Annotated in this window: 39 protein-coding genes, 4 pseudogenes and 2 riboswitches; of the genes and pseudogenes, 17 read left to right on the top strand and 26 right to left on the bottom strand. The window is 63.5% G+C overall.

Translation table 11 applies throughout. From position 1 onward, the window contains the following. Positions 1 to 1,410: 1,410 nt before the first annotated feature. The 6 genes from cobF to cbiE all read right to left on the bottom strand — a co-directional run bounded on the left by cobF (position 1,411) and on the right by cbiE (position 6,823). On the bottom strand, positions 1,411 to 2,166 hold the full coding sequence (gene cobF / locus GL300_RS23105) for a precorrin-6A synthase (deacetylating) (RefSeq protein ID WP_155042047.1): 756 nt from the start codon (positions 2,164 to 2,166) through the stop codon (positions 1,411 to 1,413). A 60-nt stretch (positions 2,167 to 2,226) separates the two neighbouring features. After that, positions 2,227 to 2,901, bottom strand: a complete 675-nt coding sequence (locus tag GL300_RS23100) for an energy-coupling factor ABC transporter permease (RefSeq protein ID WP_155042046.1) — start codon at positions 2,899 to 2,901, stop codon at positions 2,227 to 2,229. A 58-nt stretch (positions 2,902 to 2,959) separates the two neighbouring features. Beyond that, a riboswitch (cobalamin riboswitch) is annotated at positions 2,960 to 3,144 on the bottom strand. Positions 3,145 to 3,155: 11 nt separating this feature from the next. Further along, positions 3,156 to 4,478 carry a cobyrinic acid a,c-diamide synthase CobB gene (locus GL300_RS23095; RefSeq protein WP_155042045.1) on the bottom strand — a complete coding sequence of 441 codons (1,323 nt, stop codon included), beginning with the start codon at positions 4,476 to 4,478 and terminating at the stop codon, positions 3,156 to 3,158. After that, positions 4,471 to 5,265: a precorrin-4 C(11)-methyltransferase gene (cobM, locus tag GL300_RS23090; RefSeq protein ID WP_155042044.1), complete on the bottom strand. Its 795-nt coding sequence runs from the start codon at positions 5,263 to 5,265 to the stop codon at positions 4,471 to 4,473. The genes GL300_RS23095 and cobM overlap by 8 nt, the downstream gene beginning before the upstream one ends. Next, the gene (locus GL300_RS23085; RefSeq protein WP_343043179.1) at positions 5,262 to 5,630 is read right to left on the bottom strand and encodes a cobalamin biosynthesis protein; all 369 of its coding nucleotides are present in this window, start codon (positions 5,628 to 5,630) and stop codon (positions 5,262 to 5,264) included. The genes cobM and GL300_RS23085 overlap by 4 nt, the downstream gene beginning before the upstream one ends. After that, a complete protein-coding gene (cbiE, locus tag GL300_RS23080) occupies positions 5,627 to 6,823 on the bottom strand; it encodes a precorrin-6y C5,15-methyltransferase (decarboxylating) subunit CbiE (RefSeq protein WP_155042042.1) in 1,197 nt (398 codons plus the stop codon). Before cbiE ends, GL300_RS23085 begins: the two co-directional genes overlap by 4 nt. Here cbiE and GL300_RS23075 point away from each other — a divergent pair. Continuing rightward, positions 6,822 to 7,574, top strand: a complete 753-nt coding sequence (locus GL300_RS23075) for a cobalt-precorrin-6A reductase (RefSeq protein ID WP_155042041.1) — start codon at positions 6,822 to 6,824, stop codon at positions 7,572 to 7,574. The two genes, cbiE and GL300_RS23075, sit on opposite strands and share 2 nt — an antisense overlap. Here GL300_RS23075 and cobJ read toward each other — a convergent pair. Genes cobJ through GL300_RS23040 form a run of 7 tightly spaced genes read right to left on the bottom strand, consistent with a single transcriptional unit; the run spans position 7,547 to position 15,484 of the window. Continuing rightward, the gene (gene cobJ, locus GL300_RS23070) at positions 7,547 to 8,299 is read right to left on the bottom strand and encodes a precorrin-3B C(17)-methyltransferase (protein WP_155042040.1); all 753 of its coding nucleotides are present in this window, start codon (positions 8,297 to 8,299) and stop codon (positions 7,547 to 7,549) included. The two genes, GL300_RS23075 and cobJ, sit on opposite strands and share 28 nt — an antisense overlap. After that, a complete protein-coding gene (locus GL300_RS23065; RefSeq protein WP_155042039.1) occupies positions 8,296 to 9,024 on the bottom strand; it encodes a precorrin-2 C(20)-methyltransferase in 729 nt (242 codons plus the stop codon). The genes cobJ and GL300_RS23065 overlap by 4 nt, the downstream gene beginning before the upstream one ends. After that, positions 9,021 to 9,650: a precorrin-8X methylmutase gene (locus GL300_RS23060; RefSeq protein WP_155042038.1), complete on the bottom strand. Its 630-nt coding sequence runs from the start codon at positions 9,648 to 9,650 to the stop codon at positions 9,021 to 9,023. Before GL300_RS23060 ends, GL300_RS23065 begins: the two co-directional genes overlap by 4 nt. Positions 9,651 to 9,653: 3 nt before the next feature. Continuing rightward, positions 9,654 to 10,814: a precorrin-3B synthase gene (gene cobG, locus GL300_RS23055; RefSeq protein ID WP_155042037.1), complete on the bottom strand. Its 1,161-nt coding sequence runs from the start codon at positions 10,812 to 10,814 to the stop codon at positions 9,654 to 9,656. After that, entirely contained in the window at positions 10,811 to 14,053 is a 3,243-nt protein-coding gene (gene cobN, locus GL300_RS23050; RefSeq protein WP_155042036.1) for a cobaltochelatase subunit CobN, read from the bottom strand. Before cobN ends, cobG begins: the two co-directional genes overlap by 4 nt. Before the next feature lie 15 nt (positions 14,054 to 14,068). Then, positions 14,069 to 15,121, bottom strand: coding sequence for a cobalamin biosynthesis protein CobW (gene cobW / locus GL300_RS23045; protein WP_155042035.1), 1,053 nt, complete (start codon positions 15,119 to 15,121; stop codon positions 14,069 to 14,071). Continuing rightward, the gene (locus GL300_RS23040; protein ID WP_155042034.1) at positions 15,122 to 15,484 is read right to left on the bottom strand and encodes a DUF1636 family protein; all 363 of its coding nucleotides are present in this window, start codon (positions 15,482 to 15,484) and stop codon (positions 15,122 to 15,124) included. It abuts the gene before it with no gap. A gap of 93 nt (positions 15,485 to 15,577) precedes the next feature. After that, a riboswitch (cobalamin riboswitch) is annotated at positions 15,578 to 15,785 on the bottom strand. 37 nt (positions 15,786 to 15,822) lie between these two features. Here GL300_RS23040 and cobO point away from each other — a divergent pair. Together cobO and GL300_RS23030 are read left to right on the top strand one after the other, a co-directional pair. Then, the gene (cobO, locus tag GL300_RS23035; RefSeq protein WP_155042033.1) at positions 15,823 to 16,431 is read left to right on the top strand and encodes a cob(I)yrinic acid a,c-diamide adenosyltransferase; all 609 of its coding nucleotides are present in this window, start codon (positions 15,823 to 15,825) and stop codon (positions 16,429 to 16,431) included. 32 nt (positions 16,432 to 16,463) lie between these two features. Next, on the top strand, positions 16,464 to 17,915 hold the full coding sequence (locus GL300_RS23030) for a cobyric acid synthase (RefSeq protein ID WP_155042032.1): 1,452 nt from the start codon (positions 16,464 to 16,466) through the stop codon (positions 17,913 to 17,915). On the opposite strand, the gene cobD is transcribed toward GL300_RS23030, so the two are convergent. The 7 genes and pseudogenes from cobD to GL300_RS27345 form a co-directional block, all read right to left on the bottom strand. Continuing rightward, positions 17,895 to 18,887, bottom strand: a complete 993-nt coding sequence (gene cobD / locus GL300_RS23025) for a threonine-phosphate decarboxylase CobD (protein WP_155042031.1) — start codon at positions 18,885 to 18,887, stop codon at positions 17,895 to 17,897. The two genes, GL300_RS23030 and cobD, sit on opposite strands and share 21 nt — an antisense overlap. Next, the gene (cbiB, locus tag GL300_RS23020; RefSeq protein ID WP_155042030.1) at positions 18,878 to 19,816 is read right to left on the bottom strand and encodes an adenosylcobinamide-phosphate synthase CbiB; all 939 of its coding nucleotides are present in this window, start codon (positions 19,814 to 19,816) and stop codon (positions 18,878 to 18,880) included. Before cbiB ends, cobD begins: the two co-directional genes overlap by 10 nt. Beyond that, positions 19,813 to 20,613 carry a propanediol utilization protein gene (locus GL300_RS23015; protein WP_155042029.1) on the bottom strand — a complete coding sequence of 267 codons (801 nt, stop codon included), beginning with the start codon at positions 20,611 to 20,613 and terminating at the stop codon, positions 19,813 to 19,815. Before GL300_RS23015 ends, cbiB begins: the two co-directional genes overlap by 4 nt. 67 nt (positions 20,614 to 20,680) lie before the next feature. Next, positions 20,681 to 20,974: a hypothetical protein gene (locus GL300_RS23010; protein WP_155042028.1), complete on the bottom strand. Its 294-nt coding sequence runs from the start codon at positions 20,972 to 20,974 to the stop codon at positions 20,681 to 20,683. Next, complete coding sequence (locus GL300_RS23005) at positions 20,955 to 21,272, bottom strand: hypothetical protein (RefSeq protein ID WP_155042027.1); 318 nt, start codon at positions 21,270 to 21,272, stop codon at positions 20,955 to 20,957. The genes GL300_RS23010 and GL300_RS23005 overlap by 20 nt, the downstream gene beginning before the upstream one ends. A gap of 32 nt (positions 21,273 to 21,304) precedes the next feature. Then, positions 21,305 to 21,451, bottom strand: a pseudogene (locus GL300_RS27350) (DUF481 domain-containing protein); the annotation flags it as partial. A gap of 48 nt (positions 21,452 to 21,499) precedes the next feature. Beyond that, positions 21,500 to 21,844, bottom strand: coding sequence for a DUF481 domain-containing protein (locus GL300_RS27345; protein ID WP_155042025.1), 345 nt, complete (start codon positions 21,842 to 21,844; stop codon positions 21,500 to 21,502). A gap of 97 nt (positions 21,845 to 21,941) precedes the next feature. On the opposite strand from GL300_RS27345, the gene GL300_RS26290 reads away from it, so the two are divergent. Next, positions 21,942 to 22,223 (top strand): hypothetical protein, encoded by a 282-nt coding sequence (locus GL300_RS26290; RefSeq protein ID WP_170297793.1) that lies wholly within the window; start codon positions 21,942 to 21,944, stop codon positions 22,221 to 22,223. Between the two features lie 36 nt (positions 22,224 to 22,259). Here the strand turns inward: GL300_RS26290 and GL300_RS22985 are convergent, their stop codons facing one another. After that, positions 22,260 to 22,919, bottom strand: coding sequence for a TetR/AcrR family transcriptional regulator (locus GL300_RS22985; protein WP_155042023.1), 660 nt, complete (start codon positions 22,917 to 22,919; stop codon positions 22,260 to 22,262). Positions 22,920 to 23,007: 88 nt separating this feature from the next. On the opposite strand from GL300_RS22985, the gene GL300_RS22980 reads away from it, so the two are divergent. The 5 genes from GL300_RS22980 (at position 23,008) to GL300_RS22960 (ending at position 30,409) form a co-directional block, all read left to right on the top strand. Further along, positions 23,008 to 23,994 carry an HlyD family secretion protein gene (locus tag GL300_RS22980; protein ID WP_155042022.1) on the top strand — a complete coding sequence of 329 codons (987 nt, stop codon included), beginning with the start codon at positions 23,008 to 23,010 and terminating at the stop codon, positions 23,992 to 23,994. Then, entirely contained in the window at positions 23,991 to 25,697 is a 1,707-nt protein-coding gene (locus GL300_RS22975; RefSeq protein WP_155042021.1) for an ATP-binding cassette domain-containing protein, read from the top strand. Before GL300_RS22980 ends, GL300_RS22975 begins: the two co-directional genes overlap by 4 nt. Continuing rightward, positions 25,694 to 26,815, top strand: a complete 1,122-nt coding sequence (locus GL300_RS22970; RefSeq protein WP_155042020.1) for an ABC transporter permease — start codon at positions 25,694 to 25,696, stop codon at positions 26,813 to 26,815. Before GL300_RS22975 ends, GL300_RS22970 begins: the two co-directional genes overlap by 4 nt. 3 nt (positions 26,816 to 26,818) lie before the next feature. After that, on the top strand, positions 26,819 to 27,931 hold the full coding sequence (locus GL300_RS22965; protein ID WP_155042019.1) for an ABC transporter permease: 1,113 nt from the start codon (positions 26,819 to 26,821) through the stop codon (positions 27,929 to 27,931). 189 nt (positions 27,932 to 28,120) lie between these two features. After that, complete coding sequence (locus GL300_RS22960; RefSeq protein WP_155042018.1) at positions 28,121 to 30,409, top strand: arginine/lysine/ornithine decarboxylase; 2,289 nt, start codon at positions 28,121 to 28,123, stop codon at positions 30,407 to 30,409. A gap of 252 nt (positions 30,410 to 30,661) precedes the next feature. Here the strand turns inward: GL300_RS22960 and GL300_RS26910 are convergent. Both GL300_RS26910 and GL300_RS22955 read right to left on the bottom strand, forming a co-directional pair. Further along, a pseudogene (locus tag GL300_RS26910) lies at positions 30,662 to 31,067 on the bottom strand (DDE-type integrase/transposase/recombinase); the annotation flags it as partial. 183 nt (positions 31,068 to 31,250) lie between these two features. Next, positions 31,251 to 32,141: a LysR substrate-binding domain-containing protein gene (locus GL300_RS22955; protein ID WP_155042017.1), complete on the bottom strand. Its 891-nt coding sequence runs from the start codon at positions 32,139 to 32,141 to the stop codon at positions 31,251 to 31,253. 129 nt (positions 32,142 to 32,270) lie between these two features. Between GL300_RS22955 and GL300_RS22950 the strand changes: the two genes are divergently transcribed. Together GL300_RS22950 and GL300_RS22945 are read left to right on the top strand one after the other, a co-directional pair. Further along, positions 32,271 to 32,738, top strand: coding sequence for a RidA family protein (locus GL300_RS22950; RefSeq protein WP_155042016.1), 468 nt, complete (start codon positions 32,271 to 32,273; stop codon positions 32,736 to 32,738). Then, the gene (locus GL300_RS22945) at positions 32,735 to 33,922 is read left to right on the top strand and encodes an aminotransferase class V-fold PLP-dependent enzyme (protein WP_155042015.1); all 1,188 of its coding nucleotides are present in this window, start codon (positions 32,735 to 32,737) and stop codon (positions 33,920 to 33,922) included. The genes GL300_RS22950 and GL300_RS22945 overlap by 4 nt, the downstream gene beginning before the upstream one ends. An 849-nt stretch (positions 33,923 to 34,771) precedes the next feature. Here the strand turns inward: GL300_RS22945 and ampC are convergent. Next, complete coding sequence (gene ampC / locus GL300_RS22940; protein WP_155042014.1) at positions 34,772 to 35,932, bottom strand: class C beta-lactamase; 1,161 nt, start codon at positions 35,930 to 35,932, stop codon at positions 34,772 to 34,774. 564 nt (positions 35,933 to 36,496) lie between these two features. Between ampC and GL300_RS22935 the strand changes: the two genes are divergently transcribed. Continuing rightward, complete coding sequence (locus GL300_RS22935; RefSeq protein WP_155042013.1) at positions 36,497 to 37,177, top strand: hypothetical protein; 681 nt, start codon at positions 36,497 to 36,499, stop codon at positions 37,175 to 37,177. A gap of 325 nt (positions 37,178 to 37,502) precedes the next feature. Here the strand turns inward: GL300_RS22935 and GL300_RS22930 are convergent, their stop codons facing one another. Then, complete coding sequence (locus tag GL300_RS22930) at positions 37,503 to 41,288, bottom strand: capsular polysaccharide export protein, LipB/KpsS family (RefSeq protein WP_155042012.1); 3,786 nt, start codon at positions 41,286 to 41,288, stop codon at positions 37,503 to 37,505. Positions 41,289 to 41,309: 21 nt separating this feature from the next. Beyond that, positions 41,310 to 43,220 (bottom strand): glycosyltransferase, encoded by a 1,911-nt coding sequence (locus GL300_RS22925; protein ID WP_155042011.1) that lies wholly within the window; start codon positions 43,218 to 43,220, stop codon positions 41,310 to 41,312. Positions 43,221 to 43,377: 157 nt separating this feature from the next. Between GL300_RS22925 and GL300_RS22920 the strand changes: the two genes are divergently transcribed. The 5 genes and pseudogenes from GL300_RS22920 to GL300_RS22905 all read left to right on the top strand — a co-directional run. Next, positions 43,378 to 43,629 (top strand): hypothetical protein, encoded by a 252-nt coding sequence (locus tag GL300_RS22920; RefSeq protein ID WP_155042010.1) that lies wholly within the window; start codon positions 43,378 to 43,380, stop codon positions 43,627 to 43,629. 24 nt (positions 43,630 to 43,653) lie between these two features. After that, positions 43,654 to 43,755, top strand: a pseudogene (locus GL300_RS27540) (integrase); the annotation flags it as partial. A gap of 529 nt (positions 43,756 to 44,284) precedes the next feature. After that, entirely contained in the window at positions 44,285 to 45,229 is a 945-nt protein-coding gene (gene choX, locus GL300_RS22915; RefSeq protein WP_246195360.1) for a choline ABC transporter substrate-binding protein, read from the top strand. Between the two features lie 16 nt (positions 45,230 to 45,245). Beyond that, a complete protein-coding gene (betC, locus tag GL300_RS22910) occupies positions 45,246 to 46,760 on the top strand; it encodes a choline-sulfatase (protein ID WP_155042048.1) in 1,515 nt (504 codons plus the stop codon). A gap of 1,224 nt (positions 46,761 to 47,984) precedes the next feature. Then, positions 47,985 to 48,419: pseudogene (locus GL300_RS22905) on the top strand (dihydrodipicolinate synthase family protein); the annotation flags it as partial. Positions 48,420 to 48,616 lie beyond the last annotated feature (197 nt).

Below are 48,616 nucleotides of genomic sequence, written 5' to 3'. Positions count from 1 at the left end.
TTGGGAAAGAAAGGCTTAAGACGCTCCATCTGTGCGTCAGACAGCCAGAAAAGATTGCTCATCGATCAGGTCTCCTCGCGGAGCCTGAATCACGTCATCACAGTAAAATCAATGGGTCCTGACCCTAAGCGTGGGGGCAACCTCCTGCGCATTGCCGATCACGGGAAATGCGGCCACAAGCAAGGCCGGAGAGGCTGTCTTCAGGTTCATGGCTTACCCTCATTGTGAGCATCACAGAAACGATGAGGGACAGGTTCCCATCCTCTGGGCAGTTTCCCTTGGGTGAATTGTTTTCTTTATGAAGAAAAATTTTGCCGTGCCGAATTCGACATCAGAATGATGACTTACCGCCCCAGATCGCAGACAAATGCGCAGAAACTGCGCAGTTTCAGCAGCGATTTGTTACGAGTCGGAAGCCTCTTCCCCGTGATCCAAGTCAACTGCATTCCGAGCCCGATGGGGCCCCGCCGCGTCATTGATCCGAAAGGTCGCACGAGCCGGACATGCCGGCCACGCTTGTCAGGAGCCGCGTCCGACCACCCTCAAGAAGCAATCGCGATCGGTAAAGCGCCGCATCAAGTTCAGGAGCACAACTTCGCAGCCGAAAATCTACAAGATGCCCATCCTGAACGCTGCGCTTTCCAGATGACTTTCTGGCACGCACGGCGTTCTGAACCGATCAAGCACTCGCGAGGTCGGATCGATAAGCGAGAAATGCCCACTCAATAATCATATTTTTTGGCAACGCAAAAATACTGTTAATCTTTTCAATTTACCAATTATCAACCAAAATAAGTGTCGCTAGGTCAAAAAAAAACGTGCGTCACGAAATCGATTAATAAGGACAATCGCTCCCACAACCTGATGGAGATGGACGTGATTGAACCAATATGGTTATAGGTCAACCGCATAAACGGACAACCAAGGTCACTTACAATTAATGCCTGTGTACGCAGCCAAAAATGGGGCTGAGACTATAAAGACAGCGCTTGTTCATTTCAATCATTCCTCGAATAACGACCTACCCGGATATACGGACGCCGAAGTGGAAGCCGAACGATGGCGACATGCTGGTATATGCGGCAGTTTTGCGTGCGGTCACCTTCGGCGACACCGTTCGCGTCGGTTTCGGCGGCTCCTTATCGCAGCTGGTTGATCGCGTGTTGATCCGCGGTTCGACCTATCTGCACCACAACATTGATTACGAAGCGGCCAACAAGACCCTCTTTCTGCCCCGGCCACGCCCAGCCCCGCGCCGAGCAGAAAGAAGCCATCGCGCTGCGTTCGGGCCACTTCTGCAGGAAGTCAGCCTTGTCGTGTCGCCCCCACCAAATACGATAAATGCACGTCACGAAACATGGCCGGAAAATGGCTTGGGTCCAGCCACAAGGCGAAGACACCGCGCTATGGTCAGTACGCACCCGCCTGCCCGACAGATCGCCGCAGCAGATAGGTGTCCATGATCCAGCCATGACGCTCACGCGCCTCGGCGCGGCGTGCGATGATGCGAGGGCCTGCCTCGTGCAGCGCGCCAGCCTCAAGGATCTGATCGGACATGCAAAGGAAAGCGCCCCACCAGATGGTCAGCCCCTCGGGATCAAGCATTTGGAAACTGCATTCGCCGTCCAGCATGACAACGATGGTCTCGGCCCCCTTGGGCCAGCCGTGATCGCGCAATTGGCGGCCCGTCGTCACCGTCACCGCACCATTGACAGTATTGAAGGGAATGGCATGCGCCGCCGTCAGCGCCTGAAGGGCGGTAATGCCCGGAACGACCCGCAGCCGCGGTTTTGGGTCCAGGCGTCCGGCAATCCGCAGCGTGCTGTCATATAGCCCCGGATCGCCCCAGACCAGCAGCGCGACCGGCCCGCTGCGCCCTGCATCCTTGACCGTTTGCGCCCAGATCGTCGCAATCTGGTCATGCCACCGCTCAACCCGCTGACCATAGGGCAGTGCCGCATCCCGCTGCGGCATGTCGAATTCGACGACCTTGCCCGCCGCGCCGCAGTCCCGCAGGATCTGGTGGCGCAGATGCGCCAGATCCTCCTTGCCCGTGCCTTTGCGGGGGATCAGGATCAGATCGGCCTCGCGCAGGGCCTGAACCCCCTCCAGCGTCACGTGGCTGGGATTGCCCGTGCCAATGCCGACAAGCCACAGTTCCTGCATCCGTCACTCCTTGGGAATGGGGCGGACCCGACACGGCCCGCCCTCTGGTTGAAGCCGCGTTCAGGCCGCGTAAAGCCTGCGCGTCACCAGCGCCGTCTGGCCCGACGGACGCAGCGCCTTGGCGAGCGCCAGCGCGGCAAGATCGGCGACGGGTTCAATCAGTACCACCAGCATGTAGGCTGCACCGAAACTGACGATCGAGGCCATGTTCTCGGCCCCGAACCCGTGGCCGTAGATCGCCCAGAAGGCCACCCAAGCCACCACGCCGCCCTGATAGGCCAGCGACAGCTTGAGCACATCGGTATATTTCAGATCGACATAGGCGGTGTCGGCGGGAATGACCCGACGCGCCAGAGTATCGATCACGAAAAGCGGCATCAGCAGCGTCGTCACGTTCACGAAATACATCGGCAGATCGGTCGGGGCAAAGAACATCCCCTGCACCAGCAGGCCCAAGGCCAGACCCAGTGCCGCAGGCGCCGCTCCAAGGATCAGGAACAGCGTCGTGCCAAGGATAAAGTGCACCTCAGAGATGCCAACGGGGAAATGCGGCAGGATCTCGAAAAAGACAAAGGTGGTGGCGGCCCCGATCACGCTGCGCAGCGCGAAGGAGCCGGCGTGGTGATGCTTCAGATCATCCAGCGCCAGTTTGACGGTATAGGCGGCGGCAGCGGCGGCCGTGCCATAGGCCAGGACCATTTTGGCCCCGTCCACGATTCCGGGTTCGATATGCATGTCAGTCATCCTGTATCTGTGCCGCCCCTCCGGCGGCGATTGCGCCGCATCGCGCGGCAAGGATTTTTCATCTGCGGCAGGTCTCCTGACTTGCGGGTCAAGGCGGGGGTCGGTCCTTCCCGGCGTTGGGGCCAGTGGTTGTTCCGCTCCGCTCTCCGCTTACAGTTGCGGGGGCAGTCCGGGTCTTGCACCCGGTTCCCTTTTCAGCCGCCCGAGGGCAGCACCGAAGATGATCGGTGGTCATGTGTTGCCGGTCAGCCTCCTTCCGTTGCGATAAGATGAAAGAATGTGCCGGTGACGTTGCCGCGTCGCGATCCGGTCTCGGCCACGGGCGATCCGTCGGCATCAAAGACCGCCGCAAGGGCGCTGTCCGGCTGTTCAAGGATGGTCGAGTAATGGAATTCGTGCCCGCGCAGGACCGCGCCCACCGGATGGCCGGGCATGCCCGAGGACAGGACCGCCCGGCGATAGCCCAGATGCAACCTGCGCTGTTGATACGAGGTGACCAGACCCAGCAGGCCCGCCATGGGATGCGCCACCCCTTGGCTGTCCACCAAGGTCTGTCCCAGCACCATGTAGCCGCCGCATTCGCCATGCACCGGCCTTGTCACGGCATGTTGCCGCAGCCCGGCATGGAAGCGTGAGGCCGCAGCCAACCGCCCGGCATGCAGTTCCGGATAGCCGCCCGGAAGCCAGACCAGATCGGCCCCGGCATCCGGGGCCTCATCCGCCAAGGGTGAAAAGGGCAGGATCTCGGCCCCGGCCTCATGCCAGCCTTCCAGCAAATGCGGATAGGTGAAGGAAAAGGCCGCATCACGGGCAAGGGCGATGCGCTGCGCCGGGGGGCGTGGTCCCCGGCCAGCTTGCGGCGGTTGGCTGCCCCGCGCGGCGGCAATGATCGCGCTTAGGTCGACATGCTGGCGCAGAAAGGCCGCATATTTGGCGATGGCGGTTTCCAGATCGGGATGCTCGACCGCTTGGATCAGGCCCAGATGACGCTCGGGCAGGGTCAGGTCGCCGCGCCGGGGCAGCGCGCCAAGGACCGGCAGGCCCGCCTGCTCCATTCCCAGCCGGACCAGCCGCTCATGCCGGGGGCTGGCCACCCGGTTCAGGATTACCCCGGCAATGGTCAGGTCGGCGGCATAACGGGCAAAACCCAATGCCGTCGCCGCCGCCGATTGTGCCTGCCCGCTCACGTCAATCACCAGCACCACCGGCCAGCCCATCGCCCGCGCCGTCTCCGCGCTGGAGCCGAAACCGCCAAGCCCTCGGCTGGCCACGCCGTCGAACAGCCCCATCGAGCCTTCGGCCACGCAGATATCGGCCCCTGCCGCCCGCGCGGCAATTGCACCGAACAACCCTTCACCCATCGCCCAATTATCCAGATTGAACGAGGCCCGGCCACTGGCGGCGCGGTGAAAGGCCGGGTCGATGTAATCCGGCCCCGACTTGAACGGCTGCACCGTCAGACGATCATCAGTCAGCGCCCGCAGCAGCCCCAGCATCACCGTCGTCTTGCCCGTCCCCGAGGCCGGGGCCGAGATCATCAGCCCCGGAGGCCAGCCGCGATCAGTCATCGCCTTCGCTCCAACCGGCCCAAGGGCTGGCAACGGATTGCGGGCGATAGCGGCGGTCGTAATCCGGCGCATAAAGGCGGCTTTCCTGAAAATCGCCCGACCCCAGCGCGTGGCCCACAAGGATCAACGCGGTTCGCTCGATCCCCTGACCGATCTCGACCTCGATCGTCGCCAGTGTCGCACGGACAATGCGCTCATCGGGCCAGCTTGCGCGCCAGACCACGGCGACCGGGCAATCCGCGCCGTAATGCGGGATCAACTCGGCTGTCACCCGCGACAGGTTCTGGATCGACAGATGCAGCGCCAGCGTCGCCCCGGTCGCGCCGAAGGCGGCCAGCGTCTCGGAAGGCGGCATCGACGAGGCCCGCCCCGAGGTCCGCGTCAACACCACCGATTGCGCCACGCCCGGCAGGGTCAGCTCCGCACCAAGCGCCGCTGCCGCCGCCGCAAATGACGGCACGCCCGGCGTCACCGTATAGGGGATGCACAGCGCGTTCAGGCGACGGATCTGTTCGCCCATCGCCGACCAGACCGACAGATCGCCAGAATGCAGCCGCGCCACATCCTGCCCCTTGTCATGGGCGGCGCTGATCTCGGCCATGATCGCATCCAGATCCAGTGGTGCAGTGTTTACGATCCGCGCGCCGGGCGGGCAATGGGACAGCACCGCCTCGGGGACCAGCGATCCGGCATAAAGGCAGACCGGCGAGGCCGCGATGATATCGCGCCCGCGCAGCGTCAGCAGGTCGGGAGAGCCGGGACCGGCTCCGATGAAATGCACGGTCATGGGCCTTCTCCTATGGCTATGGCGCAGGTGGCGAGGCGGTCGCCCGAAATGACGCGCGGCGTGATCAGCCGCGCGTTTCGACCGGCAGCGGCCAATGCCGCCGCCTCGGCCATGCTGCCCGTCCCCCGCGCCTGCAGTGAGGCGGGCGAGCGGGTCGGCGTAAGTTGCACGGCGATTGGGTCGGGTGTTACCCCGATTGCCGGAATGCCTGATGCGGTGGCGAAATCCTGAAAACTCCGGGCTGTCGATTTGTCGTCGGCGGTGGCCAGCAGATCGACCGCACTTCCACCCGAGGCGCGCGCCAAGGCATCCGACAGGCTGCCGACCGAGGCCGAGGCGCGAAATCCAAATCCCGCGACGATCACAGGGTGACACTCCACTGAACGACCGGATAGGCCGCGTCCCATGCCCGCTTGCTGCCAAGCGGCACGGCCCTTGCCAGTGCGATCTTCATCAGATCACCGCCCAACCGGGCCTGCCATTCGGCCAGCAGCGCCTCGGATTCCAAGGTCACTGCATGGGCAACCAACCGCGTGCCACGGGGCAGATGCGCGAGATGTTCCAGAAGTGCAGCGGACAGACCGCCGCCGACAAAGACCGCCTGCGGCAGGGGCAGCGCCTGCAAAGCCTCGGGGGCGGCGGCATGGATGACCCTAAGCCGGTCGACCCCCAGCCGATCCGCGTTGACCCGGATACGCGCGGCGCGATCGGCGCGCGGCTCGATGCTGATCGCCGAGGTCGTGGGATCGGCCAGCAGCCATTCGATTCCGATCGACCCCGACCCGCCGCCGATATCCCACAGCAATTCGCCCGGCTTCGGGGCCAGCGCCGACAGCGCCAGCGCCCGGATCGGGCGCTTGGTGATCTGGCCGTCGCTTTCGAAGAACTCATCCGCGATCCCCGAGCATCTGGGCAGAGCCTGCCCCGTCCCCGCGCATTCCAGCGCCACCGCCACGGGATGCTGGAAATCCTGCGTGTCGACCTGATGCGCGACAAGCCGGGTGCCCCTTTCCCGAGGCCCGCCAAGCGCCTCCAGCACCGCCAGCTGACTGTCCCCGAAACCCAGATCCGCCAGATAGTGACCCAGCTCCCGGACCGCCGCGCCGTCGCGCAGCAGCACGATGGCCTTGGTCCCCGGTGCCAGATGCGGGCGCAGCCGGGTCAGTGGGGCCGCGTGCAGGCCAAGGCAAACCACCTGTTCAAGCGGCCAACCCAGCCGCGACGCGGCCAGCGAAAAGGTCGAGGGACCGGGGATCGCCTGCCATTCGTCGCGGTCCAGTTCGCGTGCAATCACGCTGCCTGCCCCGAACCAGAACGGATCGCCCGAGGCCAGAACCACCACCCGACATCCCCGGAACCGCATCAGCACCGGCAAGCCGTCCGCGAAAGGCACCGGCCAGACGATACTTTCGGCCACCAGATCGGGAAGCAGGCTCAGATGCCGGGACGGGCCCATGACGATCTCGGCCGATGCCAGCGCCGCATGGCTTGCCGGGGACAGCCCTTCCGGTCCATTTTCGCCGACGCCAAGAATGGTCAGCCACGGAGTTCTAGCCATGCGTTTCAATGTCCTGATCCTGGGCGGGACGACCGAGGCGCGCGAACTGGCGCGCCGCATGGCCGATGCGGGCATGATCGGCACCATCTCGCTGGCCGGACGGGTCGAAAACCCCCGTCCCCAACCCCTGCCGCATCGCGTGGGCGGCTTTGGCGGAGCCGAGGGGCTGGCCCGCCACATCGCCGACGGTGGTTACAGCCATGTCGTCGACGCCACCCATCCCTTTGCGGCGCGGATCAGCGCCAATGCGGTCGCGGCATGCGCCGAAACCGGTGTGCCGCTGATCCGGCTGACCCGTCCGCCATGGCAACCGGTTGATGGTGATCGCTGGACCCACGTTCCCGACATTTCGGCGGCCTCTGCCGCGCTGGAGGGACCGGCAAGGCGGGTGATGCTGGCGGTGGGGCGGCAACACCTGTCGGATTTCGCCGGAAATCCCCAGCATTTCTATCTGCTGCGACTGGTAGATCCTCCCGTGGACCCTTTGCCGCTGCCCAATGCGCAAGTCATCGTCGATCGCGGACCGTACCGGGCCGAGGGTGACCGCGCCCTGATGCAGACGCATGGAATCGACATGGTCGCATCCAAGAATTCCGGCGGCGGCGGAGCCTATGCCAAGATCGAGGCCGCGCGGTCGCTGAACTTGCCGGTGCTGATGATCGAGCGTCCGACGCTGCCCCCGGTGACGGAAGTGCATGAGGTCGACGCGGTGCTGCGCTGGTATCATGCCAGCACCGAACGCGGCGTATAGACGATGGGCGCACCGCCACGCCGGATCACCCGCGTGGCGGAAGACCCGACCAGAACCACGGTGCGCATGTCGGCCATCTCGGGCCGCGCGTCAGACAGGCTGACCACCGTCAGTTCCTCATCCGGCGTCGAGACTGCGCGGGCGAAGACCAACACCCGCCCCGGTTCGCAGCATTCGCGCAGGATGTCCAATGTGCGGGCAAAGCCCTCGGGGCGGGCTTTTGAGCGGGGGTTGTAAAGCGCGATGGCGAAATCCGCCTCGACCGCCAGCCGCAATCGGCGCGCGATCAGATCCCAAGGCTTCAGGTTGTCGCTCAGGTTGATCACGCAGAAATCATGGCCAAGGGGGGCGCCAGCCCGTGCCGCCGCCGCCAGCATTGCAGTCACACCGGGCAGGACGCGGATATCCAGATCGCGCCATGCCTGCGGCCCGGTCTCCAGCGCCTCGAACACGGCCGAGGCCATGGCGAAAACGCCCGGATCGCCCGAACTGACGACGGTGACGCGACGGCCAGCGGCCGCCATGGCCAGCGCATGCCGGGCGCGGTCAAGTTCGACCCGGTTGTCGCTTTCGTGCAGCACCAGCCCGGCGCGCGGGGCAATGCGTCGCACATAAGGGATGTAGCCGACGATATCGGTGGCCTCATTCAGTGCCGCCGTGACTTCCGGCGTGATCATGCGCGGATCGCCCGGCCCCAGACCGGCGATGACCAGCCAACCGCTCATGGCCGCCGCCCCTGTCCATGGACAATCACGATCGAGAAATAGGGCACGGTTCGTTCACCCGCCTCGGCCAGGGGGATGGCGCGCTCGGCCTCCATGCTGGCGCATTCGACCAGCCACGCGCGGTCAAGCTTGCCTGCCAGTTCAAGCGCGCGGCGCACCTTGGGCAGGTTGCGGCCGACCTTCATCACCACGATGGCATCGGCGTCGGACATGCGCCGGGCCAGATCCAATTCAGACATGGTGCCCAGAAGGACGGTCAGCACATCATCGCCCCATGTCACCGGAATGCCGGTGACGGTCCATGCCGCCGACATGCCGGTGATCGCGGGCACGACATGAACCGGAACCCGGCCTTGCAACCGGGCGTGCAAATGCATGAACGAGCCGTAGAAGAAGGGATCGCCTTCGCACAGCACGACCACATCCTCACCCGTCTGGGCCAAGGCGACCAGATGCGTGGTGACCTCGGCATAGAAGCCCGACAGGGCCTGGTTATAGGCGGGGTCGTCCAGCGCAAACTCGGTCGTGACCGGGTATTCCATCGCGAATTCGATAGCATCGGGGCGCAGCATGCCGTCGACGATGCCGCGCGCGCGCCCCGGTCGCCCGGCCTTGCGGAAATAGGCGACGTGGCGAGCGCCGCGCAGCAGCCTGTCGGCGCGCACGCTCATCAACTCGGGGTCGCCGGGGCCAAGGCCGACGCCGTGGATGGTGCCGCAGGTCATTCCGCGCGGCTCGCAATGGCGTTGATGGCGGCGACGGTGATGGCGCTGCCGCCCAAGCGGCCCTTGACGATGACGCAGGGCGCGGGCTGCGCGTCCCACAACGCCTGTTTGGATTCCGCGGCACCAACAAAGCCGACCGGGCAGCCGATGATCGCCGCGGGGCGCGGGCAGGAAGGGTCCTCGAGCATTTCCAGCAGGTGGAACAGCGCGGTCGGCGCATTACCGATGGCGACCAGCGCGCCGCCCAGATGCGGCCGCCACAGTTCCAGCGCGGCGGCGGAACGCGTCGTGCCCAGTTGCGCGGCCAGACCGGCAACCTCGGGGGCGTGCAAGGTGCAGATCACCTCGTTCCCAGCGGGCAGACGCGGGCGGGTCACGCCTTCGCTGACCATGCGCGCATCGCAAAGGATCGGCGCGCCGCCCTGCAAGGCCTGCCGCGCGCGGGCCACCATGCCGGGGGAAAAGCGGATCTGCTCCTCCAGCCCGACCAACCCGGCGGCGTGGATCATGCGGACCGCCACCGTTTCCTCATCGGCATCGAAGCGGTCAAGGCGGGCCTCGGCCCGGATCGTCGCGAAGCTTTCGGCATAGATCGCCGCGCCGTCGGTTTCATAACTATATGGCATGTTTCATCCGCCCAGAATTTCGTGGATTTGCGCCAGAGACAGCGCACGATGTGCGGGTGGGTCCCAAGCCGTACCGTTCCTGATCAGGTCAAACCCGCCCGATCCGCCCAGCAGCGTGAAATCGGCGGGCCCCGGCTGGGCACAACCCTTGGCGCAGCCCGAGACATGCAGCCGCGCCCAAGGCGGCAGCGATGCGGCAAGCTCTCGCGCCAGATCACGCGTCGCGATATTGGCCTGCGGGCAACCCGGCGATCCCGTGCAGGCCTGAACCCGCAGGATCGGATCGGCGGGATATTGGATCATGCCTTCGGGGACGCTGGTGGCCGTCACCCCCGGCAGAAAGATCATCCGCCACGGGGTCATGCGCAGAACCGGGGCTCCGCTTGCCGCAAGCTGACGCAGGGCTGGGGCCGGAAGCAGTCCGAAGGCCGCCCCAAGGCATAGCCCACCCGCCTGCACACCCGGAACGGGCGCTGCTGCCGCTGCATGGGGCGAATGCGTGCCGTCCAGATCCGTAGGCAGGATTGCGCCCAGCCCCAGATGGCGGGCCATCCGCCCCCTGCCATCCGAACCCACGCCACCCGAGGCGGTGAACCACCGCGCCAGATCCAGCGCCAGCCGCACCGCCGTTTCCGCATCGGGCACAAGTCGACCCGTGGGGCAGCCATCGGCACGCAGGATCAGCCCGGCAGGCCCGGCTTCAATGCGGATATCACCGCTGATTTCAGCCAGCTGACGCTGCGGGCCAGTATCCACAACAAAGCCGAATTTCGACGGAAGCGCCGCAAACTCGGGCAAGGCCAGACCCTGCATCAGCCCCGCCGCGATACGATTCTGCACATCCGGCCCGACAGGCCGAAACGGGTCGAGCACGATATTGCGCCGCGCCTCGACCTCGGCATCGGCATCCAGCAGGTCCAACTCGGCCAGCGCCTCGATCAGCGGGGCATGGGAGTCATCGGACAACCCGCGCAATTGCAGGTTCGCGCGGCTGGTCAGCTCGATCAGGCCATTGCCATGCAATTGCGCCAGATCGGCCAAACCCGTCGCCTGAGCCGGGGTCAGTTCGCCCAGCGGCGGCCGGACCCGCAGCACCAGCCCGTCGCCCGCCATCATCGGTCGTCGCGCGCCGGGGCACCAGCCGCGAATGACGGGCGCGGTCATGGCTGATCCTCCATCGTGGCAAGGATCGAATTGCGGCGGGTCTGCCACAGGCCTGCCGCGTGCAGTGCGGCGAAGCGTTGCTGCATGGCGTCGAAGGCCTGCGGGTTCGCGTCCCGCAGAAAACCCGCGACCGCGCCATCCCCCAGCGTCGCGTCCCAATACAGGTCGAACAGCGCCGAGGGGACCACGCCCGCCAGATGCGCAAAGGCTGCCATGTTTTCCAAGGTCGCCGCGATTTCGGCCGCGCCGCGAAAACCGTGCCGCCGCATGCCCGCGATCCAGCCCGGATGCGCGGCGCGGGCATGGGTGACGCGGGCGATTTCCTCGGGCAGGCTGCGGGCGCGGGGGCGCGTCGGATCGGTCGCGTCCAGATGCAGCAGCGCCGCCTTGCCCCCGGTGACCGACATCGCTGCGGCGAAGCCCGCCTCATGCGCGGCATAATCCTCGGCCAGCAGCAGGTCGGTTTCCGGCAGGTCCTGCACATGGACAAAGGCATCCGCGCTGCGGACACGCTGTGCGATGCCCCTCGGGTCATGCGTAACCCGGTCGCCATCCACTGCCCAGGTTGAGGCGGCAAGCCATGCCTCGCCGGCCTTGCGGCGACCGGTTTCAGAGTAATCGCCCAGAAAATCACCCATCCCCAGACCGAAACTGCCCGGCTCTGGGCCAAAGACGCGGGCCAAGTCTTGACCGCTATAGGGGTTCCAGTCCGGGCTTTCGTCGCGTGCGGCCAGCGCCCGCACCGCCTGCTGGAACAGCGCGGTCAGCGTCGGGAACAGATCGCGGAACAGGCCCGAGATGCGCAGGGTCACGTCAAGCCGGGGCCGGTCGAGTTCCGCGATCGGCAGGATCTCGATGCCCGAGACCCGCTCGCTGCCCGCGTCCCAGATCGGGCGGACGCCCAGCAGGACCAGCGCCATGGCAAATTCCTCGCCCGCCGTGCGCATCGTGGCCGAGCCCCACAGGTCAAGGATGATGCCGCGCGGCCAGTCGCCATGATCCTGCAGATGCCGCCGCACCAGCTCATCGGCCAGCAGCCTGCCTTGCGCATAGGCCGCACGGCTGGGCAGGCTGCGCGGATCGGTCGTGTACAGATTGCGCCCGGTCGGCAACACGTCCCGGCGTCCGCGCCAGGGGGAACCGGCTGGCCCCGGCTCGATCCGACGCCCGGCCAGCGCGTCAAGCAGGGATTGGCGCTCGGCCTTGGCGCAGGTGCGGGCAAGTTCGTCGGACAGGTCGGGCGCGCGCCCCCAGACATGCAACCCGTCGCCGAACTGGCTGTCCTTCACATCGCAAACAAAGCGGTCGATGTCGGGGATCGCACTGGCGTCGCCCGCGATATCAAGTCCCGCGCGTGCCGCCTCATCAAGGATATCCCCGGTCAGACGATCGCGGCGTTTCGGATCAAGCCCGTCGGCATTCGAAAACTCGTCAAGCAGCGTCTCCAGCCGCGCCAACCGATGCGGCGTGCCCGAAACCTGCTGCGGCGGCGGGACATGACCCAGCGTGACCGCACCGATGCGCCGCTTGGCCTGTGCCGCCTCTCCAGGGTCGTTGACGATAAAGGGATAGATCACCGGCAGATCGCGGATCAGCGCCTCGGGCCAACAATCCGGCCCCAAGGCAACGGATTTGCCCGGCAGCCATTCCAGCGTGCCATGCGCGCCGACATGAACCAGCGCATCGGCCTGCTGCCGCAGCCAAAGGTAAAAGGCGACATAGGCATGGCGCGGGACGCGGGACAGGTCGTGGTATTCGGCGGCACGTTGGCCGGGCTGTCCCCGCTCGGGCTGAAGGGCGACGATGGCCTTGCCGCGCCGGACCGCCGCAAAGGCAAAGCCTGCGGGCGTGGCATCCGGGTCGTCCTTGGGGTCGCCCCAACTGGCGGCAAGCGCGTCGCGCAGCGACTGGGGCAGGCGTGACAGGGCAGCAAGGTAATCCGCCATCGGCCAGTGAATGCGCGCCTTGGCCAGCGAGGTCAGCTCGCCGCCGGGCGCGATGTCATGACCCGCCTGCGCAAGGTCCTGCAAGATCGCCTCGGCCGAAGCCAAGGCGTCCAGCCCCACAGCATGGGCCATGTTCCATTCCCGTCCCGGATAGCTGGACAGAACGACGGCCACCCGACGCTGCGGGGCGCTGGTCGCAGCCAGACGATGCCAGCCCACCACCCGGTCAGCGATGGCCGCGATCCGCTCGGGATCGGACAGATGCATCACCCGCGCAAACTCCAGATCGGCATCGGGGGCCGCCGCCGATTTGAAGGAGGCGACACCGGCAAAAATGCGCCCGTCCACCTCGGGCATGACCACATGCATGGCCAGATCGGCGGGGGACAGCCCCCGATCCGAGGCGCGCCATGTCTGCCGGTCCGAGGTCGCAAGCGCCACCTGAAACACCGGCACCCCGGCGGCATCCAGCGGCGAGGCCCCCATCTCGCCCCGCGCGGAAAAGGCTGTCGCGTTGACGATTGCAGCGGGGCGCAGATGCGCCACCTGCCCCGCCACCCATGCCGCCGCCGCATGTTTCAGCGACGGCACGAACATCGCCACGGCGCGAAACCCGCGCGTATGAAAGCTGCGGATCAGGGCCGCGATCGGGTCCAGATCGCCTGCCAGCAGATAGGAGCGGTAGAACAGGATCAGGATCAACGGCTGGCTGTCGTCCGGCTGGGCGTCAGACATGACACCCGCGTCCTGCGTCCAGAAGCCATGCTCCGGTAGCGGAGGGGCGGCATCGATGTCTGCGGCAGGCAGTCCGGCTGCCTTGGCCAGAATGCCCAAAGCGGTCAGCGCCGCGTCAGCGCCGCCGGAATCGCAAAGCGCAGCCAGCCGGGCCAGCACCGGGGCCGGAAGGGTGGATGCCGCATCCAGCCGCGGATCGGGGCGACCATCGGCGGGCAGGACCGCCAGCGCGATGCCATTGCGGCGGGCCAGCGCCCCGATCTGCTGCAAGCCATAGGGCCAATAGGCCGTGCCGCCGATCAGCCGGATCAGGATCGCCCGTGCCCCGGAAAGCGTCGTCTCGACATAGGTATCGACCGAAACCGGATGGGTCAGCGCCGCGATATTCGCCAAACGCAGCCCCGGCAGCTGCCCCGATGCGCCATGCCATGCCGCCGCGAAAGCGCCAAGGTCGCTGTCCGAGAAGGACAGCACGACCATATCCGCAGGGCTTTGACCAAGGTCACGGGGGACCTCGGTTTCCTCAAGCCCGTGGCTTTCGCGGAAGACGACATGCATGCGGGTCGGTCCCTGTCACGCGTCCAGCGGTTGCGGCAGCAGCAGGGCGCGGATCGCCTGCGCATCGATGTCGTGATGTTCCCCGATGACGACCAACCGGCCTTGGCGCGCCTCATCCGGCCGCCATGCCCGGTCGAACTGATGGCGCACCCGTGCCCCCACCGCCTGAACCAGCAGCCGCATCGGCTTGCCGGTGACGGCGACATGACCCTTGACACGCAGGATGTTTTGCTCGCGCGCCAGCCCCTCGATCCGTTCGACCAGCGGCGCGGGGTCGTGGATTTCGGGGATATCGATGACCACGCTGGCAAAGTCGTCATGTTCGTGATCATCGGCCCCGTCGTGATGCGAGGGGCGCGCGGCCAGATCATCCTCGGCCGCAGCACCAAGGCCAAGGATCACGCGCGGATCGACCGCGCCTTCGGCGACCTCAATGATCGGCAGGGCGCGCGGTGCCTCGGCAAGGATCACTTCACGCGCGCGGGCCACGCCATTGGGGCCGGCAAGGTCGGGCTTGGTCAGCAGCACGATATCCGCGCAGGACACCTGATCGCCGAACACCTCGGACAGCGGGGTTTCATGGTCGATGCTGTCATCGGCCAGACGCTGGCGGTCCACCGCCGCGACATCGGGCGCGAAACGGCCCGCCGCGACCGCCTCGGCATCGGCCAGCGCGATCACGCCATCCACGGTAATGCGCGAGCGGATGGCGGGCCAGTCAAAGGCACGCAGCAGGGGCTTGGGCAAGGCCAGCCCCGAGGTCTCGATCAGGATGTGATCGGGGCGGGGATCAAGCGCCATCAGCGTCTCGATGGTCGGGATGAAATCGTCGGCCACGGTGCAGCAGATGCAGCCATTGGCCAGCTCCACGATGTTTTCCGCCGGGCATTCCGGGATGGCGCAGCCTTTCAGGATGTCGCCATCGACACCGAATTCGCCGAATTCGTTGACCACCACGGCCAGCCGTTTGCCGCCGGGATTGCGCATCAGATGCGAGATCAGCGTGGTCTTGCCCGATCCCAGAAAGCCGGTGATGACGGTGACGGGAAGTTTTTCAAGATTGGCCATTCATTCGGTCTCCATGGGGGGAATGCGGGCGATGCAGTTCTTGCGGAAATGCAGGGGGCGGTCGCGCCATGGCACCAGCCCGTCGGGGGCCTGCACATATCTGGCCGCGCCGTCGCGGATCGCCTCCAGATGGGCCGAGGCGTCGATATTGCCGTAGACATAGGTCCAGCGCCCCGCGCCGCGCAGCGCGATGGTGCAACCACGCGAGCAGTTGGACAGGCATTGCACGCCGGTGACGGTGATCGTCCCGGCAAGCGCGTCGGACAGGCTGGACAGCACGGCCTCGCCGGTTACCGCCGGGTCAGCCGCGTTCTTGCAGCAGGTGCAGACCAGCAACTCGGCTGGTTTTGGTCGTATCGTCATCATCCTCACCCACCGAAGGACGGACGAGGGGAAAATGGTGACGAAACGGCCCGGAAAGGCTGCCTATCTCCATACCAGAACACCCCCGTCCGGTTACATGCATCATGGCTGGCAGGTCTCCCGGCTTGCGGATTTCGGAGGGTAGCTCCGGCGGTTGCCCTGCCTTCCCGGATGCATGCATCCAGTGGCCTTGGGTTCCCTTTCCACTCACGGTCGCGGGGGCGGCTGCGCTCTGGGCCTGACGGCCTTGCGCATTCCCTTTTCACCTGTTTGCACAGGCACCAGCGGGACTGATATGGTCCAGCCCGCCAAGGACTGTCAAGCGCAAGGAACCCGACATGGACGACACCGCCACGCGCCACACCGAAAAGATGAAGCGCATCAAGGCCGCGCGCGACAAGATGATGGCGTCCAAGACCGGGGAAAAGGGCCTGATCATGGTCCATACCGGGCCGGGCAAGGGCAAGTCGTCATCGGGCTTTGGCATGGTCCTGCGCTGCATCGCCCATGGCATGCCCTGCGCCGTAGTCCAGTTCATCAAGGGCGGTCGCGATACCGGCGAACGCGAATTGCTGCGGACACGCTTTGCGCAGGAATGCCGGTTCTTTGTCTCGGGCGAGGGGTTCACCTGGGAAACCCAGGACCGCGAACGCGACATTGCCGCCGCCCAAAACGGCTGGCGCATCGCGCGCGAGCAGATCCTTGACCCTCAGATCCGCTTTGTCCTGCTGGACGAGATCAACATCGCCCTGCGCTATGACTATCTGGACGTGGCCGAGGTGGTGGATTTCCTGCTGAACGAAAAGCCGCCGATGACCCATGTCTGCCTGACCGGGCGCAATGCCAAGCCGGAACTGGTCGAGGCCGCCGATCTGGTGACCGAGATGTCGCTGATCAAGCATCCGTTCCGCGCGGGCATCAAGGCACAGCCGGGGGTCGAGTTTTGATGCAAGCCAACCCGATCGGGCGGCGCTGACCCATGGGCCGCGCATTGATGATCCAGGGCACCGGCAGCAATGTCGGCAAGTCCCTGCTTGTGGCCGGGTTGTGCCGGGCGGCACGGCTGCGTGGTCTGTCCGTCGCGCCGTTCAAGCCGCAGAACATGTCGAACAACGCCGCCGTGACCCGCGACGGCGGCGAGATTGGCCGGGCGCAGGCCGTGCAGGCGCTGGCCTGCGGCCTGCCCCCGCATTCAGACATGAACCCCATCCTGCTCAAGCCCGAGTCTGAAACCGGGGCGCAGGTCGTGGTTCATGGCCAGCGTCTGACCTCGGTCCGGGCGCGGGATTATGCGACGGTGAAACCCCGGCTGCTGGGCTATGTAATGGAAAGCTATCAGCGCCTGCGCGCCGCCCATGATCTGGTGCTGGTCGAGGGCGCGGGCAGCCCGGCCGAGGTCAACCTGCGCCGCAATGACATCGCCAATATGGGCTTCGCGCGGGCGGCGGATGTGCCGGTTGTGCTGGCGGGCGACATCGACCGCGGCGGCGTCATCGCGCAGATCGTCGGCACACAGGCGGTGATCGACCCCGCCGATGCGGCGCAGATCGCTGGCTTTCTGATCAACCGCTTTCGCGGCGACCCGCGGCTTTTCGACGACGGCTACCGCCTGATCGAGGCGGCGACCGGCTGGCGTGGTTTCGGCGTCTGCCCGTGGTTCCCGGATGCGTGGAAACTGCCTGCCGAGGATGCGCTGGACATTCGCAGCCCCGCGGCGAAAACCGGGGCCGGTCTGCATGTCGTCTGCCTGCGCCTGTCGCGCATCGCGAATTTCGACGATCTCGACCCGCTGTCGCAGGAACCCGGAGTGCGCCTGACCATGCTGGAGCCCGGTCAGGCGATTCCGGGGGATGCGGGACTGGTCATCATTCCCGGCACGAAATCGACGCGTGGTGATCTGGCCTTCTTGCGGGCGCAAGGCTGGGATATCGACATCCTTGCCCATCACCGGCGCGGCGGCCGGGTGCTGGGAATTTGCGGCGGCTATCAGATGCTGGGGCGCTTCGTCGCCGATCCTGACGGGATCGAGGGGGCTGCGGGGACCGATCCGGGGCTGGGCCTGCTGGACGTGACCACCGTCATGACCCCCGACAAGCGCCTGACCGAGGTTGAGGCCACTCATCTGGCCACCGGACAGACCTGCAGGGGCTATGAAATCCATCTCGGGCGCAGCGATGGCCCCGATTGCGCCCGGCCCTTCGCCATGATCGGGGACAAGCCCGAAGGGGCCGTCAGCGCGGATGGGCGGGTTGCGGGCAGCTATCTGCACGGCTTGTTCCGCGACGATGGTTTCCGCGCCGCCTATCTGCAGGGCTTCGGCGTGTCGTCCGGGTTGGGCTATGATGCGACGGTCGAGGCCACGCTGGACGCGCTGGCCAACCATCTTGAACAACATCTGGATGTCGAAGGGCTATTCGCCCTTGCCCGCTAGCGCCGTTTCCAGACGCTGCCACCCGGCCTCATTCCCCGGCAGGCCCAGCCGGAGCCAGCCCGGCGCATAGGGAAAGATCCGCGTCCAGATCCGGCTGCGGGCCAGCCGCTTCTGGGCGGCCCGCGCATCGCCGACCTCATAGGTGCGAAACAGCGGCGTGCCACCCACAAGCTGCCAGCCGGCGCTGGCCGCCGCCCGATCAAGACGCAGGGCGTCAAGGTCCAGCCGCTGCCTTGTGCGCGCCTGCCAGTCGTGATCGCCAAGCGCCGCTTGCCCGATGGCGATGGCGGGACCGCTGACCGCCCAAGGACCGGCCAACGCCGCTATTTTTGCGGCCAGCCGGGCCTCGGCCAGCGCAAAGCCGAGCCGCAGACCGGCAAGGCCGTAAAACTTGCCAAATGAGCGCAGCACCAGCAGGTTCGGTGTCCCCTCTCCCAACAGCGGGGCCAACGAAAGCTGCGGCTCGGGATCGGCGAAGCTTTCGTCGACGACCAGCAGCCCGACGCGCCCAGCCAGTCGCAGCAATTGCGCCGGATCGTGGCGCTGCCCGTCGGGATTGTTCGGGTTGACCAGCACAGCCAGATCGGCCCCGGCCAGTTCCTGAAGCGTGGCGACCTCGGTCACATCCCAGCCCTGCGCATGAAGCGCCGCGCCATGTTCGTTATAGGTGGGTGCCAAAACGCGGGCTTTGCCCGGCGCACGCAACCGCGGCACGATCTGGATCGCCGCCTGCGCCCCGGCCAGCGCCACCACCGAAGCGTTGGTGGCATAAGCCGCACGGGCTGCGGCCAGCAGTGCGGCCATGTCCTCGGCCACCGGCAGGGCGGTCCAGGCCGAGGCGGGGAGGGCCGGAACCGGATAGGGAACCGGATTGATGCCGGTCGACAGATCCAGCCAGTCGCCCGCGCCGTAAATCCGCTTGGCCCGGTCAAGATCGCCGCCATGATCGCGCTTAGCCAAGGTCACAGACATGCCAGAAGCCCCAGAAATCCGGCGCCAAGAAATAGCGCGCGGCGGTAAAGTGCAAGCCCTCGGGTCAGGTCCGCCGGTCCCGGATCGGGCGCGTCTGCGTTCAGCCAAGGCTCATCCGCGACGTGATCACCGTAGCTGCGTGGACCCGACAGGCGGATGCCAAGCGCCCCCGCCATCGCCGCCTCGGGCCAGCCAGCATTGGGTGATCGATGGTGGCGGGCATCGCGCCGCATCACCTGCAGCGCCGCCTTAGGCCTTGCCGATGCCAGCGCGAACAGCAGCCCCGTCAGGCGCGCCGGGATCAGGTTCACCAGATCGTCCAGACGCGCCGCCACCTTGCCGAAGTTTTCATGCCGTGCCGTGCGGTGCCCGATCATGGAATCCATGGTGTTCACCGCCTTATAGGCGGCGATCCCCGGCAGTCCCGCGACCATGCCCCAGAACAGGGGCGCGATCACCCCGTCGGAACTGTTCTCGGCCAGACTTTCAAGCGCTGCGCGCGAGACGCCCGCAGCGTCCAGCCGTGCCGGATCGCGCCCGACGATCATCGCGACGGCCCGGCGCGCGCCTGACAGATCGCCCTGCCCCAGCGGCTGGGCCACCAACGCGACATGGCTGTGCAGAGAGCGCGCAGCAATCAAAGGCCATGCCAGCACGCCGCCGATCAGCACGCCCAGCCAGCCCTGCGGCAGGATGAATTGCAGCATCAGCGCCGGTAAGATTGCCGCCCCGATCACCAGCACAACCGTGACCGCGCCCATCGCAATATCTGCGACCGCCGGGCCCTGACGGTTCAGCCGGTGGTCGCAAATGCCGATCAGGCGACCCAGCCACGTGACCGGATGCCCGATCCGGCGGTAAAGCCAGTCGGGCCAGCCAAGGCACGCATCGATTGCCAGCGCCACCAGCATCATCGCGGCAAAACTCATGCCCGCCCTCCGCTGCGAAAACTCAATATCTGCTGAAATCCTGCGGCCCGCAGTGCAGCCGCCGCCCGTGACGGCACCTCGCCCGGCGGAAAGATCAGCCCGCGGGCCGAGCCGGTATGCGCCCGGACATGGCCCAAGGCACCGAGTTCGCGGGCCAGATCGGGGGTCGGATCACCCTCGGGGCCGCGCAGGGCACTGCATCGCATGGCCGATTGCGAGGCGAGAGCCGCCGCTTGCGCAAGATCCGGCTGCCCGCGCCATTCGGCAACAAGGTCGGAAATATCGGGAAAATTCAGGTCCAACGGGTCCGTGCGCTGCGCGGCACCCCAGAAACCGCCCAGAATCTCGGCCTCGGGGGGCGGTGGCAGATCCTCGACCACGACCCCGTGGCGCGAGGCCCACAGCACCGCATCCGGCCTTGGCAGCATCAGCGGATCACAGGCCCCCTCGATCCCGTGACACATGCGGGCCAGCGCCTTGGGATCAGGAGGGGCATCTCCTCTTGCGACACAGGCCAGTGCCAGCAGCGCCGCAGTCGAGGCCCCCGCGCCCCCGCCCGGCGGCATCCCCGCAATAAGACGATAGGCGCCCTCATCACATCCCAGCCAGTCGAAGACCTGCGCGGCATGGCTTTCAGGGATGATCTGCGGCTGCTGTTCGACCAGACGTTCCCCCGACCCCAACCGTTCAGCCACAACCGCCAGTGCCGGACAGGCCATGGTCACCAGCACGACCGGCCCTTGCGGGCCAAGCCGTCCCTGAAGCCATTCGCCGAAATGGCCTTCGACCCGGATCATGGCCTGCCCATGGTCGTGGGGAAAACGGCTGCGATCCGGTGGTCGGCAAGGGCGGGGAAGCGGTGGATCAGCACCAACTCGTCTGGTCCGGAAGGCATCGTGGGGCTCGTTTCACTTGATCGCGGCCTGACTTGCATATCGACCGGACAAAGTCGATGCACTTGCCCGCGTTACCCTGACTGACCGAGGCATTCGAGATGTCATCGGCATCCGCGTCCAGAAGTAGCGCCACGACCTTGCCGTCCAGCACGACCTGCACGTGGTCACCGTCCTGCACCAAGGTCAACTCACACTCGCCCTCGCAACCCGAGGACAGCACGATGCTGACCTGATCATCGCTGTCATAGGTGATCCGGGTCACGCCCGTGGGCAGCGCTGCTCAGGGTGACGTCATCCTCATCGTCACCGCCATCGAAGGTGTCGGTGCCTTCGTCCGGACCCGTATTTTCGGCACCGTAAAGGTCATCGCCATAGCCTAGGTAGATTTCGTCATCGCCGGCATCTGCGGCCACGGTATCATCGTCGTCAGAGCCTCCGGTCAGGTCGCGGCCGCCGTAAGGGTCGTCATAGCCTGCCTCAGCGGAGTCATCGTCACTCTCGAGGATAAGCGCGTGGCGGAATCCATGTCTTTCCTCGGGTTCAGTTTCGGGAGGCGGCACGTAGGGCCGCGACCGTTCGCAGAGGGATGGGTCTAGAGCCCGTAGACCAGCGACACACCCAGCATGTTGTCGGTGCGGATGGCGCGGTCGGACACATATTCGGTGAGATAGGAAATCCGGGACGACAGCGCACCGGTCATGCGGAAGTTCAGGCCACGCTCATTGCTGGCCGCGCCATTCGCATCCGAGGTCGGGTAATCGGTGCCGCTGTGACAAAGGCGTTGTCACTACGCGATGAAAGAAGCGCGAGGACAGGATGTAGCCCGCTTCGGCATTCGACTCGAACCCAGCGGTTCCGGTCGTATCCACCTGAACGACTTGGTGTGGCGCAGCCCAAGGCCCGCCTGCAGACGCCACGTGGTCTGGTCGCTGGCCAGAACCCGGAAGCTAGGCTCGCAGCCCAGAAAGGCGTCGCGCTTCAGCCGCCCGTCCTGATCGGCAACGTCATCCCCGGCCAGCCCGTCCACGGTCAGGCGACCAAGCGCAAAGTCGTCGAAGTAATATTGCCCATCATGGATGGCATAGACATCCTTGGTGTCGGGGCCGCCGGTCGCATCTTCGCCATATTCCATCACCCACCCAGACCAGCAGCTTGCGGCACCGGCTGGCGCCGAACGCGGGCATGAGCAGCTTTACCTCGCAAAAGACCTGCATCCTGAAATACCATGGATGCAACTCTCGGCCGGGCTGTACGATGTCTGGGACGCGAGGATCGCCGAGTCACCAGCGGAACTACTCCACTTCAAATACCATGCCGGCTTCCACAAGAAGGTCATGGACGAAATCGGTCGCAACCAGCATTTCGACGATTCCGCCGAATGCCGCGCCTATGCCGAAGCGCTGGAGGGCGGGTTCAACTGCTTCTACAGCAAGGAAGGCTCGGTCCGCTGGGATCGGGCCGAGATCATCAAGTGCACCCTGTCGGGCGATTTTGCCCTGCATTCGTCCTGATGCACCCACCGACCCCTGCCGCAGATGCGGCGGGGGTCATCGCCCGGCACCGCGATACCGTTCCCGAACCGCCGCCAGTCCCCCCAAGGCATAGGCATGCAATTGCCCGATCAGATCCTCTGTCGCGGCGTGATGGATGCGTTCGCCCAGCTCCGTTCCGCTGCGGCCCAGCAGGGCGATCATTGCGCAGGGCGCGGCGATGCAGGGCAGGCAGCGCAACAGCACCGGGTCATCGACGGGGATCAGGGTAATCTCGCTAAGCATCGGCAGGATCGCCTGCAGTTTGGGCAGGATCTCTTGCTGTTGCAGCACCTGCAAATGGCTTGAGGGCGACAGGATCTCGCGCCCCAGCACGATCACCGGCCATGACACCTGCCCGCCAACGCCGCCCAGCAGGAACCGGATCAATTCACACAGCTTCTCCGGCGCGGGCAACGCGCTGGCCATCAGGCGCTCGATGTCATGCAGATCGGCGATGCGGCGATGCGCTTCGGCCAGCACCGCTTGATACAGCCCGGCACGGTCCCCGAAATGGTAGTTGATCGAGGCCAGATCGACCTCGGCCAGCGCCGCAATTTCCTTGCTGGCGGTCTGGGCAAATCCGGCATCGGCAAAGCGCTGCCCGGCAATCTCAAGGATGCGGGCGCGGGTCGCCACGCCATCGATGCGCTTTCTTGCGGTTCTGGCCTTGCTCATTCCGATGCGTCCTTTTCGAAGTGGCTCGACTTTAAAACCGATTTAGATTAAATTCAATTTAGTTTAAGCTCCGCTCATAGGGCTGACCATGAAACGCATCCTGCCAATCCTGCTGATTGCCGCGCTGGCCTTGGGCGGCTGGTTCTGGTGGCAGCAACGCGATGCGACCAGCTCGGGCGACATCACCCTTTACGGCAATGTCGACATCCGGCAGGTCGCGCTGGCCTTTGACGGCAGCGGCAGGATCGCGGAATTGCGCGTGCAGGAGGGCGATCGGGTCAAGGCGGGCGCGGTTATCGCGCGGCTCGATACCCACACGCTGGAATTGCAGGCCAAGGCGCAGGAAGCCGTGGTCGAGGCCGAACGGCAGACCCTGCTGGAACTTCGCGCAGGTGCGCGCCCCGAGGAAATCGCCCAGGCCCAGGCCCGTGTCGCTTCGGCCAAGGCTTCGGCCGAGCTTGCCAACCTGCAACGCGACCGCGCTGCGCGGCTGCTGACCTCGCGCGCGGTCAGCCAGCAGGATCTGGACCGCGCCTCGACCGAGGCGAAGGCCGCGAATGCCGCGGTCGATCAGGATATTGCGGCGCTGGACCTGCTGCTGGCCGGCGCCCGCCCCGAGGAAATCGCCGCCGCCGCCGCGCGGTTGCAGGCGGCCGAAGCCCAGCTGGAACTGCTGCGCTATCAGGTGACCTTGGGCGAATTGCGTGCCCCTGCCGATGCCGTCATCCGCTCGCGCCTGCGCGAACCCGGCGACATGGCCACGCCGCAATCGCCGGTCTATGCGCTGGCCCTGACCGATCCGAAATGGGTCCGCGTCTATGTCCGCGAAGCCGATCTGGGCCGGATCAAGCCGGGCATGGCGGCGCAGGTGCTGACCGACAGCCATCCCGAACCGGTCGCGGGTCAGGTCGGCTATATCTCCTCGGTGGCCGAGTTCACCCCGAAATCCGTCCAGACCGAGGAATTGCGCACCAGCCTCGTCTATGAGGTCCATGTCACCGTCGACGACCCGACCGACAGCCTGCGCCTTGGTCAGCCGGTCACTGTCAAGCTGACCGACGGGCACGCGCCATGACCGCGCTGACGGTCAGCGCCGAGGGGCTGTCCAAGTCCTTTGCCGGTCTTGCCGCCATCGACAATCTGACGCTCACCGTCCGACAAGGGGAACTGACCGCGCTGGTCGGTCCGGATGGCGCGGGCAAGACCACGTTGATGCGCCTGTTCGCCGGGCTGTTGCGGCCCGATGCCGGGTCGCTGCATGTGCTGGGCGTCGATGTCGCGCGCGATCCCCAGCAGGTGCAGGACCGCATCAGCTACATGCCGCAGCGCTTTGGCCTGTACGAGGACCTCAGCGTGCAGGAAAACCTTGATCTTTACGCGGATCTGCATGGCGTGCCGATGGCGCAGCGCCGGGACCGCTTCGCCCGCATGCTGGCGATGACCGATCTGGCGCGCTTCACCGACCGGCCAGCGGGCAAGCTGTCGGGCGGTATGAAGCAGAAGCTGGGACTGGCCTGCACGCTGGTCCGCTCGCCCGATCTGCTGCTGCTGGACGAACCCAGCGTCGGCGTCGACCCGCTGTCGCGCCGCGACCTGTGGCAGATCGTGCTGCAACTGGTCAAGGATGACGGGCTTAGCGTCATCGTCAGCACCGCCTATATGGACGAGGCCGAGCGCTGCGCGCAGGTCCATGTCCTGCATCGCGGCCGTATTCTGGCCTCGGGCCCGCCCGATACCCTGCGCGATCGGGCGGGCGGCCTGACCTTTGTGGCCACGCCGCTGCCGCCCATGCCCGCCCGCGCCTTGCAGGCAAGGCTGATCGACGCGCCCGATTGCATCATCGACGCGGTGCCGCAGGGCGGCAATGTCCGCTTCATCCGCAGGCCGGATGCCGATGCGGCGCGGCTGGCGGATCTTATCGCATCGGCCACCCCCCGCCCGGCCGAGCTGGAAGACACCTTCATGATGCTCCTGCGTCTGCAGGACGACACGCCCCCCACAACCATCGCGATGCAGACGACAGCGATGGCCAGCGATGGCCAGCCGGTCATCGTGGTCCGCGATCTGGTCCGCCGCTTCGGGGATTTCACCGCCGTCGCCAGCACCTCGTTTCAGGTGGCGCGGGGCGAGATCTTTGGCCTGCTCGGCCCCAATGGCGCGGGCAAGACCACCACGTTCCGCATGCTTTGCGGGCTGCTGCCCGCGACCAGCGGGCATCTTGAAGTCGCAGGCCGCAACCTGCGGACCGCACGGGCGCAGGCCCGCCAACGCATCGGCTATGTCGCGCAGAAATTCGCGCTCTATGGCAATCTGACGGTGCGCGAGAATCTGGCATTCTTTGGTGGGGCCTATGGGCTGTCGGGCAAGCTGCTGCGGACGCGGATCACTGATGCCATTTCCGAGTTTGACCTTGATCCCACAGCAGTCAGCGGGCTGCTGCCCGCGGGTTACAAGCAGCGACTGGCCATGGCCGTTGGGCTGCTGCACCACCCCGAGATCCTGTTTCTGGACGAACCGACCAGCGGCATCGACCCGCTGGCGCGCCGCGCCTTCTGGCGCCGGATCACCGCATTGGCACAGGGCGGCACCACCATCATCGTCACCACCCATTTCATGGAAGAGGCCGAATATTGCGACCGCATCGCCATTCAGGATGCGGGCCGGATGCTGGCCATCGGCACGCCCCGCGAGGTGCGCGACCTGTCGGGCGCGGATGACATGAACAGCGCTTTCATCGCCATTGTCGAGACGGCCCGCGCGGGCCGCAACGCGGCATGAACGCCCGCGCCCGCCTGATCGCCCTGACCCGCAAGGAAACGCGGCAGATGCTGCGCGACCGCAGCAACCTGATCGTCGGGCTGGTCCTGCCGGTGGTGCTGATCCTGCTGTTCGGATTTGGCCTGTCCTTCGACGTCACCGACGTCCGCATCGCCGTGGTGATCGAGGACAGCTCTGCCGCCACCATGACGGCCGTCGCGGGTATCGCCGGGTCCGATTACTTCAGCCCGATCTGGACCCATTCGATGCCCGAGGCCGAGGCCCTGATCCGCGCCGGTCGCGCCGATGCCATCCTGCGCGTGCCCGCCGAATTCACCCGCGATCTGCTGCAGGGCGAAGGACAGCTGCAACTGATCCTGAACGGCGTCGATTCAAACACCGCTCAGGCCATCGAAACCTATGCCAGCGGCGCGATCTCGACCGCGCTTCAGCATATCTCCGACCGGCAGGGCGATCCCGCCGCGACCTCGGCCAGCGTCACGCTGGTCAGCCGCATCTGGTTCAATGAGGCCAATGACAGCACTTGGTTTCTGGTGCCGGGCCTGATCGTGCTGGTGATGACGCTGATCGGGGCTTTCCTGACCTCGCTCCTGATCGCGCGGGAATGGGAACGCGGCACGCTGGAATCGCTGTTCGTCACCCCGGCCCGCCCGATCGAGATGGTGCTGTCCAAGCTGGCCCCCTATCTGGTGATCGGAGCCATCGACCTTGTCTTCTGCCTGCTGGCGGCGAGATTCGTCTTTGACGTGCCGATCCGGGGCTCGCTCTGGATCATCATCCTGTCCTCGCTGCTTTACCTGCTGGTGTCGCTGGCGCTGGGGCTGGTGATCTCGGGGGTGACGCGCAACCAGTTCGCGGCCAGCCAGATGGCGCTGCTGACCAGCTTCATGCCGGCCCTGATGCTGTCGGGCTTTGTCTTTGACCTGCGCAATGTACCGGTGGTGGTGCAGGTGATCAGCAACCTGCTGCCCGCCACGCATTTCATGGGTCTGATCAAGACCCTGTTCATGGCCGGAGACGACTGGCCGCAGATCCTGCGCGCCAATGCGACGCTGGCCGCCTATGCGCTGGTGCTGATCGCCATCGCCCGGCGCACGCTGACCAAGACGCTGGACTAGACCATGCAGGGCTTGCTGCTTTACCTGACCCAGACGCTCGCCCTGATCCGCAAGGAAATGCTGGCGCTTCTGAAAGACCCGTCCAGCCGTGCGCTGCTGTTTGCACCCGCGCTGATGCAGTCGCTGCTGTTCGGCTATGGCGCGACCTATGACCTGACCCATGCCCCCTATGCGGTTCTGGACCAAAGCCGGGGCGCGGCCTCGACCCAGATCCTCGCGCGGCTGGACGGGACCGGGGTTTTCCAGCGCATTGCCACGCTGGACAGCCCCGCCCGCATCGCCGCCCAAATCAACAGCGGCAAGGCGCTGCTGGTCGTGATTTTCCCGCCCGATTTCGAATCCCGGCTTGCCGCCGGGACCACGGCCCCGATGCAGGTGATCCTTGACGGGCGCAATTCCGCCACGGCGGGCGCGGCGGCGGCACAGGTCGCGGCCATCGTCGCGGATTTCAACCGGACGCTGGGGGCAGCGCCGCCAGTGACCATCATCCGACGGGCGTGGTTCAACCCGAATTTCGAATCCCGCTGGAACCTGATGCCCGCGATGATCGCCTCGCTCAGCATGCTGCAAACCCTGATGCTGGCGGCGCTGTCGGTGGCGCGCGAACGCGAACAGGGCACTTTCGACCAGCTTCTGGTGACGCCGCTGACCCCCACGCAAATCCTGATCGGCAAGGCCCTGCCCGCGATCTTCGTGGGGCTGGTGCAATCGACGATCATCTTGCTGATCATCCTGTTCTGGTTCCAGATCCCGATGGCCGGATCGCTGTGGCTGCTTTACGGCGGGCTGCTGGCCTTTACCACGGCATCGGTGGGCATCGGCCTGTCGATCTCGGCGGTGTCGCTGACCATGCAGCAGGCGATGCTTTACACCTTCATGCTGGTGATGCCGCTGATGCTGCTGTCGGGGCTGCTGACCCCGGTCCGAAACATGCCGCAGGCGCTGCAGATCCTGACCTATGCCAATCCGCTGCGTTTCGGCATCGACACCGTGCGCCGCGTCTATCTTGAGGGCGCGACTTTCCCCGATATCGCCGCGAATTTCCTGCCGCTTCTGGTGCTTGCCGGGATCACCCTGCCCTTGGCGGCATGGCTGTTCCGCCACCGGTTGGGCTGAGTTGCGCACAAGCGATATCCGGCCATTTGGCAGGGTCGCGGCGGATTGATCCCATCAGGTCTTGACGCGCCCCCCAACTAGCGAAAGAAACCGGCCACAGATCCCAAAACCGCGACAGTGCAGAACAGGAGGACGCGCCATGACATGCTGTGTCTTTCTGGACGGCTGCTCATCCGTCAGGAGAGCTTCATGAAGTTCCGCTTCCCCATCGTCATCATCGACGAAGACTTCCGTTCCGAGAACTCGTCGGGGCTTGGCATCCGCGCCATGGCCGAAGCCATCGAGAAAGAGGGCTTCGAAGTGCTGGGCGTGACCAGCTATGGCGACCTGTCGCAATTTGCCCAGCAGCAGTCGCGCGCCAGCGCCTTCGTCCTGTCCATCGACGACGAGGAATTCAGCGCCGGTCCCGATGACGATCCGGTCATCGTGAACCTGCGCACCTTCATCGAGGAAGTCCGCTGGAAAAACCCGGACGTGCCGATCTATGTCTATGGCGAGACCAAGACCAGCCGCCACCTGCCCAACGACATCCTGCGCGAGCTGCACGGCTTCATCCACATGTTCGAGGATACGCCGGAATTCGTCGCCCGCCACATCATCCGCGAGGCCAAGACCTACCTTGAGGGCATCCAGCCGCCCTTCTTCAAGGCGCTTCTGGATTACGCCGAGGACGGGTCCTATTCTTGGCATTGCCCCGGCCATTCCGGCGGCGTGGCCTTCCTGAAAAGCCCGATCGGCCAGATGTATCACCAGTTCTACGGTGAAAACATGCTGCGCGCCGATGTCTGCAACGCAGTCGAGGAACTGGGCCAGCTTCTGGACCATAACGGCGCCATCGGCGCATCCGAACGCAATGCGGCGCGGATCTTCAATGCCGATCACTGCTTCTTCGTCACCAACGGCACCTCGACCAGCAACAAGATGGTCTGGCACCATACCGTCGCGCCGGGCGATGTGGTCGTGGTGGACCGCAACTGCCACAAGTCGATCCTGCATTCGATCATCATGACCGGCGCGATCCCGGTCTTCCTGCGCCCGACCCGCAACCATTTCGGCATCATCGGCCCGATCCCGCATAGCGAATTCGAGATCGAGACCATTCAGGCCAAGATCCGCGCCAACCCGCTGCTGGACGGCGTCGATGCCGATGCGGTCAAGCCGCGCATCATGACCCTGACCCAGTCGACCTATGACGGCGTTCTCTACAATACCGAGACGATCAAGAGCATGCTCGACGGCTATGTCGAGAACCTGCATTTCGACGAAGCATGGCTGCCCCACGCCGCCTTCCACCCCTTCTATGGCCATTTCCACGCCATGGGCCGCAAGCGCCCGCGCACGCAGCACTCGGTGACCTATGCCACCCAGTCGATTCACAAACTGCTGGCCGGGATCAGTCAGGCCAGCCATGTGCTGGTGCAGGATTCGCAGGACACCAAGCTGGACCGGCACCTGTTCAACGAAGCCTATCTGATGCACACCTCGACCAGCCCGCAATATTCGATCATCGCCAGCTGCGATGTCGCGGCGGCGATGATGGAGCCTCCGGGCGGCACCGCTCTGGTCGAGGAAAGCATCGCCGAGGCGATGGATTTCCGCCGTGCCATGAGCAAGGTCGATGCCGAATTCGGCGATGATGACTGGTGGTTCCAGGTCTGGGGCCCGGACGCGCCCGAAGGCGAGGGCATCGGCCGCGCCAAGGACTGGATCCTGCGCCGCACCGATGCCGAGGGCGTCCAGCGCGACGGCGAGGATTCGTGGCACGGCTTTGGCGACATGGCGCCGGGCTTCAACATGCTCGACCCGATCAAGACGACGATCATCACCCCCGGCCTGAATATCGACGGCCGCTTCGAGGAAACCGGCATCCCGGCCTCGATCGTCACGAAATATCTGGCCGAACATGGCATCGTGGTCGAAAAGACCGGGCTTTACAGCTTCTTCATCCTGTTCACCATCGGCATCACCAAGGGTCGCTGGAACACGCTGCTGGCCGCGCTCCAGCAGTTCAAGGACGATTACGACCGCAACCAGCCGATGTGGCGCACCATGCCGGAATTCTGCGCCAAGTTCCCGCGCTACGAAAAGATGGGCCTGCGCGACCTGTGCCAGCACGTCCATACGCTTTACGCCAAATACGACGTGGCGGTGCTGTCGACGGAAATGTATCTGAGCGAGCTGACCCCGGCGATGAAGCCCAGCGACGCATTCGCTCATATCGCGCATCGCACCACCCAGCGCGTCCCGATCGACGACCTGGAAGGCCGCGTCACCACCAGCCTGGTCACCCCCTATCCGCCGGGCATCCCCCTGTTGATCCCCGGCGAGGTCTTCAACCGCAAGATCGTCGAATACCTGAAGTTCAACCGCGAGTTCGCCCGCAAATGCCCGGGCTTCGAAACCGACATCCACGGCCTTGTGCAAGAGCAGGACGAGGACGGCCAGACCCATTACTTCGCCGATTGCGTGGCTAACTGACGCAATCCGCCAAGACATCGCCCCCGGCCCTCACAGGTCCGGGGGCTTCTCTTTCAGGGCTCGTTCAGGCAGGCCCTCACCGACTATTTGGCCTCTCCGTTTGAGAGGCCATTTTGGTTTGTCACTGTTGATGGTTTTGAGCCTATCAAAGACATTCACCCACATCGCAGTGAGCGTCCGCGCCAAGTTCAGGGCAATTCCGCACGACGCTACCAGCGCTTGGATGGCCAAAGAGGCTAATCGAGTCTGCTGATCCGAATAGCTCCGAGTTTCTTTGTCGCGGCTTCGGTAGGGTCTGCACCTGATCCGCTCGCGCTTGCGCAGGTTGAAGAAACTCGGCGACCGTGTTCTGCTCCGCTGGCGCAGACCGGCTGAATTCGTGGCAACTCCCTCGACGGCTCATCGAACCCTCAAGATTATAGGGCGTAGGAAGACGGCCCAGTCTATGCCGGTGAACTGGCTGCCAAATCCAGATGAGCCAACACGGTGCCCTTCGGCTTGCGGCACCAGACTGCCATGAGCAAGCCTGCAGGAAGACGCCTGCCGTTTGCCCGCCTTGCAAGGACCACCCGATCACGCGCCAGGGAAAAAGACCGATGACCACTGCGAGACAGGCGAACCCCTCCTGCGTTCGGATAAAGGTGATGCCACTCGACCAATGTCCTCGGACCAAAGGCGGACATGGTTCCGTCCCACACGTTTACCAACGAAGACGTGGATTTAGCTGCAGGCGGTTTGAGGGAGCGCCGCCGTGCTGCATAGGTCAGCATTGGTCGACCTTACGACAGCCACGCTCGTCATGTGCTGCTCGACCGACCGCAATGGGTCTTACAACTGCTCGTCAATCAGTATCGGCACATTCCGCGATCAGCCATTTGATGAAGATCTTGGTCGCGGGATGCTGCACCTGATCGCCTCGCGCAATCAGCCAATGTGAAGCCTGATCGGTAGTTACGCCCCGCTCGAAGCAGGGCTGAATGCGACCCGAGGCGATCTGGCCGCTGACCAATCGTTTGCGCGCCATGCCTATGCCCAGACCCGACGCAATGGCCTCAAGTACCACATTGTAATCCCTGAGTTGCATGAACTGGCCCTTGGACGGGTCCAGACCGTTGGCTTCTAGCCAGATGCGCCAGTCATGGCTGCCCTGGCTGTCGAGAAGGGGATAGGCCAGCACATCGCTCGGAGCGCGAATGGACATCCGTGCTGGATAGTCTGCCGACACGGCTGGACAAAGCTCCTCGGCGAAAAGCTTGCGACAATGCGGGACCAAAGGGCGGGACCCGTAGCGGATCGCAAGGTCCGCTTCGCCATTGGCAAGGTCGGCCAAGGCAAGTGTGGGATCAAGCTGGACCTCGATGTCGCTGTGCCTTGTGCGGAACCCGTCGATGCGGGGCAGCAGCCAGTTCGTCGCAAAAGATGGCAGCAGGCTGATCCGCAATGGCGCCGTTTCGTCACTCTGGCGAAGCCGGGCTGCGGCCTCGGCGATCAGATCGAAGCCTGCCTGGGTTGCCTCAAGCATCTCTTGTCCTGCATCGGTCAGCGAGATGGACTTGGAGTGACGCCGAAACAGCGGCCGGCCAAGCATGTCTTCGAGCTTGCGGATATGATGGCTGACAGCGCTTTGCGAGATCAGCAATGCGTCACCGGCCTTTCGGAACCCAGACTGACGCGCCACTTCGTGAAAGACGCGCAGGGATTCGAGAGGAGGCAAGGTCTTGGACCGGCGCATGCTGGATCACTTTGGACAGGTTCGGTGGATAATGCCATTAGCCAGATAGATTGCAAGCGCCGCAGTTTGAATTGGAACCATCCGAAGCGACTCGCCTATGCCTGTTCCCGACATGAAAGGATTGCGCAGATGTCGATTACTGCAAAGCTCAAGGAACTGGGGCATGACCTGCCGGCGGCCCCTACCCCGGCGGCGAATTATGTGCCGTGGACACGGGCGGGAAACCTGCTGACGATCTCGGGTCAGGTCAGCCGAACGCCGCAGGGCGAAATGCTGGGCGGGACCGTCGGCGGAGCCGTCAGCCCCGAGGACGGCAAAAAGGCCGCCGAAGTCGCGGCCTTGAACCTTATCGCCCAGATCGCCGCGGCGACCGAAGGCGAAATCGGTGGAATCAGCCGCATCCTGCGGCTTGGCGTCTTCGTGGCCTCCACGCCTGAATTTACCGGACAATCGCAGGTGGCCAATGGCGCCTCGGACCTCATAGCGGCGGTTTTCGGAGAGGCCGGGCGCCATGCACGCAGCGCCGTGGGCGTCGCTGCCCTGCCCGGCGGCGCAAGCGTGGAGGTCGAGGCGACGGTTGAACTGGTATTGCCATGAGCGCGCAATTGGATGTCGCACAGCTTCGGGCGGGCACACCGGGCTGCAACCATGTGATCCATTTCAATCAGGCTGGCGCGGGCCTTCCGCCCGCCGAAGTCGCAGATGCCATGCGCTCCCGGATCGAGTTGGAGGCCCGGCATGGCCCGATGGAGACCGCGTCTTCGGGCGAAGAAATCAAGGCGCAGGCCCGCGAACTGGCCGCCGGGTTGATCGGCTGCAAGCCAGCCGAGCTTGCCTTCATGTCGAGCACGGGAACGGCTTGGGGAATGCCGGTCGCAAGCCTGCCCGAGTTTCGTGCAGCGGATCGGATTTTGGTGTCGCAGCAGGAATGGGGCGGCAACCTTGCAACGCTGCGATACAAGGCGGCGCGCGCGGGCGCTACTGTAGAGCCGATGCCGACAAGGCAAGACGGCGTCACCGATCTGGACGCGCTACGGACGATGATCGACAAGCATGTCCGGCTGATCTGCCTGACTTGGCTGCCCTGCAATGGCGGGTTGATCGATGACGCCGAAGGCATCGGCCGGATCGCACAACAGCATGACATTCCCTATATCGTGGACGCGGCACAGGCCGTCGGGCAGATCCCCGTCGATGTGCGGCAGATCGGCTGCGATGTGCTGGTTTCCACGGCGCGCAAACATCTGAGGGGGCCCAGAGGAACAGCGCTTCTGTACGTCCGCGAAGCTTTCCTCGACCGGCTTTCACCGCCATGGGGCGATCACGTCTCGATGCCCTATCTGGACGAGATGCCCCAACCGCGGACTGACGCGCGGCGCTTTGAAAGCAGCGAAATGTCGGCGGTTCTGATGGCGGGACTGCAAGCCGCCCTGACATTGGCGACACGGATTGGCATCGATGAGATCCAAGCCCGTGTATCCAATATGTCAGCGTTTCTGCGACAACGCCTGGAGGAGATACCCGGCGTGACGGTCCTGGACCGTGGGACTCGTCTGTCCGGCCTTGTGGCGTTCAATCTCGACAACATGGTGGCGGGGGCGGTGCAATCGCGGCTGAGGGAAAGAGGGATCGCGATCGGGTCCAATGGGATGGCCTATACACCGCTGGACATGAACCTGCGCGGACTGGATCAGGTGGCGCGGGCGACCGTATCGTACCTGACCACAGAGGCCGAGATCGACGCACTCTGCGCCGCGGTTCGGGACTGCGCCATCTCGTAATACCAAGCGTGCCATTAACCAATCACAGCGAGTTACCATACTGCGAAACGAAATGCGGAGAGTTGCGAGGGCCCAAGCAATAAACTTGGCGGTAAAGCTTGCGACCTTCGATGAGAAATGGTGCCCACCCACGTCGCACCATGCAACTATCATGACAAATGGGGGGGAGGTGGAAGGGGTTGGCGCTCTCATGCCGCCACAGATGACTTCTTCCTTGCTCCTTCGGGTGAAGTCGAAATTCTGCTCAGGAATGGCGCAGTGACTTGAAAAGCTAGAAATATTTTCCATAAGGTATTGCCCATTTGCCCGGAGGACGCAGACTTTTGCTCATTGAGCTGACCGGCGCTCCCGACACCGCGAGTGCAGAGACCGCCGCAGAGCGTAGCTCCATCTGGGCTATGCAAATAAAACTGGGGCAAACGACGGCTCTTTTTCGACGGAATTTGCCCCAGCCGCATTCTCTGCGAGTTGTCTGACCGTCCGCGAAGGTTTGAAACGATTGCACTCAACCCGCTCGGTGATTGGTCACCGAGCGGGCGAGTCATTTTATCTGAGACGGCACATACCACCAGTCGATGAGGTCAGATGCGACGAGGTGACATCCCCGAATTGGTCGTTTGATGCAGTGCGAAGTATATCGCCCTGCGAGTGTCTGGGGCGTGCCCTGACTGAACCTCGCCGCCATTCAACCGCTTGTTCAATAGCGTCATGAGGTCTCTCTTGCGCGAAATGGACAGTCCCTGATTTTCAACTTCGCGGGCCTTGCTGAACGAAAGCGGACCGCCAACGCATGCTTGGCAGCTACTCTAACGAACATGCCGCCCGACATTGGCGAGTGCCAATTCTGGGTCACCGGCCCGCCTGATCAAGGATCTTCGTGATCAGTGTCAGGGTCGCGGCCGCGCGCACCGGATTAGGATAGTTGCGGTTCGCAAGCACCACCACGCCAATCTTTTCCGATGGAACCAAGGCAACATAAGAACCGAAGCCGTTCGTCGCGCCGGTCTTGTTCAGGAAGACGGCCCCCTCAAGAGCCCTCTCCTCATGATGGGTCATGGGCTGCGGCTTCATCGCCATATCGGCAGAGTTGCCCGCCTCAAGCTGCGCGGCTTCCACCGGCCAGGGGTACCCCTCCCAAATCATGGCCTGGGCGAAAGGGGCAGTGTCGAATTCCGACACCCGTGTTCTGGCAAGGGCCGCTGTCATATCCTCGTTCAAGGGAATATTCCCCAAATGAGCATCAAGCAGACGCGTCATGTCGGTGACGCTGGACTTTATGCCATAGGCTTCGCTGTCGAGCATGCCGGGATTGACGCGGATCGGGCGGTTGTCGGTGCGCGAGTAACCGAAAGCGTAATGCCCCATCTCTGCAACCGGGACGGTCACATAGGTGTTCGTCAGCCCCAGACAGGGCAGAAGCTCGCCCTGGAGGGCTTCCTCATAGGAGCCGCCGAACTTGTCGCCGACGATGAGCCCGAGCAGACCGATGCTGACATTCGAATATGAGCGCAGGGATTTCGTATCGCCCTCTGGCCGCCACTTCGCCAGATAGGCCATCAGCGACTGATTGTCGGTGATATCGTCCGGAACCTGCAGCGGCAGCCCCCCGGTTGCGTGTGCCGCAAGATCATAAAGCGTGATCTGGTCGAAAGCGCTGTCCGAAAGTTCCGGCAGTTGCTTTGATACCGGGTCGCGCAGCGACAGGAGGCCCTTCTGTTCTGCCAGCGCGGCAAGGGTGACATTGAACAGCTTGCTGTTCGAGCCCAGCTCGAAAATCGTTTCTTTGTCGACCGGTACAGCGGCGTCGCGATCGGCCATCCCATCTGTGAAGTAATACTGTTGGCCGTTCAGCGTGACGCCAATGGCAATGCCTGGAATGTCGAACTCTTCGATGACCGGGCGGAAGACCTCTTCGCTGATTGCTTGGAATTGCTGGTCGCTGAGCGATCCCGCATATGCCGGGGTTGCAAGAACGGCGGTCGCAAATCCAAGAAGACGGAAGCTGATCATGAGGTTCCTTGCCTGTTAGTGGCCCGGCGAGTTCTTTGCCATTCTTCCGAGCCATGTGGGAATATTCTGGAAAAGTGATCTAGAGCGGCGGAACAGGGTTATCAAAACACCAATTCTTGACGGGTCGTTTGGCAAAAATAATAAGTAAGGCATGGATCGCCCCAGTATCCCGCTCAATGCCCTCCGTGCCTTCGAAGCGGCAGGGCAGCCCGTCACCTTACTTTGTGAAAGGTGGCGTCAAAGCCGCGCGACGCAGGATCTGCAGACTGTAATGCGCCGCCATATCGACGCCTTCAGCATCATGGACGGGCGCCGCAGGAACTACTCTACGATCGGATGAAGGCCGCGGTGATCAACGAAGACGCCTAGGGCGTGATTATCCCCTGCTCGAAACTGAATTGCGCGTCTGGATAAAGGAAAACCGCACCAGGATCAAAAAGACCAAGCACATCATCGACTGCGGCGGCGACAGTACTCAGCTGGCCGAGAGTCGGCACCCGACACTGGCAGACTGGATGAGAGCGACGGAATGTCCGATCCTACCAATCTATCGATCATGACAGCATGAAGGCCATCGCCCGCATCGGAACCAGGATATGGGCGAGATATGGCTACACCACCGCACAGGAAGTGCAATCCATGCCGAACCGGGCGGATATTCTTGCAGAAATCGGCAAAGAGGGCAGCGTCAAGATTGACGTCATGCCTCATACCGATGTGATGACCGTAAAGGACTATGTCGCGGCGCATGTCTCGCAAGAACCGCTTCCGTGTGGCAGGCGCAAAGCGTTATTGATCGCTCACCGCAGGGCTGCACCGCGTTGCGCGACCGTCCCTATTACGATCCGCTCGGGATTACCCGGCAGGCTACAAGGTTACTCCGCCGTGTCGCAGGAGGAAGTCGATGGTGCCGTTAACTGGTCATTCGTGAATGACATCCAGCTTATTGTGCATGCCAATGGCGAAGGCGCGTCGGACGGGCTGATCGCAGTCGTCGATGCAGCGACCAAGAGTACGCCCCTGATCCCTGTCGACGCCGCGCGGCGCACCGTTGTGACCGCGTATACGCGATACCTGCACGGCGCCATAACCGCCCTTGTAACCGCGCGCGCAGTTCCTCGAATATGCGGATCAGTTTTAGCCGCTTTCGCGCTGGTTTGGCGAGGTTCGAGGGCAGAAATCGCTCGAGTTGGCCTTGCTAAGGGACAACCAGCGGCAAGGGTTGGCAGGTGCGCTTGTAGCTGAGCGCCATCTCATCAGAGCGAAGGATATTCCGCACGGTGTTCCGTGAGACATACAGCTTTCGCGCGATATACTTGATCGACCACCGCTGGACATAGAAGGCCCGCTGGACGTGCGCGATCGTAACCTCCCCTTTCATTCCCTTCTCCGTCTGCTGATCCGAAGCAGACGGAGAAGGGGACAAAACAAAACACCTGGGGATCAAAATTCCACGCCTAACCACAATGGACCGCAACACGCCCTAGGTGACAGCAGGGCCTTTTCGACCGAGCGACAGGTCCAGACCTGCGCAGTTAGAGGGGCCCGCAACGCTACTCCTTCTGGAACGTCAGAACTTTTCTCCAATCGGGAAAAACACCCTGCCAACAGCTCGCCGCCACGGGCTTCGCATATTGCGCGCGAACAGGATCGGATCGCGATCGAATTTTTTCTGCATTTCGGGCCGACCCGTAACGCCGATCAGACCTCGCGCGACCGGAACCGCCAGACGGAAGATCCCGAACGGACCCATCGAATTGCCACCGGGATAGACAAGACGGGCGACGAGAGGCCGCCGGCGCGCCCAATGCCTGCGCGAGAACTCGAATGGCTCTGACTTGAACTCATCAAGCCGCTCTGGCGTCGCAAAGCGCGCATAGACTGCCCCGAGGATCGGCGTCAGCAACCATAGCCGCCAGCCCAGAACCCCATAATTGACGATCCTCGGCGCCGGACGCTCAATCGCGGCGGGAACCTCCTTGGGCGGTGGTGCCACGGGTTCGACGATTACCTTGGGTTTCCTGCGATAGCGCCGATAGATTTTCCTGACCAGATCTTCCTCTTCCTCAAAGATCGGAACGGCTTCCGGAATCGCGGCGCGCGGACCGAACAGGTCGCGATCACGGCCCAGATACTCCTTGGCGATGGCGGCGTTCGCCAATTCGACGTGCTGCATCAGCGCATCAGCCTGCTGTTCGGTCAGGACCCATGGCTTGGGCAGCGGGAGCCCGCGTTCCTTACGCCATTCGGTAAGACGTGAGCCGGCTTCCTCGATGAAATTGAAATAGGAGTCACGGCTTTGGAATCGACGTCCGTTGAACCGGCGCAACAGTTCGACATGGCCGGCAGACAGACGGGCGTCGTTCTGCTGAAGCTCGACCGGACGCGGCATGTCCAGCAACTGGGGCAAGCCGGTCGCTTGGGCAAAGTCGGCCAGCAGATCTCCGTCGACGAATTCGCCACGATCATAGACCCGGACATGGACGTTCTCTTGGCCGATCTTTTCACTCCAGGCGGTCAGAGGCACGCGGTAGTCCAGCCATTGCTCGGTCTTTGGCAGGGTCAGCCATTCATCGATCGGTACCTTGACCCGTCCGACGGCGCCGCCAGCGACGAATTCGCAGTACTGAGAGTTCGCCCATTCATCCTGACGGCGCAGATAGACCACCATCTCGACGGGATGTCCGGCAAAATAATCCGCCAGAAGCGGCGAGTTTTCATTCAGGAAGAACGCCTCACTGGACAGCACGATCGTATGGATGCGCCCATCCATCAACTCCAGCCCGCGCCGGATGTGATCGCGCAGCTTGGGATCGTCCTTGAGCGCGGCGCGGTTGAACTGGGAATGTCCGGCCTGCTTGTGCGGCCGACTGGGCTGCCAGAACAATCCCACTTCCGGGAACCAGATCCCCTGTCGCAGCAATTCCGGGCGGTTCTTCTCGAGGAAGTGCTGCAGAAAGGTGCTGCCGGTCTTGGTCGAACCGATATGGATGACGACACGGGGCTTGGGATGGTCGGAATCCGGCTGCGGCTCGGTTACAGGCTGGGCCCGGTGGTTTCGGGCATAGATCGACAGCGATGTCTGCAGCCCCCTTGTCGCCACATCGGTCGGCTCGGCCAGCAGGATCTGGTAAAGCTTATCCTGAGGAATGGGTGCCAGATCGACGGAAAGACGCAGAATATCCCAGCGCCCGGTGACGACGGCCGCCACCATCAGCGGATAGGCCGAGGCAGCCAGACGCATGGCGCTCAGCTTGTGCATGTCCGTCACGAAATCGTCGGGCTGGAAATCGAAGCGCAGGAACTGTTCGCGCAGCCGACTCAGAAAAGCCAGTTCGGCTTCCTCACCCTGCTCACGATAATAGCTGTAGGGTCCGGCCACCAGCATATGCTGGAGAAATTGCGACAGCTGGAAATTCAGATGATGCCGCAGCGGATTGCCACGTTCCGCCGCACCCTCCTCGGCGAGGCTGCCGAAGGTGCTGTCGAAATTCTTCAGCATCATTTCGAAATCGGTCGAGTCGCGTTCACGACGCGCCGTTGAATCCGTGCGGATCCGGTAGGCTGGCCCGTTCATCGCGGACAGGCCGATTGCCTTTGCCTTGACCAGTGCCCGCAGCAGGAAGGCGCGCTCCTCCCATTGCGGGGTGATGAAGCGGATGTCGTTCTGGGTCAGAAAATCTCGGCGATAAAGCCAGGTCCAGCAATGGCGATTGTGCAGCAGATGTGGAGCTTCAGCGAAGCTGGTCTTGCGGACGGCTTCGGTAAAGTATTTCTCGCTGCCGTCCTGCCGTTCCTGCAGCAGCACATCATTCTCGTCGAACACCGCCTCAAAGGCCTTGCGGGCCCGCACCATGTCCAGCCCGTCGGCTTCGGCAAGCTCAAAGAGTTCGCGCAGCATGTCGGTATTCGACAGCCAGTCATCGCCGTCCAGCAGCCAAACATACTTCCCGCGTGCGGCCTCGAACCCCTTGTTCCGGGCCATGCCCTGCTTGACGTTTTGCTCCAGAACGATCGGGCGGATGCGCGGGTCTTCGGCCGCCAGCCGATCGATCACGGCCTGCGCGTTGTCAGGGCTGACATCGTTGACGGGGATGATCTCGACTTCCTTCAAAGTCTGGATCTGGATCGAGTTGATGCATTCCTCGATGTATTTCTCGACGCCATGCACGGGAATGATCACCGAGACTTTTGGCGGTGCCGCGATCTCTGCCGCGGTCGGCGGGCGCTGATAGGGTCGCTTGGTCTCGATATAGGACAAGACGTCCTCGATCTCGGCCACGCCTTTTTTGCCCGGCAGATGATAGATCGTGTACCAGATGTAGAAATAGTGAAAGATCTCGGCCAGGCTGCGGCTGCGATGCCGATGCGGGATTTTCTGGCGGTCGTCGGTCAGGCCCCATCCCGCATAGAACGGCGCGCCAAAGGTCACCACCTTCTTGCCCGCGAACAACGCCTCCAGCCCCATCTGGCTGGTGCCAACATAGACGGTGTCGACCAGATCGAACAGGACATAGGGGTTGATCGGATCGCGCAGCATCCGAACCCGGCCGGTCGACTGAAGATGGGTGTAATAGCCGGTGCGCTTGTCCTTTTCCCAAACCGTATCCGGATGCGTCTTGACCAGAATTTCGGCGTCGGGGTTTTCGGCGATTGCCGCCAGCAACATCTTTTCGAACTCGGCGTCGCCCACCTTGCCGTAGACGGTGGAGGCATCTGCATAGGCCTGATCGCAGACCAGCACCCGGCGCGTGTAGCCCTCGGTCATGGCGGGGGCCTGCATCGGCTGGGCGTTATACTTGCTGACCCGCTGCATGACGATACGCTGCAGCAGCGTTTCCGCCCGGTTCAACTCTTCGGGCGAGGGGTCGGCGTGGCTGTTCAGCTTTCTGACCAGCCGGTTCGGGTAATCCGCCATGAAGTAGTGGGCAAGGTCATCATAGACATAGCCCAGACAGGCATAGGCGGGGTTATGTTCCTTGAAGCTGTGGGACCAGCTATGGGTGGTGGCAAGAAAACCGGCTTCTCCGAACAGAACCTCAGCCGTGGGCGAGGCCGCGTTGAACAGCTTCACCCCGCCTTTGTGCGAGTGATCCGGCTGCTGGAAAATCGTCCCGAAGGCGACGTAAAAATCGGCGGAATCGATCCCTGCCTCGTCGACGGCAATGGCATTGGGGAACAGGTTGGGCAGGTTCGCACCGAAACTGGTCTTCAGGCCATGCGACGCATAGCCAAACCCAGCTTTCTGGTTTTTCAGCGACAGGACATGCTCCCGGATATCCAGATCGGGATCATGCGACAATTGCCGCGTTTCCAGAAGTTCCCTGAACCGAAGGAAAGCCTGTTGATTGCTCATCGTTCGTCCTTTTCCGCGCTTTCAGATCGCGTTGTTCTTGGTAATCGGGCCCCAGACCTGCTCCCACAGCCGAACAGCCATGAGCGTGGCATGGTCTGGCGCCTTGCGGACATGCCGCATGTGCCGTGCCTCGTCGAAAAGCTCTTCCCAGGCACTGTGGATGACGTCATTGCTGAACCGGTCCAGGAAGGTCTGGCGCGCGGCCAACCCCATGCGCGCGCGCGCGTCCTGATCCGACATCAGCTGACGCAAAGCGGCTTCCAGCGTCGCAACGTCGTCATTTTCGCAAAGAATGCCGCTTTCCCCGTCCCTGATCTGCTCACGGACACCGCTGCAAAGCGCGAGTCCCACGGATGGCAGCCCATGCGCCATGGCTTCGCAAAGTGTCAGCGGAAAGCCTTCGAACAATGACGGGATGACGAACAGGTCTGCCGCGGCATAGAACGGGTAGACATCGTCATGCTCACCCGCAAACTGGACCTGATCCTGGATTTCGAGGGTTGTCACCAAGGTCTCAAGCCGCGATCTCAACTGACCGTCGCCGACGATCTGCAACTGCCAGTCAGGAAAATCCTTGGCCAACCGCGCAAAGGCTTCGACGGTGACCGCCTGGTTCTTGCGCGGCACCAGACGAGAGACAGCCAGCAATGTCCGCCGCTCCTTGACGGCGCCGTGATCCGCAAGCGTCGCGGGTTCGGGAACGGTGTTCTGGATGACGCGGGCCTTGCCGCGTATCGACGGGTCCAGCGTGTCGACGAAGTCATCCAGCAGAAGATGGATCAGCGTCGCACCGGCCATCGCGACCTCACGCTCATCCGGCGAAAAGGTGCCCATCCAACTGGGGAAACGCGGGTCGATATGCTCGGACAGGATCAGCGGCAGACCCACTTTATGCGCACAGCGCACATAACGCAGCATGGTGCGGTTCATGTGCAGCCCGACCAATAGGTCCAGATTGCGGCTGGCGACCTCGATCGCCATGCGCTGATCGGCCGGAACATCGGTCGCTTCTGGCAGATGAACCAGCGCGATCCTGTCATCCAACGGCCAGCGCGACGGCGCGCTTTTGTCGTCAAAGGTGAATATCGTCACCTCATGGCCACGGGCGACCATGGCATTTGCCATCATCTGACCGACATTTTCGGTGCCGCCCTTGCCCATGGTGATCCAGGGCACAAAAAAACCTATCTTCATCGGTGCGATCTCTGGTGGATGGGCCAGTTCCTTGCGGGGCGCGGGAACCTGTTGCGGCGCGCGATTCCAACGCCAGTTGACCGCGTGCTTGCGCCCCCAAAAGCCCTGACCGGGGTTGAAGCCCTTGGGGAAACGCCCCGCCTCGGCAAGCGCTTCGATATCGCCATTCGCCCGGCGCAATGCGCCATCGGGCAGCTTTCCGGGACCACGCTGGGCCATACCAAAGATGTTATAGCCGTAATGGATGAAGCGCCCTTCAGCCAATGCGAACCCGGCATCGGCCAGAACATAGATCAGCGACCCCAGATTCCAGCCGCTGTTCACGTGACCGCCGACAACCTGTTCCTTATAGGGTGGCACCGCAACGAACAGCCAACCGTTGGGCTTGAGCAACCGCCGCAATTCCTCCAGTGCCAGTCCCGTATTCGATACATGTTCCAGCACATGGGCGCACCAGATCGCGTCGAACTCGCCATCCTCGAATTGATGGGCGTCGCAGACATCGACATCCGGAATGACGCGCATGCCCTCGGGCAGCGAGGAATGATCCAGATAGGCCTCCATGTTGAAGCCCGTGGCCGTCACTTCCCAACCCGCTTCATGGAACCGTCGCGCAGCCTCGCCCGAACCCGTGCCGATATCAAGGATGCGACCCTTCTGCGGAAAAGAGGCAATGACCTCTTCGATCAGATCGATCTGTCCGGATATCATGGTGGTGACGGGTGGTGATTGCGTCATTGGGATATGCTCTGCTATGTCCTGCCGCCGCCCGGCAAAGCCAATAAAGTCCGGCGGGTAGCTGTCACTTTCCTACCGAGGGCAAGGCGAAATGGCCAGAGTCCGTGATCGCGTTTTGTACCATCCGGAACCACGAGCCTGCCCACATTATTAGCTGATGGTGCAGGACATCGCCACCTGTCTGCAACCTGAAATGACAAAGGCCGGCGGCCGAACCTCGCGGCGGCCAGACGCATGGGCGGGCGGGATGATCGAGCCTATGCCGATATCCGGCCCGCTGGCGCTTCGCCGCCTAAGGAGCTGCGCCAAGACCAGCAAACCGGTACGTTTCGAGAATACCGAAACGACCCGCCAATCGCTCGAACGCTGGATTTCCAACCCGGAGATGCTGGGTCTGAAATTCTCATAGCCAAGTCGCGTTTACCATGGCGAGCACTTGTCGACACGACAGTATGCCCGGATCCTGCGTGAATGGGTGATGTCGATTGGTTTAAAGCCAAACGCCTATGGCACGCATCGGATACGTCGGACGAAGGCCCGCACCTGCCCATAGAGAAACACCCGGATAGGTCGAGGCGATCAGCTTGAGCTGCAGCAGATCGGTTGAACTCTGCATCCTCGGATGCGGTCGAGATGCGGCTTATACTAGGCGTGGCAACCCTACGAGCCCCGGATTTTCGTGGCAACGCAGCAGCCGAGCAGGCGCTTCAAATCAGCCTCCCATCTTGCGCATTGGGGGAAGTGGGCGACCAGCACGTCACCCTGCGGTGCGCCGACATTCCACCGGGTGAAGATTGGTCGCAGGGCGGATGCCTTTGGCCGGAAACCGGCTCTGTGTCATTGAAAATCCCAGTTCGTGACGGCAGAGGTTCATCAGATCGGGGAACTGTCGTGGCAGGCCCCCGGCTACCTCTTGCTTACCTGCTTCGGACCTGTCTGGTAACTTCCGACGCCTTGCGTCAGGATAATTCCGCGCGCCGTCTCCCCACACGGTTCGGGGTGCGAGGACAATCCGACTTCCGGCACAGGGAAGTTGCCCTAATTCAATCTGGCAGGGAACGGACATGAAACCGACGATGATGAAACACGCTTTTCTGACTGCATTTGCCTTGGCGGCCTCGACCGCGACCGGGCATGCGGACGATGCCGCCTGCAAGTCGCTTCGGCTTTCCGATCCCAGCTGGACGGATATCAACGCGACCAATGGCGCAGCCAGCGTCGTGCTGGAGGCTCTGGGCTATGCTCCCGATGTCAAGTTGCTGTCGGTGCCGATCGGCTATCAGTCGATGAAGAGTGGCGAGATCGACGTCTTTCTGGGCAATTGGATGCCCGCGCAGACCGCCTTCATAGACGACCTGAACGCCGCGAATGCCATCGAGGTGCTGAACAAGAACCTGACCGGTGCCAAATTCACCCTGGCCGTGCCCAAGGCTGTCGCCGAAAAGGGCATCAAGGATTTCGCAGACCTCGCCAGCCATGCCGATGAGTTCGGCAAGAAGATCTACGGGATCGAGCCGGGCGCGCCCGCCAATGCCAATATCCAGAAGATGATTGAGGCCAATGATTTTGGCCTTGGCGAATGGGAACTGGTCGAATCCGGCGAACAGGCCATGCTGGCGCAGGTCGCGCGAAACGAAGGTGCGGGCAAGGGCATCGTCTTTCTGGCTTGGGCACCGCATCCGATGAACGAGCAGTTCGACATCGCCTATCTCTCGGGCGGGGATGCCTATTTCGGGCCGGATTTCGGCGGGGCCGAGGTCTTTACGCTGGCGCGCAAGGGCTGGTCTGAAACCTGCCCGAACGCCGCCAAGCTGTTTTCGCAGATGACCTTCAACATCGAGATGGAAAATCAGCTGATGGGCAAGATCCTTGACGGGGCCGACCCCAAGGATGCGGCGACCGAATGGTTCAAGGCCAATCCCGCCGCGCTGACCCCGTGGCTTGCGGGCGTGACCACGCTGGACGGACAGCCGGGCGAGCCCGCAGTCAAGGCGGCGCTGGGACTTTAAGACCACGATGAACAAGATGACACGTCCGAATATCCTGATCCTGATGGTGGACCAGCTGAACGGGACATTCTTCCCCGACGGCCCGGCGGATTTCCTGCATGCCCCCAACCTCAAGGCATTGGCCGCGCGCTCGGTGCGCTTTGCCAATGCCTATACTGCCAGCCCGCTTTGCGCGCCGGCGCGGGCCAGCTTCATGTCGGGGCAATTGCCCCGACGCACCCGCGTCTATGACAATGCGGCCGAGTTTGCCTCGGACATTCCGACCTATGCCCACCACCTGCGCCGCGCCGGCTACCGCACGGCGCTGTCGGGCAAGATGCATTTCGTCGGACCCGATCAGATGCATGGCTTCGAGGAAAGGCTGACCACCGACATCTATCCCGCCGATTTCGGCTGGACGCCCGATTACACCAAGCCGGGTGAGCGGATCGACTGGTGGTATCACAATCTCGGCTCGGTCACCGGCGCGGGCGTGGCCGAGATCACCAATCAGATGGAATATGACGACGAGGTCGCCTTTCACGCGACGCAGAAGCTTTACGACCTGTCGCGCCGTCAGGACGATCGGCCGTGGTGCCTGACCGTCAGCTTTACCCATCCCCATGATCCCTATGTCGCGCGCCGCCGTTTCTGGGACCTGTATGAGGATTGCCCGGCACTGGACCCCGAGGTTCCTGCGCTCCCCTTCGAGCAACAGGACAGCCATTCGCAGCGGTTGCTGGAGGCCTGCGACCACAGGAATTTCCCGATCACCGATGAGGACACAAGACGCGCCCGGCAGGGCTACTTCGCCAATATCAGCTATGTCGATGAAAAGATCGGCGAGATTCTGGATGTGCTGCAGCGTGGCCGCATGGACGATAATACCATCATCCTGTTCGTCTCGGATCATGGCGACATGCTGGGCGAGCGCGGGTTGTGGTTCAAGATGAACTTCTTTGAGGGGTCGGCCCGGGTGCCGCTGATGATTGCCGCCCCCGGCTGGGTACCCGCGCAGGTCCAGGTGCCGGTCTCGACGCTGGATGTGACGCCGACATTGGCCGCACTGGCTGGTCTGGACATCAGTGCGCTGGCACGCTGGACCGATGGCGAGGACCTGACCCCGCTGGCCCAAGGTCAAGGCGGGCGCGGGCCAGTGCCGATGGAATATGCGGCCGAAGGCTCGGTCGCGCCGATGGTCGGTCTGCGTGACGGAAACCACAAGCTGACACTGTGCCAAGCAGACGCACCCATGCTGTTCGATCTGGCCGCCGACCCGCATGAGCTGACGAACCTGGCACAGATCCCCGAACATGCCGCGACCCTCGCGCAGCTGACCGCTCAGGCTCAGGCGCGCTGGAACCTTGATGCCTATGACGCCGAGGTCCGCGAAAGCCAGGCTCGCCGTTGGGTCGTCTATGAAGCCCTGCGCAACGGCGCTTATTTCCCGTGGGACTATCAGCCGTTGCAACGCGCTTCGGAACGCTACATGCGCAATCACATGGACCTGAACGTGCTGGAGGAGAGCAAGCGCTATCCGCGCGGTGAGTAGCGGGCCGGATGCCTCTGTCCCTCGGTCATCGGGCGGAATGGCAACGCCCTCGGCTCAGCTCAGGGCGTTGTGTTCCGAACGAGCACTGGGTTCAGAACACAACGCCGACCAGAAAACCCATTCCGACGGTCGCGATCCACCTGCCATGCCCCCGCGGCAGCGGCGCTGGGATCACCTGCGAGCCATGTCGCAACTGATCGTCCGCGCACATCGGCCAGCTTCCTCTTTGCGGTATTGCAAAGAGGAAGCTGCTTGAATGCTGGTCGCCTCACGCCTATCGACCGCTTGTGTTCACCATGAGCGACAATTTCCCAGTTGCCCGGCCTCGCTTTCACTGGCGGGTAGCGGAGAGCCGGCAATAGTAAATCTAAAGCCAGCTTGATGAACATTCTCCTTTGCGGCGAATGGCAGGGCTGAACTACCTCAGATCCTCAGGCGAAATATTGAGCTACCCCTTCCGATCCTTGGACAGTTTCCGGGGGTGATTGAAGCTGCTGCCTGCGCCTGTTCCAATAGCCCCGGCCGGCGGCTGCCCGCCATGGGCGGCGTGGGGCCGCTGGTGATTCTAGAGTGAGGCTGCGAACGCTATCAGTTCGAGCCCGGCGCATGCGCCGTATCGGCAGAGAGGTGAAGTCCGCGCACCAGACTTGACCGGGGCGATCCACCCGCAGCCCGCCCAAGCCGGAGGGACATGTCTTGCGCCTTTCTTGGCTTGCTGGGTGTTGGGCTTGTGGTAGATCGGTAGTGAGAAGGTTCAGAAAACAGTCCGGTTGTTTTCCCGACGAATGCACATGAGCCGCATCAGCCGCCGGATGCACTTCTGGTTCACGCCATGCCTGCAGACGGTCATTTGCCGGACCCCGGGGGCGTCTCCAGGATTTACCGATCGATCAGCCGCATCAGCCCGAGGTTCTGCTCCGTCTCGCCCGCCGGGGGTGGTCGAACCACGAGCGCGAAATCGACGAGCCGGGCGACACTGCGCCCCGAGAGACAGCGCCTGATGGTCCCGCTCAATCATCCCGTTCGGCATTGTCTCTCGGACCAATGGCGGACTATGGCTCGCTCCACCGGTGGATCATCGCCGGATGCACGCCGTATTCGGCCGCCAGCTCCGACACCGTACGCCTTCACAGCTTCCAGCGCCACGCACCGTGAAACCCGCGTCATGGTTCCGGGGTTTACACATTCCTGATCTCCTCGTCCTTGGAGACCAGAAAACGTCAGATCGTAGCTTCCGTTACCGTCCGGACTCCGGGGAGCTGCCCGGATTCTATCGAGCTGGCCCAAGTTGCGCGTGAGATCGGTGCCGATGCGATTATTCTGGGCACACTGCCCTACTCTGTCCCGACCGAGCGCGAAAATGCGTTGAACGCGCTGGCCATCGACCGCACCGCCGACTTGCCGATCATCCTTTCCAATTATCCGGGCCGCAGGTCAGTCGAAATGGGCCGCGCGTTCCTTGACCGCGTTGGTCGTTCCAAGAACGCCATCGCCACAAGGAAAGCTCGGGTGATATCAACGGCGTCCAGCTGCTGGCACGCGGTTACCCGCATATCCAACTGTCCTGCGGCATGGGCGATCAGGCGCTGAAATTCATTTGCCTGGGGGGTGCGCAGCTGGATCTTCGCGGGCTCAAATTTCCTGACGGAGGAACATGTTTACTGGAGTTACCCCCTCGGGCTGGACCACGGGACTTCATCGAACTAAGCCGCCTTCTGGGCGATTAGCGTTTCGAATTCCTCGGGCGGAGGGTAGCTGAGGGCTGAATGCAGTCTTCGGGTATTGTAGACCTGCTCGATGAACACCGGCAATCGGCCGGCGACATCGGCGAAGGTTTCGTATCCGGCGAGATAGAC

The organism is Paracoccus litorisediminis (genome assembly GCF_009711205.1).
GTDB lineage: Bacteria > Pseudomonadota > Alphaproteobacteria > Rhodobacterales > Rhodobacteraceae > Paracoccus > Paracoccus litorisediminis.
This window is presented reverse-complemented; position numbering and strand designations above follow the sequence as displayed.

Coding starts and splice junctions, on each gene's coding strand:
- cobF (WP_155042047.1), bottom strand. CDS start 2,166: ATGCAGGAACTGTGGCTTGTCGGCATTGGCACGGGCAATCCCAGCCAC.
- GL300_RS23100 (WP_155042046.1), bottom strand. CDS start 2,901: ATGCATATCGAACCCGGAATCGTGGACGGGGCCAAAATGGTCCTGGCC.
- GL300_RS23095 (WP_155042045.1), bottom strand. CDS start 4,478: ATGACTGATCGCGGCTGGCCTCCGGGGCTGATGATCTCGGCCCCGGCC.
- cobM (WP_155042044.1), bottom strand. CDS start 5,265: ATGACCGTGCATTTCATCGGAGCCGGTCCCGGCTCTCCCGACCTGCTG.
- GL300_RS23075 (WP_155042041.1), top strand. CDS start 6,822: ATGCGTTTCAATGTCCTGATCCTGGGCGGGACGACCGAGGCGCGCGAA.
- cbiE (WP_155042042.1), bottom strand. CDS start 6,823: ATGGCTAGAACTCCGTGGCTGACCATTCTTGGCGTCGGCGAAAATGGA.
- cobJ (WP_155042040.1), bottom strand. CDS start 8,299: ATGAGCGGTTGGCTGGTCATCGCCGGTCTGGGGCCGGGCGATCCGCGC.
- GL300_RS23065 (WP_155042039.1), bottom strand. CDS start 9,024: ATGACCTGCGGCACCATCCACGGCGTCGGCCTTGGCCCCGGCGACCCC.
- GL300_RS23060 (WP_155042038.1), bottom strand. CDS start 9,650: ATGCCATATAGTTATGAAACCGACGGCGCGGCGATCTATGCCGAAAGC.
- cobG (WP_155042037.1), bottom strand. CDS start 10,814: ATGACCGCGCCCGTCATTCGCGGCTGGTGCCCCGGCGCGCGACGACCG.
- cobN (WP_155042036.1), bottom strand. CDS start 14,053: ATGCATGTCGTCTTCCGCGAAAGCCACGGGCTTGAGGAAACCGAGGTC.
- cobW (WP_155042035.1), bottom strand. CDS start 15,121: ATGGCCAATCTTGAAAAACTTCCCGTCACCGTCATCACCGGCTTTCTG.
- GL300_RS23040 (WP_155042034.1), bottom strand. CDS start 15,484: ATGACGATACGACCAAAACCAGCCGAGTTGCTGGTCTGCACCTGCTGC.
- cobO (WP_155042033.1), top strand. CDS start 15,823: ATGGACGACACCGCCACGCGCCACACCGAAAAGATGAAGCGCATCAAG.
- GL300_RS23030 (WP_155042032.1), top strand. CDS start 16,464: ATGGGCCGCGCATTGATGATCCAGGGCACCGGCAGCAATGTCGGCAAG.
- cobD (WP_155042031.1), bottom strand. CDS start 18,887: ATGTCTGTGACCTTGGCTAAGCGCGATCATGGCGGCGATCTTGACCGG.
- cbiB (WP_155042030.1), bottom strand. CDS start 19,816: ATGAGTTTTGCCGCGATGATGCTGGTGGCGCTGGCAATCGATGCGTGC.
- GL300_RS23015 (WP_155042029.1), bottom strand. CDS start 20,613: ATGATCCGGGTCGAAGGCCATTTCGGCGAATGGCTTCAGGGACGGCTT.
- GL300_RS27345 (WP_155042025.1), bottom strand. CDS start 21,844: ATGGAATATGGCGAAGATGCGACCGGCGGCCCCGACACCAAGGATGTC.
- GL300_RS26290 (WP_170297793.1), top strand. CDS start 21,942: ATGCAACTCTCGGCCGGGCTGTACGATGTCTGGGACGCGAGGATCGCC.
- GL300_RS22985 (WP_155042023.1), bottom strand. CDS start 22,919: ATGAGCAAGGCCAGAACCGCAAGAAAGCGCATCGATGGCGTGGCGACC.
- GL300_RS22980 (WP_155042022.1), top strand. CDS start 23,008: ATGAAACGCATCCTGCCAATCCTGCTGATTGCCGCGCTGGCCTTGGGC.
- GL300_RS22975 (WP_155042021.1), top strand. CDS start 23,991: ATGACCGCGCTGACGGTCAGCGCCGAGGGGCTGTCCAAGTCCTTTGCC.
- GL300_RS22970 (WP_155042020.1), top strand. CDS start 25,694: ATGAACGCCCGCGCCCGCCTGATCGCCCTGACCCGCAAGGAAACGCGG.
- GL300_RS22965 (WP_155042019.1), top strand. CDS start 26,819: ATGCAGGGCTTGCTGCTTTACCTGACCCAGACGCTCGCCCTGATCCGC.
- GL300_RS22960 (WP_155042018.1), top strand. CDS start 28,121: ATGAAGTTCCGCTTCCCCATCGTCATCATCGACGAAGACTTCCGTTCC.
- GL300_RS22955 (WP_155042017.1), bottom strand. CDS start 32,141: ATGCGCCGGTCCAAGACCTTGCCTCCTCTCGAATCCCTGCGCGTCTTT.
- GL300_RS22950 (WP_155042016.1), top strand. CDS start 32,271: ATGTCGATTACTGCAAAGCTCAAGGAACTGGGGCATGACCTGCCGGCG.
- GL300_RS22945 (WP_155042015.1), top strand. CDS start 32,735: ATGAGCGCGCAATTGGATGTCGCACAGCTTCGGGCGGGCACACCGGGC.
- ampC (WP_155042014.1), bottom strand. CDS start 35,932: ATGATCAGCTTCCGTCTTCTTGGATTTGCGACCGCCGTTCTTGCAACC.
- GL300_RS22935 (WP_155042013.1), top strand. CDS start 36,497: ATGAAGGCCATCGCCCGCATCGGAACCAGGATATGGGCGAGATATGGC.
- GL300_RS22930 (WP_155042012.1), bottom strand. CDS start 41,288: ATGAGCAATCAACAGGCTTTCCTTCGGTTCAGGGAACTTCTGGAAACG.
- GL300_RS22925 (WP_155042011.1), bottom strand. CDS start 43,220: ATGACGCAATCACCACCCGTCACCACCATGATATCCGGACAGATCGAT.
- GL300_RS22920 (WP_155042010.1), top strand. CDS start 43,378: ATGGTGCAGGACATCGCCACCTGTCTGCAACCTGAAATGACAAAGGCC.
- choX (WP_246195360.1), top strand. CDS start 44,285: ATGAAACCGACGATGATGAAACACGCTTTTCTGACTGCATTTGCCTTG.
- betC (WP_155042048.1), top strand. CDS start 45,246: ATGACACGTCCGAATATCCTGATCCTGATGGTGGACCAGCTGAACGGG.